This window comes from Chitinimonas prasina, assembly GCF_030160395.1.
Classification (GTDB): domain Bacteria; phylum Pseudomonadota; class Gammaproteobacteria; order Burkholderiales; family Chitinimonadaceae; genus Chitinimonas; species Chitinimonas prasina.
Genome location: NZ_BSOG01000002.1, coordinates 1,013,432 through 1,069,876 on the forward strand (window position 1 = coordinate 1,013,432; position 56,445 = coordinate 1,069,876).

The following is a 56,445-nucleotide window of genomic DNA, read 5'->3' on the forward strand; positions in this document are numbered from 1 at the left end:
CTTCTGGCAGACGCACTTCCATCTTCACAACCGGCACGCCAGCAGCAGAAATGGCTTCAGCGATGTCGTGGTTGGTGACGGAACCGAACAGACGGCCATCCACACCAGCCTTTTGCGAGATGGTGACAGCGAAGTCGACCAGCTTCTCGGCGCGGGCTTGGGCACCAGCCAGGATCTCGGCTTGCTGCTTTTCCAGATCGGCACGGCGGGCTTCGAAAGCCTTCAGGTTAGCGTCGGTTGCACGCTTGGCCTTGCCTTGGGGGATCAGGAAGTTACGGGCGTAGCCATCCTTGACCTTGACGATGTCGCCCAGGGTACCCAGGTTTGCGACTTTTTCGAGCAGAATGATTTGCATGTTGGCGGCTCCGGCTTAGTGCTTGTCGGTGTAAGGCATCAGCGCCAGGAAGCGCGCGCGCTTGATGGCGTCGGACAACTGACGCTGATAGCGGGCCTTGGTGCCAGTGATACGAGCCGGGATGATCTTGCCGTTCTCGTTGATGAAATCCTTCAGCAAGTTGACGTCTTTGTAATCAACTTCCTTGATGCCTTCGGCGGTGAAGCGGCAAAACTTGCGGCGCTTGAACAGATGACGGGACATGATGACCTCTTGAATTCAGAAAACTGTGGAACCGCGCACGATTTATTCGGTGACACGCTTCCAGTCGGTTATGTGCAGAACCAGGCTGTGCTTGTAGCGCTGACTTCGTCCGGCCAGGAAACCCTTGATCAGGATTTCCGACCCCTCCGCCAGGCTCGCCAACCCCTTGGCCTTATCACCAAGGCATACACAGGGCATTTCGCACTGTATTTGCCGCTCGGCTCCGGCTTCCGTCTGGGTTGATTCATGCATGAGCTTGAATTCAACCGCCGGAATGCCGGCCGGGGTGTAACGCAAGGGCTGGAGATCGAGCACTTGGCCGTGGGCCACGACCTGGTTGCGCGCGCTCAAGCCAGTAGGCCTGATCAGGCTGCTGCCGCTTCCTTGGCTTCAGGAGCCGTGGTCAGCGACTTGGACTTCTCTTCCTTCATCATCGGCGATGCTTCAGTAACAGCACGCTCGGTCTTCAGGGTGAGGTGGCGCAGCACAGCGTCGTTGAACTTGAACGCGTGTTCCAGTTCGTCCAGGGTGCCTTGACCGATTTCGATGTTCATCAGCACGTAGTGTGCCTTGTGCATCTTTTGAATCGGGTAAGCCATCTGGCGACGGCCCCAGTCTTCGAGGCGATGGATCTTGCCGCCGTCGTTGGTAATCATCGTCTTGTAGCGCTCGATCATGGCGGGCACTTGCTCGCTTTGATCGGGATGCACGATGAACACGATTTCGTAGTGTCGCATGTGATCTCCTTGCGGATTAATCAGCCTTCCGTCATGCGGTAACGGTAAGGCAAGGTGGAAAGCCGAGCATTCTAGCCGCTAAAGTGTCAACCCTGCAAGCTAATCAACGGTTTGCCTGTGTAACCCACTATCAATGCAGCTTGATCTTGGGCCGGTGCACCCGGTCCAGCCACTCCGACAAGGTAATGAGCAAGGTACGGGTAAAGCCAGAAAGCGCAAGCTGATGCTGCTTGTGCAGGCCCCAATACATCAGCTTGGCCAATTGGCCCTCTACAAACAGGCTGCCCCGCGCCAGGCTGCCCATCAGCGAGCCGACCGAAGAGTAGGTGGAAAGTGAGACCAGCGAGCCGTAGTCCTGAAAAGCAAAGGACTTCAGCGGCTTGCCCGCCAGGGCGCGCTCTATATTGCGTGCCAGCAGGGTAGCCTGCTGGTGTGCCGCCTGGGCCCGCGCCGGTACCCAGCCCCCTTGTCCATTGGGGCAGGCCGCACAATCGCCAAAGGCAAAGATGCGTTCATCACGCGTGGTCTGCAGCGTGGGTGCCACCAACAGCTGGTTAATGCGATTGGTCTCCAGCCCGCCGATCTCCTTGAGAAAATCCGCCGCCTTGATGCCGGCCGCCCAGACCGTCAGGGTGCTGGGAATAAAGCTGCCGCCCGCCATGCGCACACCGGCCTCGGTCACCTCCACCACCCGCTCATTGGTATGAATCTCTATTGCCAGCTTGCGCAATTCAACGGCTGCGGCGGTCGACAGGCGCTCTGGCAAGGCGGCCAGAATGCGCTGGCTGGCTTCCACCAGCACGATCTTGAGATCCTGCTCTGGGTCGATATGTTCCAGCCCAAAGCTCACCAGTACCTGCGCAGCCGCATGCAGCTCCGCCGCCAGCTCCACCCCAGTGGCGCCGGCGCCGATAATGGCCACCGTCATGCGCCCCCTGCCTGCCTCGACCGGCTGGTTGTGCGCACGCAGACAGGCGTCAATCAGGCGTTCGTGAAAGCGCCGAGCGGCATCAGGGTTATCCAGACGTATGGCGTGCTCGGCCACGCCGGGCGTGCCAAAATCATTGGTCTGGCTACCCACGGCCAGCACCAGGTAGTCGTACCCCACACGCTGGGCAGCGATGATCTCCCGGCCATCGGCATCCAGCAGCGGCGCTATCAGGATTTCCCTCGCTTCGCGGTCCAAGCCTGCCAGGCGACCTTGGCGAAACCGGAAGTGGTGCCAGCGTGCCTGGGCCAGGTACTCAATTTCTTCAGCGTGGCTGTCATAGCTGCCCGCAGCCAGCTGGTGCAGTATGGGTTTCCAGATATGGGTACGACTGGCATCAACCAGCAGTACCTCGGCGCGCCCCCGTTTACCCAGGCGGTCGCCCAAACGGCTGGCCAACTCCAGACCACCCGCGCCACCACCCACGATCACGATACGTGGACATCGACTGTCATCCGCCATACACCACCCCGTTGAATATATTGGACAGTGCCATTCTACCCGTTAGCGGTGCCTATCGTTGCGAACAAAACACGGCATAGCGGTTCTGGCCAGGCGCACACGCGTGTGAACAGGCGATGAGGTGCAAGCCACCGACTGCAGGTGTTTGATCGCAGTGCATAGGCAGAACCCAGAGGCGATCTGCCTATTTAGCGACCGGCGACACGGCGGGTCACCGGCATGCAGGCATCAGGCCACCAGCCGCATCCCGTCATACCCCACTTCCACCCCGGCCGGCATGCGCTGCGACAGGGCGTGGTACTCCAGTTCGTGGGTCATATGGATCAGCACAGTACGGCGTGCGCCTATGCGCGCTGCTGCCGCAAGCGATTGCGCCACGCCAAAGTGGGTGTGGTGAGGCTGCTCGCGCAGGCAGTCGAGCAGGAGTAAATCCAGCCCTTGTAGCAGCGCGAAGCTGGCCTCGGGTATTTCCGAGACATCCGTCAGGTAGGCCACATTGCCGATGCGATAGCCATAGACCGGCCAGCGGCCATGCAATACTGGAATAGGCGTGATCTCCACCCCGCGATGGCAGAAAGCGCCATGCACGGCTGTGGTCTGCAGCGAAGGCAGCTCCCACCACGGCCCTGGTGGCAGCGTGGTGTAGTGGAAGCGTGTGTGGATGTCCGCCATGGTGTAATCGCTGCCAAACACCGGCATGGCGGCCTTGTTGACATAACAGAAGGCACGCAGGTCATCGATGCCATTCATATGGTCGGCGTGCTGGTGGGTGTAGAGCACCGCATCCACCTTGGTCAGCCCTTCACGCAGGGCCTGGGTACGCAGATCAGGCCCGGTATCGATCAGAAAACTCAGCCCTGCCACGGTGACCACGCTGGATGCCCGGCTGCGGCGATTACGCGCATCGTCCGAGCTGCAGGTAGCGCAGTGGCAACCTATGGCCGGCGTACCTGCGCTGGAACCACACCCCAGGATCAGGACCTCGGCATTCACGCCAACTTGCCCTCCAGCTTGAACAGGCGGGCAAAATTCGCCGTGGTGGCCGCCGCCACCTCCTCCACTGCAATACCGCGCAGGTCGGCAATATGCTCGGCCACGTGGCGTACCAGCGCCGGATGGTTCTGTTTGCCACGGAAAGGCATGGGCGCCAGATAGGGCGAGTCGGTTTCGATCAGCATGCGTTCCAGCGGAATGGTGCGTGCCACCTCCTTCAGCTCTTCCGCCTTCTTGAAGGTGACGATACCAGAGAAGGAAATATAGAAATTCTGCGCAATAGCGGCATCGGCCACAGCTTGCGATTCGGTAAAGCAGTGCATCACCCCGCTGGCCTCCGCCGCATTTTCCTCGGCCATGATGCGTAAGGTATCGTCCGAAGCACTGCGGGTATGGACGATCAGCGGCTTGCCGGTCGCCCTGGCTGCCCGGATATGCACCCGGAAGCGTTCGCGCTGCCATGCCAGGTCGCCTTGCAGACGATAGTAGTCCAGGCCAGTCTCACCAATCGCAATCACCTTGGGATGCTGTGCCAGCGCCACCAATTGCGCCACGGTAGGCTCGACTTCATCCTCGTAATCAGGATGTACGCCCACCGAGGCATAGATATGCGGATAGCGCTCCGCCATGGCAATCACATTGGGCCAGTGCGGGAGATTGACTGATACACACAGCGCATGGCTGACGCGATTGGTCACCATGGCGGCCATCAGCTCATCCGCGCGTTCGGCAAGCTCGGGAAAATCAATATGACAGTGGGAATCAATAAACATGCAGCTTCTATTCAATCAAGGCAGGTGGGTGCACCGGCTGGCACACCCGCCAATTCTACTGCCTCACTCCTTACTTGGGCACGAAGCGTAGGGTATGTTGTGCCGGCCCCGGCAGAAAGGGGGTCGCCTCACCCTTGACCCAGGCGGCATGCCCAGCCAGGAAGAATGGACTAAGCGGATGGCCGCTCTGGCCACCCGGCATATTGAATATGCCCTGTGCTTCCTGCCCGGGCGCGACCACCATGCGTTGCGACGCACCAAACGCCGGCCCCGCCACTCTGGGCATGTGCTCATCACCAGCAAACGCATCGGCCGGTGCCGCCAGCCAAGGCTTGAGTGCAGGCAGCAGCTTGACGAAGGGATGGGCAATCCGGCTGGTATTGCGCTGCCCCCAACTGGCTTCAGAGAGCGGCCGGCCTCCGGCCGTCAGCTCGGTAATGGCCCGGTCTATGGCGGCCAACTCCAGCCCTCGCCAATCCCGTTCCTTCAACCAGCCTGCCGGCCGTTCATCCAGCAGCCGCGCCACCACCACCGGCCAACGTGGATTGGCGAGGTCGAAATCAGCCCCGGGCTCCAGCGCGCCCAATTGGGCATCCAGGCCACCAAACAGCTCGGCATACAAGGCATACAGATAGGCCCGCGTCAGCCGGTAGCCCACCGAATCCACACTGGCCCTGCCCGTCCAGCCCTCCTTGAGCAGGCGCCGGAACTCAGCCCGCTGCGGCCGTGTTGCCGTCGCACCCTGATCCAACACATCCAGTGCCCGCTCGCGCCAACCAGCCAGATAGAGTGCTCTATCGTCCAGGGCCAAGCCATAGGCCGCCAGCTCATTACCCTTGCCCAAGGCTGTCAGTCCATCCCGTATCTGCCGAGCACGAGCGCCCAGGTCGGCCCCACCGTCGCCCATCCGGCGGTAAAGCTCGCCGCCCAGCGGGCGGCTGTTGGCGGTCCACAGCTGCCCACTTGCCGGATCATTCAGGCGTGGATAGTCGCGGGGGGACAAGCGCCCCTGCCAGCTCAGGCCTGCTGCAATGGGATATGGAAAACTCGCTTGCGGCAAGGCCTCGCGGCCCGGCAGCGTGCCCGCAATCGTCCAGCCTATATGGCCTGCGGCATCGCCTGCCACCATATTCTGCGCCGGCATGCCGGCACTATGGGCTACGGCTTGGGCAGCCGCCAGATCGGCCACGCCTTCCATCTGGCGCAGGTTCAGGTTGACCGCGCCGGGTTGATGGGCAATCCAGCGCACGGCGTACCAGCGCCCTTCCACCTCGCGCAAAGGCCCCTGTGAGCCCTCGGCAATCTGCATGGTCACGGCGGTACCATCCTTGACCTGCAAGGTTTCCGTATGCACCCTGGCCGTCTCCCAGCCTGCAGCTGTCTTGATACGCAAGCGCTGCGATGGGTCCCGCTCCACCTCGATCAGATCCAGATAATCGCCATAGCTATTGGTGAAGCCCCAGGCCACCTTGCCGTTGCTGCCGGCCACCACCAAAGGCGCACCCGGCAGGGTGACACCGGCGATACGCCGGGTCTGTCCTTGCTCGTCAGGGTACTGCAGCACCGCGCGGTACCAGATATGCGGCAAGCGCAAGCCCAGGTGCATATCGTTGGCCACAATGGCGCTGCCATGCGTGCTACGACTCCCCGCCAGCGCCCAGTTATTGCTCCCCACTGCGCTGCGCAGGGCAAGCCCCGCCTGCTTGCCGGGGACAGGCAGCCCCAGCCACGCCGGCGCCTGCGCAGGTGTGGCTGTCGGGGGCGACACGATATCCGGCGTGTCCAGCGGAGCATCCTGGCTGCTGGACTCAGGCAGCAGATAGGCCAGTTGCTCGGCCGTAGTGTGGGCCTTCAACCAGCCACGCGCCAATTCGCGTCGTTCCTGATGGCCCTGCAGATCAAAATACATGGCCCATACCACCAGCAGGCTGTCTGCAGGCTGCCATGGCGCTGGCTGGGTACGCAGCAAGCCATACTCAAAAGGCCTGGCACGCAGGGCCGACAGACCTGCGTTGACGCCTGCCGCATAGCGTTGCAGCAACTGCCTATCCGCCTCGGGCAAAGCAGCCAGGGTGCTGGCGGCACGCGCCCTGAATCGATGAAAACGATGCTCGCGGTCACTCTCGAGCGCCGCCTCGCCTATCAGCCCCGCCAGCTCGCCAGCGGCAACGCGGCGCATCAGATCCATCTGGAAGTACCGCTCCTGCGCATGCAGATAGCCCGTGGCATAAGTCACATCAAGCCGGTTACTGCCACTGACCGTAGGCACACCCAAGGCATCCCGCAAGGCTGTCACATCTGCCGTCAGGCCACTTGCCGGCAGCTCACCATCGAGCTGAGCCAGGCTGCCTCGCAGGAACAGCCACAGCACCAAGGCCAGCAGCAACCACGTGGCCAGGCAGGCCAGCAGCAGGCGCCAGGACCAGCGCAACCATTTTCCCATCGCCATATTGCTTCCCATAGTCAACCGCCTGCAGATATCACCTTCATCCCCAGGTCTGCGTGGTTGCGCACGACAACCGGCCACAAAAAAGCCCGAACCAAGCCGGGCTTTTAATGCACATACACACCAGATTCCTACATAGTATGAGTAGTACGGTTCGACTGCAGTGCGCCACCCAACATGCCTTCAATCTTGTTGCGCGCCTGCTGCCCTGCCTCGTTATCGGAAAACTGCACCCCCACGCCTTGCGTACGGTTGCCGTGTGCCCCCGCCGGTGTAATCCAGGCCACCTTGCCCGATACCGCAATCTTGGCCGGGTCATCCATCAGCTGCAGCAGCATGAAGACTTCGTCCCCGATGGTGTAGGCCTTGGCCGTGGGTATGAAGATCCCGCCGCCCCTGAGAAACGGCATATAGGCGGCAAACAGGCCTGCCTTCTCCTTGATGCTAAGGGAGAGTACGCCACCGGCGCGTGGTGCGGCCGGAGCAGCGGGTTTGGGTGCTTCAGACATGCTTATCCTTTTTTATCCTTTGTTGGCCGGCCGAACCGCCTGCTGGTAGCCAAACAGCAGTTGCTCGTAAACAAGACGAGCATTCAGTGGGTGGCTGGACAGTTTCTTCGCTTCCAGCACTGTATCGTGGTAACGCATCAGCCGTACGGGGTCCAATGTCGTCGCCAGGGAGGCAAGCCGGCCCGCCTCATCGGGATAATAGCGGACAGACTGGGCAAGTCCCAAGCGCGCCAGATCATGCAGCCAACGAGACAGCCAGTCGGTGACGCGTGCAACTTCCACTTTTTGCTTGTCCAGTCGCTCCGCTAGCCCCAGCGGGTCCAGCTTGCGCGGGTCGGCCAATTCGCCCAGGAAACTGCGCCGCGCCGCCGTTACACCTGCATCCGAGCGCTCTTGCGCGGCCAGTGGCGCGCCGCCCGCTTCGGCCAGATTGGCCTCGGCGTCGCTGATTCCCTGCTGCGCCAACCATGCCAGCGCCTGCTCGCGCGGTGGGATGGTCAGCGCCAGCCGACGGCAGCGGCTGCGTATGGTAGGCAAGAGGCGGCGCCACTGATGGCTGACCAGAATGAACATGGCACCGGGAGGCGGCTCTTCCAGCGTCTTCAGCAAGGCATTGGCTGCCGCCAGGTTCAGCGCCTCGGCAGGCTGTATCAAGGTCACCCTGCGTCCGGCACGGTGGGCGCTCAGATGCACGAAATCATTGAGCTCGCGCACCTGGTCCACGGTAATCCAGGCCGATGCTTTTTTCTTGGGTTTGGCGTCGTCATCGCCCTCTTCTTCTACCGCCGGGGTCAGCTCGCGGAAATCCGGGTGGTTGCCGGCCAGATACCAGCGGCAGGCATCACACACGCCACACGGTTTGTCGGCGGCGGTCGATTCGCACAGCAAGGATTGGGCAAGATGGCGGCCAAACGCCAGCTTGCCTATACCCGGCTCGCCAGTCAGCAACAAGGCGTGGGGCAGTCGCTCCCCCTGGCTGATCAAGGCCTGCCACTCGGCAAGCTGCCACTGATACAGCATCACGCCACTCCCATGCCGGCCAATACCTGGGCCAGATCAGCCTGTACCTCTGCTACCGGCTTGCTGGCATCCAACACCACCAGCCGCCCGTGCGAAGCCGATGCGCGGGCATGGTAGGCGGCACGTACCCGCTCAAAGAACGCATCCTGCTCGCGCTCAAATCGATCCAGTTCGCGCGCTCCCGCCAGCCGGGCACGGCTGACGGCCAACGGCACATCGAACAGCAGGGTGGTATCAGGCTGCAGCAACCCCGCAGCCCTGCCCTGCACCCATTGCTCCAGCGCCTCGAATTTTGCCAAATCCAGCCCCCTGCCGCCCACCTGGTAGGCATAGGTGGCGTCGGTAAACCGGTCGCACACTACCCAGCGCCCCTGTGCCAGCGCCGGTTCAATGACCTGGGCCAGATGTTCGCGCCGTGTGGCGAACATCAGCAAGGCCTCTGTCTCAAGATGCATGGGCTCATGCAGCAACAGCTCTCGCAGCTTTTCTCCCAGCGGCGTACCACCAGGCTCACGGGTAACCAGATGATCCACACCACGAGCAGTCAGCGCCGCAGTCAGCCAGGCCAGGTGGGTACTCTTGCCCGCCCCGTCCAGCCCCTCCAGCGAAATAAACCGGCCACGCACCATCACTTGGCTCCCAACTGGTAGCGGCGCACCGCCTGATTGTGTTCGGCCAGGGTCGAAGAGAAATACGAAGAGCCATCACCCTTGGCAACAAAGTAGAGTGCCTTGGACGATGCCGGATTGGTGGCGGCCAGCAAGGCAGCCATGCCTGGCATGGCAATCGGGGTAGGCGGGAGTCCACCACGGGTATAGCTGTTATAGGGCGTATCGGTTTCCAGGTGGACGCGCTTGAGGTTACCGTCAAATGCCTCGCCCAAGCCATAGATCACGGTCGGGTCTGTCTGCAGCCGCATGCCTATGCGCATGCGGTTATGGAACACCGACGAGATCATGGGCCTGTCATTGGCGGCTCCTGTCTCTTTCTCCACAATGGAGGCCAGGGTCAGTGCCTCGTAAGGCGACTGCAGCGGCAGGTTGGCAGCGCGCGCCTCCCAGGCGGCGGCCAGCTGCTTTTGCATGGCCTCATGGGCACGCTTGAGTACCTGTATATCGGAACTCTGCTTGCCAAAATGGTAGGTATCAGGAAAGAACAAGCCTTCTGGCGACGGCGCCTTGGCGCCGATGGCTGCCAGGATGGCAGCATCGTCCATGCTCGCCGTGTCATGCCGTAGATCTGGATCCTTGGCCAAGGCTGCTTTCACCTGCCGCCAGTTCCAGCCCTCCACTATGGTCAGCGTAGCGCTGGAGACATCGCCGTCAGTCAGCTTGGCCAGCAGTTGCAACGGTGTAACGGGCTCACTGAGCTCGTAGCTACCTGCCTTGATGCGGCCCGCATCACCGGTAAGGCGAGCCAGCACCGTCAACAGCCAGGGCGATTCCACCAAGCCTTCGGCCGCCAACTGGTTGGCCGCCATGCGCATGGTGGTGCCACGCTCCAGCACAAAGGCGCGCGGGCCGCCATCGAGCGGAAAAGGCGTGTGGGCGTAGCGCCAACCATAGCCACCGATAGCCACCGCCGCCAGCAGCAACAATACACTCAGCCAAGCCAGCAAACGGCCGAGTAGCGATGCCCGCTTGGGCGAATTCTTGTTAGCACGTGCCAATTCAGCTTCCAGTTTCTCTTGGTAAAACACCGGTTATCCGGTGCGCGGTTGCTATGCTTTTTAGGCCAGCAACCCTGTATTCCATTGTGCCCGCCGCCGGCCAACCCCCAGCGCAAGCAGTGCCAAGGCAATATCCATCGCGCCGGCACACTGCCAAGCCTGGCAGTTTGCCATCAATCGGCAGGGCCGGCACCTTGGCCGGCCACGGCCATTGCGACTCCTTGCCGGCTATCGTGAAATTTCCCAGCCGGCTTGCCTTGCTGCCGGGCAAACACTATACGCAGTAAACCGTCACTTGCATCTTGCTGGAGTCGCGCCATGTATCGCCTATTACGCCTGCTCTGTACCGCAGCCTTGGCCCTGAAGGTAGCGGCCGACCCTACGCCCTTCAACCCTGAGACAGGCTATATCGATCTGCCTTCCGTACAGGTTGGCGAGGCGGTATACAGCGTCACCCTGCGATTGATAGGTGACCGCCTGCATATCACCGCCATTGCCCCCGCCAGCGACACGGCCAATCCACTGGTATTCAATCTAGCCACCAATAGCATCCTGCTGCCAGAGGTCAGCATAGGCCTGCAGACCTATTGCGTGGAACTGCTGCTGCAAAGCGATGGCACACTCGCACTAGGGGTAGTGCAGGACCTGGGCAAGATGGCCTCGCTATACACCACCAAGGGCCCATCCACGGTCAAAGGCATGCAGTCTGTCAAAACCAAGAGTGTCAACACGGTGGGCAGCAACAAGACCTACAGCCTGACTTTTTACAACAACACGCTGATGTTTGTGACCGTCAACAACCAGAATCAGGTCACCGCCCTCAACTACCAGACTCAGGACGGCAAGCTGGAGTGGGATGCGGTCGTGGACACCCGTACCGGTACGGTCGTAACCACTCAGGGAGCCTGCCGTAACTGCAGCAAAGTCACGGTCAGCAGCGCTGGCGCCATCAGCTTCGACAACGTCGAGATGAGCGGCTTTACCAAGAACAGCCAGAATACGCTGATACCGATAGATGATGTCTCGCTGCTGGGAGTCATTCCGTAACGCCAGCCTTCATGCGGGCGAAGAAACGCTCCACCACACTCAGCTCCCGCGTCCGCAGCATGGGCGGCAAGGCTTTCCATATCTGCTTGCCATAGGGCTTGTCCACCAATCGGGGGTCGCAGATCATCAGTACGCCCTGGTCGGTCTCGTCCCGTATCAGACGCCCGGCCCCCTGCTTGAGCGTAATGGCTGCGCGCGGCAACTGGTACTCAATAAAGGCATTGCGTCCCGCGCGGTTGATCTTGTCTATGCGGGCTGCCAGCACCGGGTCGTCTGGCGCGGCAAAGGGCAGCTTGTCTATGACCACCAGGCGCAACTGCTCGCCCTTGACATCGATGCCTTCCCAAAAGGTCTGGCTGGCTACCAATATTGCATTGGGCTGGGTACGGAAGCGCTCCAGCAACTCGGTGCGCGTACCTTCACCTTGCAGCAGCATGGGGTATTGCAGCCCCATGGCTGGCAACCTGGCGTTAAGCAGATCATAGGCCTCCCGCATGGCGCGCAAGCTGGTAAACAGCAGGAAGGCGTGGCCTTCGGACAACTTGATCAGTGGCAAAGCCGCCTCGATCACGGCAGCCGTGTAATCCCGGTTATTCGGGTCAGGCAAACCCTGGGGCACATAGAGCACCGCCTGCTGCTTGTAAGCAAAAGGAGATTCCCAGGCCGCCTGCTCTGCCTCCCACAAACCCATCTCGTGGGTGTAATGCTTGAAATTGCCATTCATGGCAAGGGTGGCGCTGGTAAACACCCAGGCACGCTCTTCGTGCATCTGCTTGGCAAACAGGCGGGCGATATCCAGCGGGGTGATATTGAGCTGAAAACCCTGCGGGCTCACCTCCAGCCAAAACACCGCGTCGAGATGGCTGGCCGCTGGCTTAGCCTTGTCCGACTCAGCCTTCTCCGCTGCAACGGGCACGGCCGGCGCCGGCTCCATGCCATCACGCCAGCGCCGCAGCACGCCCAGTTGTTCGGCAGCCCGGCGGCGGCAGTTCTCCAGCCCTTCAGAGCGTTCAGCCTGGTCTACCAGCCGATCGACCAACTCCGTCAGTTTTTCCTCCAGCACGCCCAGGGCCGCGTGGAAGGCCAGGTTTTCGGCCAGCTGGTGTTGCGGCGCACGCAAGGCATCTTGGCCAAACACCAGCCTGAGATCGCGCGTGGCCTTATCCAAGGCCAGCGCTGCCGCCGGCAAGTGCACAAAATCCTTGGCTGCAGCCAGGGCCTCGGCGCGGCTGTCTCGTGCCAGTTCCAACAGCGACCCCGAGGCCACCGTTTCGCCAAAAAACAGGCTGGCCACTTCGGGCAACTGGTGGGCCTCGTCGAAGATCACGGTATTGCAGCGCGGCAGCAATTCACCTGCACCTTCGTCCTTGAGCCAGACATCGGCAAAGAACAGGTGGTGGTTCACGACCACCACGTCGGCCTCCAACGCCTGCCGGCGTGCCTGCATGACAAAGCAATCCTGGTAGCTGGGGCACTCCGAGCCCAGGCAGTTGTCGCGGGTGGACACCGCGTGCTGCCAGGCCGGGGAGGATTCAGGTACGTTGGAGCAGGCCGACTTGTCGCCATCGCTGGAGGTGGCGGCAAAGCGCGCTATGGCCTGCAGGTGGATGACGTCCTCCTTGCGGGCAAAGCGCCCATCGGCCAGCGCGCGCTCGAGGTGATAGACACAAACATAGTTGGCACGCCCCTTGAGCAGCGCCGTCGTGACTGGCACCTTGAGCGCAGCGCGCACCTTGGGAAGGTCGCGATGAAATAGCTGATCCTGCAGGGTCTTGGTCCCGGTAGAGACGATCACCTTGCCACCAGACAGCAAGGCCGGAACCAGGTAGGCATAGGTTTTTCCAGTCCCCGTACCCGCTTCGGCGATCAGCGGTTTTTTGTCCTTGATGGCGCGCTCCACCGCCTGGGCCATCTCGACCTGCTGGGTGCGTGGCCGATAGCCAGGCATGGCCTGGCTGAACAAGCCGCCTTCGGCAAAGACATCATCTAGGGTGGTCACGGTAGGCAGGAGGAAAGTCGATCGCGCCGCGATTCTAGCATGCCCCTTCCAGCAGTCCCGCCCGCACCATGCAAAACGCCGCCTGGCAAGGGCGGCGGCGTCTAAAACATCGAGCTAACAATCTGGGTTAAGTCACTGCCCATTCAAAATAACGACGAGCGGCGGCGAGATTCAGGGATCTCCATCAAAGGAGACTTGGCCGGCTCAGGACACACTCAGCCCCGCGGATTCCCAGGCGCCTTACCTGCCCATCACCGCCCATCCCTGCCTTAAACTTACAACCGGCGCTCAGGCTCGTACGTCAATCGCGTTACCCAGGTTCGCCGGGTTGCTCGGGGGTGTAGGCAGCGCCTCAAGCAAGGCCATGGCGTTGCTCTTCTGGATATCCAGCGCCTTGCGCAAAGTCAGGATGGATGCCTGCGCCTGGGTCTTGGACATGGCCTGGTCGGAGATCGCACTAGCAGCGCTGGAGATATCCATAACTTCCTTTCGGCAATACAGCCTGGGCAGAATTGCTCTTGAGCTTAGACCAGTTTCCTGGCTTTTACCCCAGATTTATCGGCTATTTCTTCCGCTTCTTTAAGACTTTCTTTGTCTTGCCCTTGGATTTCGTTACCGCCGACTTCTTCTTGCCCGTGGCCTTACTGGCCTTGCGACTTGAACTCTTGCTCTTGATCACCTTGCCACGCCGGTCACGCTTGACCTCGACGGCACGCTTGGGCTTGCCCACAGGCTCGGCTGCGGCAGGAACATCACCCGGCAAAGGGGCTTCCGCCGTCACAACAGGGGGGGCCGGCTGCACCGGCACCAACACCGATTCCGCCTGCACAGGCAATACCAGTGCCACTGAAACGCCAGCACACAAAAGCCAGCGGGAGAGAGTTAACAGCATGGACGACTCCAACCTCTTTGCAACTATCCAAAAAGCACAATCTGCCGCGCATCACATCTACTCAGATCCAGCGCAATCAGGCCAGATCAGCATGACGTAAGCATGCAACGGGGATGCGTAGTGTAACGACTGCGGCGACCTGCCGCAGGCTTTGTTTTGCAGCAAGCCAAAGCTCCCTATAATCGAAGGCTTTCAGCCCCATGGCGGCCACCACGTGAATCCCCTGCTAGACCGCTTACAGCCCTATCCGTTCCAGCGCCTCAAGGCCCTGCTTGCCGGTGCCGCGCATGGTGATGGCCTGCGCCATATCGACCTATCAATCGGTGAGCCCAAGCACCCTACCCCCGAACTGATCAAAACTGCCCTGCAGGCGCACTTTGGTGGGTTGGCACAGTATCCCGCCACACTGGGCTCGGCTGATCTGCGCGGTGCCATTGCCGATTGGCTGGCACAGCGCTACGGCATTGCCCGGCCCGACCCGGCGAGCGAAATACTACCTGTCAACGGCAGCCGCGAGGCGCTATTCAGCTTTGTGCAGGCGGTGATCACCCCCGGCGCTTGCGAAAAGCCGATCGTGATCTCGCCCAACCCCTTCTACCAGATCTACGAAGGAGCGGCACTGCTGGCCGGTGCCGAACCCTATTACCTGAACTGCCTGCCTGCGCAGCGCTTCCAGCCCGACTGGGACAGCGTCCCGGCTGACATCTGGCAACGTACCCAACTGGTGTTTGTCTGCACACCCGGCAACCCGACCGGTGCGGTGATGTCACTGGATGACTGGCGCAAACTGTTTACCCTGTCCGACCAGTACGGTTTTGTCATTGCCAGCGACGAATGCTATTCGGAAATCTGGTTTGATACCCCCCCGTTGGGCGCTTTGCAGGCTGCGAACCAGCTGGGGCGTGGCTACCAGCGCCTGGTCATGTTCTCCAGCCTGTCCAAGCGCTCCAATGCCCCCGGCCTGCGCTCCGGCTTTGTGGCAGGTGACGCCGATATACTAGCGGGCTTCCTGCTTTACCGTACTTACCACGGCTCTGCCATGTCGGCCACGGTACAGGCAGCCAGCGCCGCCGCCTGGCGTGACGAACAGCATGTGGCCGCCAACCAGGCCGAGTACCGGGCCAAATTCGAGGCCGTCGTCCCCTTGCTGGCAAAGCCACTGGGCGCCGAATGGCCCGATGCCGCCTTCTACCTGTGGGCCCAGGTACCGCAACGCTATGCTGGCGACGATGCGGCTTTCTGCCGCGACCTCTACCAGCACTGCCACGTTACCGTACTGCCCGGCAGCTACCTGGCGCGAGACGCGCATGGCCAGAACCCTGGGGCCGGGCGCATCCGCCTTGCCCTGGTAGCCCCCCTGGCTGATTGCATCGAGGGTGCCCAGCGCATCGCTGCCTACGCTCACTGAACCGCCACCGTATCCAAACCCCAGCCCATCGAGACCCGCACCATGACCCATCCACTACAAGCCACTATTGAAGCCGCGTTCGAGAACCGCGCCGACATCACGCCAGCCAATATCACGCCAGACCTGCGCGCCGCGATAGACCAGGTCATCCTGGAGCTGGATCGCGGCCAACTACGCGTAGCCGAGAAAAAAGACGACCAGTGGATGGTCAACGAATGGGCCAAGAAAGCCGTCCTGCTGAGCTTCCGTGCCAATGACAACCGCGTCATGGACGGTGGCGAGACCCAATTCTTCGACAAGGTGGACAGCAAGTTCGCCGGTTGGAGCGATACCGATTTCCGCCAAGCGGGCTTCCGGGTAGTCCCGCCTGCCATGGCCCGCCGGGGCAGCTATATCGCCAAGAACGCCGTACTGATGCCGTCCTACGTCAATATCGGCGCCTATGTGGATGAAGGCACTATGGTGGACACCTGGGCGACGGTCGGCTCCTGCGCACAGATAGGCAAGAACGTGCACCTCAGCGGCGGCGTCGGCATAGGCGGGGTACTGGAACCCCTGCAGGCCTCGCCGACCATCATCGAGGACAACTGCTTTATCGGTGCCCGTTCCGAGATCGTGGAAGGCGTGATCGTGGAAGAAGGCGCTGTCATCTCCATGGGTGTCTACATAGGCCAGAGCACCAGGATCTATGACCGCGAAACCGGCGAAGTCAGCTATGGCCGCGTACCGGCCGGCTCGGTGGTGGTGAGTGGCAACTTGCCCTCTGCAGACGGCAAGTACAGCCTCTACTGCGCCGTCATCGTCAAAAAGGTGGATGCCAAGACCCGCAGCAAGGTGGGTATCAACGAATTGTTGCGCGGTATTTAGGCGTTAGCAAATACTCAACAGCACCGACAGCCACGGGAGTGGAGTCACAGCTGCAGAAAAAAGCGGCGCCCTAAGGCGCCGCTCTCATTACGCAACTTCCTTGAACGACTTAGAACTTGTGCGTCGCACCGACATAGTAGGAGCGACCGAAGATGTCGTAATAACCAGGAACTGTGTCCAAAGCCTGGGTACCCGCAGTACCCGAGGCAAAGAACGGCGGCTTTTTATTAAACAGGTTGGTCACACCGCCATACACTTCGGTCGACTTGGCCAAGTTGTAGCCCAAACGAACATTGTGGTAGGTATGTGCCGGAATCCGCGGGAAGCCGTTCTTGGTAGAGTTTAGAGCCATATCCGCGCTACCAATGTGGCGTATGTTCCAATTCATTTTGAACGGACCGTTGCGATAACCAACATTGGCGTTAGCAGTGAACTTGATGAAGCCTTGGTCGGTGGTCGAACCACCCGCCTGACCCAGCATATCTAGTGGCTTTTGGCTAGCCAGCGGCTGCAGGGTCGCTTCATCATAAATGGTCGAAATGAACGAGAAGTCCATGTCACCCCATGAATTCTTCATGGCATAACGGACATCCAGGTCGACGCCGGCAATTTCCCGGCTAGCTACGTTCTGCAACTGCTCATTCACTGCCGTCAGCACATAGTTGCCGTTTACCAGTGGATGAGTACCACGCGTAATAGCATTGCAAAGCAAGCGGCTGTCGTAGCACAAATCAACGGCTATCTGACGCGATACCGTGGTGATGATGTCCTTGATATCGATCTCGAAACGGTCGACAGTCAACGCCAAGCCAGTTACAAACTTAGGTTGCCAGACAAAACCATAGGTCAGAGTGGTTGCTACTTCCGGCTTCAACGCTTTGTTCCCGCCTGTCAGGCCGGTCACGCTTTGCTCGACCACCAGCGGCGGCGCGTATCCGGCCGGCACACCATCTGCCTGACAGTTGGCTGCGCGAGTCGGGTTAGCATTGCGACGGGACTCGGTACAAGGGTCGTTCACAACACCGGCTGTCGTACCTCCACCGGACAGTTCACCCGGGTTTGGCGCGCGTACGGCACGTGCCTTCATTGCGCGGAAACGCAGCCCTTCCATTGGTTCCCAATCACCGCCAAACTTCCAGGTGTTGTAGCTGATGTCCCCTGAAGCCTCTGAATGGCGATAAGCACCTTCGAAGTTCAGTGCTTTGACAAACGGCTTGTCGGCCAGGATCGGCACTAGCAATTCGGCGAACATTTCGCGCGTCTTGATCTTGACGAAATCAGTATCGGTGAGCGTGTTACCCGTGACTAAGCCCTGGTTGATGGCAGCGTCGTAATCCAGGCCACCAGAGAAGGTGCGGTACTCGGCGCCTATCGCGGTACGCATGGCACCTGCTGGCAGCTCAACCAATGCACCCGTCAAGCTGGCATTGGTGCTGTTGAGCGAACTTTCGCCCACAGCGGTCGAACTCATGCGAATATAGTTCTGCATGGCAGACGTGTACGGTGCGAACGGATTGATAGGGACGCAACCTTGTGCGCGTGCAGTAGCATCCACGCAGCGATAGCTACCCGGATTGGCCGGATCGGCCTCGACGCGCAGGCCGTTGTACAACTGCACCTTTCCGACCAGACCTTCGGTAGACAGATTGACCTTGGTACGGCCGTAGACATTGGACAGTTCCCAACGCCAGTCGCTTCCCAAGCCGAAAATGCTATCGAATTCGCCCTTGGCACCGACAACGGTACGGGCGGTATCACGGTCATTCTTGGCACCGCGATTACCACCGGCGGTTTTGTCCGAGAAACGCTGCCACCAAGTCATCTCGGTCACGTTGCCAGCCACCGCAGCCGTACGCAGTGCAGCAGGAATAAATGGGTTATTGATAGGAATAGTTACAGCAGTCACACCACCGATACGGTCATTCGCTGCGGAAGACTGGAAAGGGTGGCCTTCAAAGCTCGAATCCACCTTGGTCTGCCCAAAGTTGAACTCGGCAAAGGCTTTGACCTTCTCGCTCAGCGGATACTCCATCTCGCCAGCCACCATGATTCGGGTGGTTGGGATAGCCAGATCGCGGTTGGCGTTGCGGTTGTAACCATCCTTTGTGACATCAAAGGGGATCAACGCACCATCCTCAGTAAAGCTATCGCCACGACGGGTGTAGCTATTGGTGCCGACAAAGAAGCGACCGTTCTCACCTACACCAGAACGCGCTGCCGGTCCGCGCACCTGAGTGGCAGGCGACAGCCATGCGAAGTCCTCAGCACAGATGTAGCGATCCTTGCAGCTGACCTGACCCTGCTTGTCGAACTGCAGAGTCAAGAGACCACGACCTGCATCGCCCAGCTTGCCACCCATCATGATGTAGCCGCTAGGGTTCTTATTGTCGCCCTCGCTGGTTTCGCCATAGGACGCATTGACTTCCACACCTTGGAAGTTCTTGCGGGTAATGATATTGATAACCCCAGCAACAGCATCGGCGCCGTAAATGGCCGATGCGCCACCGGTAATGATTTCAATGCGCTCGATATTGGCGGTTGGAATGGTATTGAAGTCTACTGCCATGCTGGTGGAGGAACCACCCGGAACACGGCGACCGTTAATCAGCACCAAGGTGCGTACGGGGTCAAGATTACGCAGGTTGGCGTTATTAAGGCCCGACGCTGCCACACCAGAGAAAGTGGACTGAGTACGGGAAGAGCCAAAGGACGGGGCAAACTGGGGTATTTGCGTTGCCATGTCGGCAAAGTTTTCCATACCCATATTACCAAGGGATTCCTTGGTCACGGTAAGCACAGGCGTGGTACCGCTCAGATTGGCACGTACGATGCGGGAGCCGGTAACAACCACGACTTCCTGCTTAGCTGCGTCTTCTGCAGCAAATGCCGGCACCAGCGCCGGTACCATGCCACTCATCAACAGTGTTACGGCTGCACTAATCTTTCTCTTGGCGAACATCGAACTCCCCTTACGATCATGTTAGGCGCTCCGGTAAACCAATGGGCGACGGCTCTCCAGAACAGGCGGTTGCGCTTTAGACGGAAAGTTCATTGCAACACTAAGCAGGCAACGTAGCTTATCGTCAGGCTGCAACTCCCCCGTTGGTGCACAGAGAGACACGCCACAGATACTGGAGCTGCAGGGATCTCCCACAGCGTCAGCGCTTGGCTACCGAAATCTCAGAGCGGCAACATTTATTTACAACTGCCAACACCTATTTACTGCCGCTCGCGGAACTGATCATAGCGAGCGCCGTACTGGACAGCGTCGAATAAGATGGAAAAAAAGCCTCAAATACGCCAGACCGTTGTCAACCTGCGACACTAAATCCTACCAACTCAAACACTCCGCAGGCGGCCAGCCGCCTTATTTCCACAAAGGTTTCCTCGCTTTTGTCGCCCCGCATGTAATAGACTTTATCCAACAGCCCACAACCGACCCCCAGCATGTCCTGCCCCCCTGCCGAACTGCAAAAGAAGTACGAAGCCATGCGCGCCACTTGGGGCGCCTATCGGGCTACCCCGCGTTTCGAGCAGTTCGTCGAGTTTGCTGTCATCCTGTCCAGCTTTGCCGAATTCCTGCATGCCAAGGGCTTGTCCGGCCTGCACCAGATCGCCCGCGATATCGAGCAGCAATCGCTGGCCTTGTTTGGTGACGAGCACACCCATCCGATTGCCGATGGCGCACTACAAGAGCTGGAGAGCCGGGTGGAGGGCCTTTGTGCCCGGGCTGCCAGTTTTATCGAGCACAGTACCCGCCCCATAGAGGACCGACGCGCCGGTCACGATAGCGAACCGGCTGCCGATCTCTCGCCGGGCCGGCGGGTCTGGTTCATTGGCGACGACCTCGATGCTTGGCGTGACCTGATCTCGCAGCTGGGCTATTTCGGCATCAAGGCTGAGGGATACAACTGGACCAAGCTGCCGGCCAATGACGATGAACCGACCACCCTGCTGTTGGACATGACGGGCATCGCCATCGGCATCGCTAGCCAGCACATGCAGAAGCTGCGCACCCGCTTTGCCGCCAGCAACCTGCTGGGGCTCAATATCGATGCCGACTTCAGCAGCATGCAGGCCGCGCTGGGCGCCGGTTGCGACTTCTGCTTTGCCCGTGGCACACCGTTGCCGGCTATCATGGCCAAGATCATAGAGCTGCATGCCAGTGAAGAAGAAGAAGCCTACCGCGTGCTGGTGGTGGAGGACTCGCTGACCGCCAGCAAGCTGATACAGCGTACCCTGGCTGAAAACGGCATAGAAAGCCAGGCCATCGCCCAGCCGCGCGAGGTGCTGAATGCGCTCAAGCGCTACCAGCCAGACTTGATCCTGATGGACATGTATATGCCCGGCTGCACAGGCGTCGAAGCCGCGCGCGTCATACGCCAGCATCCGGAATTCCTGTCTGTGCCCATCGTCTACCTGTCGGGCGAGACCGACGTGGGCCTGCAGGTCGATGCGCTGCGCCTGGGCGGCGACCACTTCCTGACCAAGCCGTTCAACCCGGTCATACTGAACGCCATCGTCAAGAGCAAGATAGAGCGCTACCGGCTGCTGCGCCGCTCCATGTTCCACGACAGCCTGACCGGCCTGCTCAACCATACCAGTTCCAAACAGCGCCTGGATGCGGCCGTGAATGCCGCCGCCAACGAGCACGACGCCCTGGCGGTCGCGATGATAGATATCGACCACTTCAAGAGGGTCAACGATAGCTACGGCCACCCGGTCGGCGACCAGATCATACGAAGCCTGGCGTGGTTGCTGAAACAGCGCCTGCGCAAGACCGACATCGTCGGCCGTTACGGTGGCGAGGAGTTCCTGGTTGCCTTGCCTGGCGCCAATGCCTCCCAGGCCTTCCAGATATTGGATCGCATACGCCGCGATTTTGGCCAGATCAAGCACCCCTTCAACGAGACCTGGTTTAATACCACCTTCTCCAGCGGCGTGTCGCAATTCCCCACCATACCCAGCGGCGAGGCCCTGGTGAAGGATGCCGACGAGGCACTCTATGAAGCCAAGCGCGCGGGACGGGATCGCGTGGTGATCCACGCCTGACCGGCTCAGCAGGTCGGCGCCTGACTGTGGTGGCCGCTATTGAGAACCGCTAACAAAACTCACCGTAGCTGGTTCTGGCTAGTGTGTGAGGGTAAATGCCGCGGAAGACAGTACACGGGTACTGCAAACTCGCCCAACAAAGCTCCAATAGCTTTGTCAGCGGTACTTAGACCAACTCCACCGCATCGCCCAACTGCAGTCTACCCAGGCTGCGTGCCACCAGATTGACACCGAACATCGTTCCATCCTCGGTGCGGCGATAGTTATTGAGGGTTTCCAGCGGCTGGCGATCCGCAGCCGGCGTGGCGGTATCCGGGTCTACCGTGGTAAACAGGCAGCGTGAGCAGGGTTTGAGATTCTCGAACACCACGCCGCCTATCCGTATGTGCCGCCAGCTGTCTTCTATAAACGGCACACTGGTTTCCACGACCAGATTGGGTCGGAAATGCCGCATGCTGACTGGCTGAACCAGCCTGCCATTCAGCTCGTCCAAAGAAGCCGTGCCTATCAGCAGTACGGGATAACCGTCCGCAAAACTGACGGGTACCTCCGGATCCCTGCGGGTACGGCGAGTGCTGTCCGCACCGGTATAGACCAACCTGCAGTTGGCGCCGAGAAAATCAGAGAACCAGAAATCCGCCTCATCACTGCCTACCTGCGCGGAAAATTCGCCGCTTTGCCACACCGTCACGCCCTGCCGCTCTCGCAGATCCGCAATCTCCACCCGCAGGCTGTCCATGCCCGGCGCATCGAAGGTCACACCGCGGTCATCCATGCTCGCCGTAATCAGCACCATGCGTGGATACTGCCGACCGGTGAGGAAGCCCTCGCGGTCGCTGACCAGCATCCAGCGTCTGTCATGCTGCAGGCCCATGGCCTCGACCAAGGCTGACGACACCAGGTTGGATCGGCATGACTTGAGGGGATGGATATGGATTTCAGCGAGTCGCATCAGTAGCACTCCGTATTGAACTGGACACGGCCGTAAGGGGCCGGCCAGCAATATAGAACAAATGCCACCTCCGCTGCAGCTAGAATCGGGGCCAGATTCACTCTGTCCCGCTGGTCGCTGATGCCACCCACGCGTTTTGCATTCCCCGCCCTGCTGGCCGGTGCCGCCTGCATTGGCTTTGCCGGCATATTCGTGCGGCTGTCCGACATCGGCCCGGTTGCCACCGGCTTCTGGCGGCTGCTGCTGGCCGCACCCGTGCTATGGCTGCTCAGCCTGCATACGCCCTCCCCGCCCATCAACCGTCGTCGTGGTGTGGCCCTGCTCGCCATCGGGGCCTTCTTTGCACTTGATCTCACGGTCTGGCATCTGTCGCTACATATCACCACCGTCGCCAACGCCACCTTGCTGACCAATTGCGTGCCCGTGTTTTGCGTACCCCTGGTAGGCTGGCTGATATGGAAAGAGCCTATCGCGCCCGGCTTCAGCCTGAGTTTCATTGTCACCCTCGTTGGCGTGCTGTTATTGACCGGTGAAAACTTCGCCCTGGCACCTGCGCGTTTCCGGGGCGACCTGCTGGCCACCCTGGCGGCGGTGTTTTACTGTGGCTACCTGCTGGTACTCAAGCTGGTCAGGCAGGACATGCCCGTCATGCGATTGATGGCCATCAGCAGCGCCATCAGCGCCATGGTCATGCTCGCCATCGCCCTGGTTCGGGGCGAGGCTATCTGGCCCAGCGGCTGGCATGCCTGGTCGGTACTGGTGGCGCTGGCGCTGATCACCCAGGTGGGTGGGCAGAGCCTGATCGCCTACGGCTTGGGCCATTTGCCCACCCATGTCTCGGCCCTGGGCTTGATGTTCCAGCCACTGGTCGCCACACTGGCCGCCTGGCTGCTGTTTGCAGAGGCCATCTCGCCCCTGCAGGTCAGTGGCGCCGTGGTCATCGTACTCGGTGTCTGGCTGGCCAAGCGCCAGACGCACTAATACGCCTGCAACTTGCCCAATAGATTTGCCGCGCCTGTGCGGAACCCCCAACACCCCTTCGGGTCGGATCGCCCATGACACTACGCCACACCCTTATTGCCGCCCTGTTCGCCCTTGCCACCATGGCAGGTGCCCAGGCTGAAGAAGACGCCGGCCAGCGCTGGCGCCAGCATGCCCAAGAGGACCTGCTGCCCTGGTGGACCCAAACCGCCGCACAAGGCGAACCACTGGGCCGTTTTCCCACCTTCCGCTGCAACGACGGCAGCGTCTATCTGGCAGCAGCCCCCTGCCCCGAACTGGCACAAGCACCAGATTGGATCAAGAGCGAGCTCAAGCGCGACTATGTCCGCATGCAGTCGCGCCAGATCTACACCTATGCCATGGGCTTCCACCTGACCGGCGACATCAAGCTGCTCAAGCTGGCCCAGGCCGGGGTGGCCGACCTGCGTGCCCGCGCCCTCGACAAACGCACCGGCAGTGCAGCCAGCTGGTTCGAGAATGGCAAGCCGCAACCGGCCATAGGCATGCGCAACGCACAGGATCTATCGTACGCAGGCCTGGGCATGGCAGCGGTGTACTACCTCACCCGCGACCCACTGGTACTGTCCGATCTGATCAAGCTCAAACAGCACATCTTTACCTATCAGGACCCCAAGGCCGGCTTGATACGCTGGCAGGCCAAGGACAGCGGCAATGGCGATGCTCAGCGCGAGGAACTGGTGGCGACGCTGGACCAGCTCAATGCCTATCTGATCCTGGTCACCCCCATACTGCCGGAAGGGCCGCTGAAGCGCCGCTGGCAGGAGGATATCGGCAAGTTGTCTGGCGCCATGGTCAAGCGCTTCCATGATGCCGACCGTGGCCGCTTCTGGGGCACCCGCGGCTTGCCGGACAGCGACAGCGCCGATGGCCGCCACAATGACTTTGGCCACACTGTAAAAGCCTACTGGATGCTCTACCTGGCGGCCCGCCAGAATCAGGACGTAGAGCTGGCCAGCCTGGCCCGTGATGGCATGCGCAAGACGCTGGATGCCGCCTGGCTGCAGGACAGCAGCAGCTGGGGAGAGAAATGGCGGCAGGACGGTAGCGTGGTGCCGCACAAGAGCTGGTGGATCTATGCCGAGCTGGACCAGGCTGCCGCCACGCTGGCCGTACAGGAGGGAGACGACCCCAGCCGCTGGCAGGCAGCAGGCCAGTGGTGGCTGAAGCATTTTGTGGCAGCACCGGGTGGCGAGGTGTGGGGCAGTGTATCGGCCGACGGCAATGCCCGGCCACAGCTGCGGCAGCATCACTGGAAGAACGGCTTTCACTCCATGGAGCACGCACTGGTGAACTACCTGGCCAGCCAGGCCCTGGCAGACCAGCCCGCCACGCTCTACTACGCCACACCCGCCACCCGGGTCGCCGCACGCTTCAAGCCCTACACCTTTGAAGGCCATACCCTGTCGGTAGAGAAGCTGCAGGTCGAGGGCACCACCATCCAGAAGGTCAGCATCAAGCTGGATCGCTACAAGCGCTGATCTCTCCCCGTGACGGTCAGGCAAGGGCGCTCCGCAGCGCTTTTGCCTGCCTGCGGGTATCCCTGGCCGTATATCCCCGCTAGACTCCTGCCTGCACAGCAGCCCGAGGATCCCCCACCATGAAACAACGCGTACTGACCGGTATCACCACCACCGGCACGCCCCACCTGGGCAACTTTGTCGGCGCCATACGCCCGGCCATTGCCGCCAGCCTGGTGGCTGGCAACGAAAGCTTCTTTTTCCTGGCCGACTACCACGCCCTGATCAAGTGCGACGACCCACGCCGCATTGAACGCTCGCGCCTGGAGCTGGCTGCCACCTGGCTGGCCGCCGGGCTCGATACCGAGCGCGTGGTGTTCTATCGCCAGAGCGATATTCCCGAGATACCCGAGCTCACCTGGCTGCTGACCTGCGTCACGGCCAAGGGCCTGATGAACCGCGCCCACGCTTACAAGGCCTCGACCGACGCCAACGAAGCAGCCGGTGAAGAGCCCGACGCCGGCGTGACCATGGGCCTGTTCAGCTATCCCATTCTGATGGCGGCCGACATCCTGATGTTCAACGCCACCCATGTGCCGGTAGGCCGCGATCAGGTCCAGCATATCGAGATGGCGCGTGATGTCGGACAGCGCTTCAACCACCTGTTCGGCCAGGGCAAGGAGCTGTTCGTGCTGCCCCAAGCCGTGGTCGAGGAGCAGGTTGCCACCTTGCCCGGCCTGGATGGCCGCAAGATGTCCAAGAGCTACGACAACACCATCCCGCTGTTCGAGGGTGGCAGCAAGGGCCTCAAGGAGGCCATAGCCCGCATCGTCACCGATTCGCGCCTGCCTGGCGAAGCCAAGGACCCGGACAACAGCCACCTGTTTACCCTCTACCAGGCTTTTGCCAGCAGCGACGAAACCGCCGCCTTCCGCACCGCACTGCTCGAAGGCCTGGGCTGGGGCGATGCCAAGCAGCAGCTGTTTGAGCTGATAGAGCGCGAAATCGGCCCCAAGCGCGCGCACTACGCCGAACTGATGGCCAACCCGGAGCGTATCGAGGCCGCGTTGCAGGAAGGTGCCCGCAAGGCCCGCGCACTGGCCACGCCACTGCTGGTACAACTGCGTGAAGCAGTGGGCCTGCGCCGCTTCCAGGCCATCGCCGCGCCAGTAGCCGCCAGCGAACACAACAAGCCACAATTGCCCATCTTCAAGCAGTATCGCGAAGCTGACGGCCGCTTCTACTTCAAGCTCACGGCCCACGATGGCCGGGTGCTGTTGCAAAGCGAGGGCTTTGAGCAGGGCCGTGATGCCGGCCAGTGGGTAGGCAAGCTCAAGCAGCGTGGCGCAGCGGCCCTGGCCGAAGCACCGGTGCAATTGGGTGATGGCATCAGCCAGGACGAAGTCGCGGAGGCGCTGTCCTTGCTGTCGGCCGAATAGGACGCAGTCCTAGCATGAAAAACGCCCTGCAAGCTTGGCTTGCAGGGCGTTTTTCATGGGCTATTCGTCAGAGAAGAAAGCGGAGGAAACTGTAGGTCAGCTCGATAAACGGTAGCATGATGACCGACAGCGCCTGCGTAACGATCAGCACAATGAGGATGATCATACCGAAGGGCTCGATACGGGATACGGCCTGTGCTGCAGGGACTGGCAACAGGGAAATCAGTATTCGGCCACCATCCAATGGGGGTATGGGTAACAGATTTAATACCATCAGCACCACATTGATCTGAACTCCCGCCAGTGCCATATAGCTTAAAGGCTCCATCAATCCGCCGCTCTCACTGCCTGCAGAAAACTTAAACAACAAGGCCCAGGCTATAGCCATCAGCAGATTCGATGCCGGTCCTGCAGCCGCTACCCACAACATGTCGCGCTTGGGCTGTTTCAGATTACGAGGATCAACCGGGACAGGCTTGGCCCAGCCAAACAGGAAACCACCCAGCAACAGTGCCAGCGCTGGCACCAGAATGGTGCCGAATAGATCTATATGGCGAATCGGGTTCAAGGACAAACGTCCCAGCATCTCAGCGGTGCGATCACCAAAATATCTGGCCGCATAGCCATGCGCTGCCTCATGCACGGTAATGGCAAACAATACCGGCAAGGCATAGATTGCGATTTTCTGGATCCAATTCCAGTCTTCCAAGGCGTACTCCAATAACAAAGCTGTTGATTAGCTAATTCCGGCAAACCCATTACGCTGCGCCGCCGTCACTAGCCAGGCCAGACTATTATGCAGGGCATGCACCGCCGTCACGGCCAGCAGGGCCCCAGTCTTGGAATGGCGCGCACGATACCAGTAGGCAGCCGCCAGGAATACACCCACCACCGCTGCATTGACCACGGCCGCCAGGAAACGATGGTAATGCAGCAGGCCAAATACACTGGCACTAAACAGTACTGGCCATAGGGGGCGGCTGGTAAAACGACTGGCCAGCCATAGCGGTAGCGATTGGTGCAGCAGGGTTTCCAGCCAGGGCGCCAGGCAGACGCTGAGTAAAAACAGGTGCAACAGGCTGCGCTGCGCGTCGCCCAGATAGAGTGGGACAGGCTGACCCACCGCCTGCGCCACCTGCAACAGCAGTACACCTATCACGATCTTGGCCAGCAAGCTGAGGCTGTAGACCGCCAGGACGAAATAAACGAAGCCCTTGCTCGCCAGGCGCTGCAAGCCGGTATCCAGCATCTGTGCCATACCGGCCAAGCTGGCTGCCATCATTACAGGCCGAATACGCTGGCGTCGCCCGCCCCCTGCCGTATCAGGACCGGGTCTTCCAGCAGATCGATCACCGTCGTGGGGTTGGTGCCGCAATGGCCGCCATCTATCACCAGTTCCACCTCGTGCTCCAGCCGCTCGCGTATTTCCCAGCCCTCCGTGGGCGGCCACTCATCACCGGGCAGCAGCAAGGTAGATGTCAGCAAAGGCTCACCCAGTTCGTCCAGTAAGGCCAGCGCCACCGGATGCTGCGGCACCCGCAGACCGATGGTGGCACGCTTGGCCTGCATCACGCGCTTCGGCACCTCGCGGGTGGCTTGCAATATCACCGTGTACGGACCAGGCATGGCGCTCTTGAGATAGCGGAACTGGCGGTTGTCCACCCTGGCATAGGTGCCCAACTCTGATAGATCTCGGCACATCAAGGTAAAGTGGTGCTTCTCATCGACCTGGCGTATCCGGCGTATGCGCTCCAGCGCATCCTTGTCACCAAGATGGCAACCCAGGGCATAGCAGGAATCGGTGGGGTAGACGACCAGGCCACCACTACGGATGATCTCCACCGCCTGCTTGATCAGGCGGGGCTGGGGGCTGTCGGGATGGATGGCGAAAAATTGGGACATTGTGTGCTTGATCTGCCTTCAGTTTGCCAGCGCGGCAGCATCCACCCAGCGTGACCAGACAGGTACGGGGCCAGGCGGCATATCCGGCAGCACACCGGGCTCGCGCGCACCTTCACCGGTCGCGTGGTAATCGGTACCGGCCGATGCCAGCAGGCCATGCATTTCCGCCAAGCGGGCAAAACGTTCGAAATCTGCCGGGTTATGGCTGCCCGACACCACCTCTATGCCCTCCCCGCCAGCCGCCTTGAATTCCTCTATCAGCTCGCCCATGGTCTGCTTGCCGAACTCATAGCGGCCAGGGTGTGCGATCACTGCCACCCCGCCGGCGGTTCTGATCCAGCCTACAGCATCTTCCAGGCTGGCCCATTGGTGCGAAACGTAGCCAGGTTTGCCGCGGGCCAGGTATTTCTTGAATACACCTTTCATGTCCTTGGCCAGGCCGCGCTCTATCAGGTGCCGGGCAAAATGGGCTCGCCCTATCATCTCAGGGTTGTCGGCAAACTTGCGGGCACCGGCCAACACGCCGGTCACCCCGACTGCCGCCAGGGCTTCGTCCATGCGCACGGCGCGTTCATCACGGCCCTGGCGCACACTGGCCAGGCCAGCCAGCAAGGCCGGATGGGCAGGGTCGAACCCCAGCCCGACAATATGCAAGGTGTGCTTGCGCCAGCTGACCGACACCTCCACCCCAGGGACAAATCGCATGCCCAAACTGGCCGCTTCGGCAGCCGCATCGCCCAGGCCGCGCACATCGTCATGGTCGGTCAGTGCAAAAAGCTTGCACCCCCGACCATGGGCGCGCGCCACCACTTCACGAGGGGGCAGCATGCCGTCCGAGACATTCGAGTGAGCGTGCAGGTCAACGGGCAGCATGGTGTTTCCTCCAAACCACTATTTTAGCAGAGCCCACCCCTGTCAGACCGCCAGCACCCAGGTGAGTTTGCTGATAGCCACCCTGCCGGCGATCACACCATGCAACAGGTTACTGATGTAAAAGGAATTTCTCGACATACATAGCCTAACGGCAGCCTGACCATTGTTACCGGTCTCGCCCCCACGCAAGCGGAGTAGGTAACTGTACTGGTCACTGCGCCTACCCAGCCAAGCCTGCACACAGCGTGGCTGTGCTTGGAGCACGATACGACAGCGGTTAGGCTGTCCGTTGTTCACTCTGCGGTCACCACCCCATGTCCAGCTTTCAAGCCCCTATCGCCCTGCAGGGCTTTGTCCTCGGTGCCGGCCTTATCATGGCCATCGGTGCCCAAAACGCCTTTGTACTGCGACAGGGGCTCAAGCGTGCCGCCCCATTGCTGACAGCACTCACGTGCGCCACCTGTGACGCCATCCTGATCGCCGCCGGCCTGCTAGGGGCTGGCGCCTTGGTCAACGCACACCCGGCGCTGGCCAACTGGGCAGCCGGCCTGGGCGCGGCATTTCTGTTCTGGTACGGTGCCCGTTCGCTGCGTGCGGCCCTGCAGCCTGGCCAGTTGCAAGCGGCAGAAGGCCAAGGCGTGGTGCAATGGCAAAAGGTGATCGTTACCACCCTGGGCTTCAGCCTGCTCAATCCCCATGTCTATCTCGATACCGTCGTCCTGCTGGGCAGCATAGGCAGCCAGTTTCCTGCCGGTGCCGCACGCGTATCGTTTGGATTCGGCGCCATCATGGCATCCTTCGTGTGGTTCTTCTGCCTGGCCTATGGTGCTGCCAAGCTGGCCCCTTTGTTTGCCAAACCGGCAGCCTGGCGCGTGCTGGACGTGCTGATCGGCCTGACCATGTGGGGTATTGCAGCGACACTGGCGGCCCGTATCCTGGCTTGACGGGGCAATCGGTGCAGGCTACAGCCCCGCTGCCTTGAGCAGGGCCTCCAGCTCACCACGCTGCTGCAGCCTTGCCATGGAAGCATTGAAAGCCGCCAGCCTGGCTTTGGCCCCGCTGTACTGGCGCGATACCAGCAGGTGGTTGGTAATGGGATTCGGCGCCTGCAGGTGGCTGATGGCGCCAAAGCGGGAGGACTGGGAAGCGAAGTGGCTGGCAATGTAGTAGCGGCCCAAGCGGTCGCTCATGGGAACCAGGTCTACCCGGCCGGCCAGCAGCTTGGCCAGCGACTGCTCATAGGCATTGCCCATATCCAGCGGCACCTTGGCCCGCTGCAGTTCATCCACATACCACTCACCGTAGATGGCACCCACCTGGTAGCTGCGCAACTCGTCCAGGGTGTTGATCACCGGCGGGCTGGCATAGTGCTGCCTGTCATAGAACAGCACACTGCGGGTGTCGAACAGGCTGGCACTGAAATCAAAGCGCTGATGCCGATCCGGCGTCATGGTATAGGGGAAGGCAGCAAATACCTGACCGCGCTCCACCATGCGTTCGGCCAGCGGCCAGCTGGTGAAGATGAAACGCGGCTTGACCTGCATCTCCGCACAGACGGCGCTGACCAGCTGCGCCACCGGCCCGTAGCCCGGCAGTTTCTGCGACACAAAGGGCGGCCACTCGCCAGTGGCTATGGGCAAATCAAGGTCGGCGGCGCTGCAGGACAAGGCCAGCAAACCCAACAGAAACGCACGCAAGCCAGACATGCAAGACCCTCCGCCACGCCCCAGAATGACTACATGATAGTCAGGCCGCAACCAAGGTCGTCACACTTGCGCCTAAAGGCATGCCGAACCCGTCAACCCAGATCGCAGTAGCGTACTTCCAGTATCTCTATCTCTTCGGCGCCGGCAGGGCCACGCAAAATGACGGTTTCACCTTCACGCGCTTTCAGCAGCGTGCGGGCCAGTGGCGATATCCAGCTGATATGGCCCCTATCCAGATCCAGCTCATCCACGCCCACGATGCTGACGGTCTGCTCCTCGCCGTTTCCGCGCAATACTGTCACCGTGGCCGAGAAAAACACTTGGTCAGTCGCCTCCCGCATTGCCGGGTCGACCACTTCGGCATTCTCCATGCGCTTGGTCAGAAAGCGGATGCGCCGGTCTATCTCGCGCAAACGCTTCTTGCCATAGATGTAATCGCCGTTCTCGGACCGGTCCCCATTTCCTGCCGCCCAGTTGATCATCTGGGTCAGCGCTGGCCGCTCCTTGGTGACCAGATCATGCAGTTCCACCCGCATCCGATTCCAGCCACCCGGCGTCATGTAGTTCTTGGTCGAGTGCGGCAGTTGCAGATGCTCGGGTAGCGCATCGTCCTCGTCGCCGTCACTCTCCCTGGTAAAGGCCTTGTTCATGGCAGCCTCAGCGGGTAGGCACCCGGCCAGTCAAGCTCAGGCCGGCCCATTTAAGCACCGCCAGCACCTCTGGCTCGTCCAGCTCATAGTACTGGCCGCGCTTAAGCCGCGAGGGCAGCGTCAGCATGCCAAACCGGACCCGCATCAGGCGCGACACCGTCAGTTCGTAATGCTCGAACATCCGTCGCACTTCACGATTACGGCCTTCCTTCAGGATGACGCGATACCAGTGGTTCATGCCTTCGCCCCCCTGATCCTCCAGCACTTCGAAGCGGGCCGTACCATCCTCCAGCTCGATCCCAGTGACCAGCTCTTTTTTCTGCTCGTCACTCAGTTGCCCCAGGATGCGCACGGCGTATTCGCGCTGAACCTCGAAGCGGGGATGCATCAGGCGATTGGCCAGGTCACCCGAGGTCGTGAAGATCAGCAGACCCGAGGTATTGAAATCCAGCCGGCCCACGGCAATCCAGGCGGAGCTTTGCACCTTGGGCAGGCGCTCGAACACCGTCGTGCGGCCAGCCGGGTCATCGCGGCTGACCAGCTCACCCTCCTGCTTGTGGTACAGCACGATACGGGGCAGACGATCAGGCCACTTGATCAGTATGGGCTTGCCATCAAACAGCACGCGGTCGCCAGGTGCCACACGGGCGCCGGGCTGCACGATCTCACCGTTGATGCTGACGCGTCCGGCCGACACCCATTCATCGCAATCACGACGCGAGCCCACGCCCGACAGGGCCAACGCCTTCTGTATCCGCAGCTCGCCGATATGGCGTGCTTCCACCCGCTTCTCACGCAGCTCCAGTGCCTGGCGCTCGTGCTTCTCGCTACCGTGCCGCATGCGCAGCTTCTTGGCCGGCTCCACCGGCAGCTCGGCGATATTGACCGGTGGCTTGCGCCCGGCGGCCTTGCGGGCCTCACGGCGCGCCTCGGCGTCCTGGGGCTGTCCGGCACCAGGGTGGCGCTGTTTGTCTATGCTGCCAAAGCCATGGCTGCGCAAGTCGTCACCGCCTGCTGCTGCAGGCGCGTTGCGAGGCACGCGGCTACCTGTGGTGGTACGCCCTTCCGGATTACGCTGATCGGCACTGCGTCCCGCCTGAGCCGCACCACGCGGACCACGTGGGGGCTTGCTATCTGCAGGCGCCGCACGGCGACCATCGCGCGGCATTTCTTCGTAGCGACCTGCCGGCGCAGCACTGCGCGGTCCGCGCGGTGCCTGGGCATCGCTACCCGCACGGCCACGCCCCTGCTCAGCCGGTACGCCACGGCGGCCGTCACGGCTTGCTTCTTCATAACGCCCGGCCGGCGCGGCACTACGTGGCCCGCGTGGGGCCTGGGAATCACCGCCGGCGCGGCCACGCCCCTGCTCGCCCGGTGCGCCACGACGACCTTCGCGCGGCGCCTCTTCGTAACGTCCCGCCGGGGCAGCGCTGCGCGGCCCGCGCGGTGGCTTGCTGTCGGTGGCATTGCGGCCACGGCCGGGTTCAGATGGTGCATTGCGGCCCTGACCAGCGTCCCCCTGGGGTGGACGGCCGCGTCCACCACTACGTGGAGCGCCGTCATATGCAGCGGATTTGGGGGCAGGTTTGCGTGGCGGGGCCATGTTGGAACTCCAATGAACAACGGCGGTGTAACCCGCCGTTCATACTACTGACAAGATGACATACCTAAAGTGGCGACAGCCCGTTGAGGGCGCGAGCCACCTCGCAGCAGCGGCATGCGAGGCAGGCCGAGTGTCGGTCCCGGCGTGCTGAACGGTGGTTTTCGCCACCGTCTGAGGTATAGACTACAGCCATTATAGCGCGCGAGCGGGCTCTCCTGCCGCCACACGTTCCAGCCAGCCCCAAACCCTGGGGTCCTGCATGTGTGCCACATTGAAGCGCAACCAAGGTGTGGCGCCGCTTTGCGGGCAGAACAAGACGCCGGGCGCCTGCATCAAACCTTCCATCAGCGCAGCCTGCGCCAGCGGCGCAGTGTCCTCCACATGCGGTAGACGGGCATAGCAGAACATGCCGCCACTGGGCTGAGCCCACAAGCTGAAACCCAGCCTCTCCAGTCTGGGCAAAACCAGATCGGCAGCCTGCTTCAAATGGCTCTTTACCCGCTCCATATGCTTGCGATAGGCCCCCTCGGTCAGCATGGCATGTATCACCCGCTCCGCCGCCTCGGAGGTCGACAGCCCGGTCAGCAGCTTCAGATCGCATAGATCCTGCGCCCGCTTGGCATCCGCCGCGATAAAACCTACCCGCAGATTGGCCGAGAGTGTCTTGGAGAAACTACCGATGTAGATCACCCGGTTGAGCTGATCCAGCGCCGCCAAGCGCTCACCGGGGCCGGTCTGGAAATCGCTGTAGATGTCGTCCTCAACGATGGTGAGATCGTATTTCTCCGCCAGTTGCAGGATGCGGAACGCCGTTGCCCGGTTCAGGCTGGTGCCGGTCGGGTTGTGCAACACACTGTTGGTAATGAACAGCTTGGGCTTGTGCTCGGCCAGCAAGGCCTCCAGCACCGCCACATCGGGGCCATTGGGCGTGCGCGGCACACCATAAAGCCGGGCACCATTGAGCTTCTGGTTGGCAAACACATTGAAGAACCCTGGCTCATCCACCAGCACCGCATCGCCCTCATCGACGAAATAGCGGGCAATCAAGTCCAGTGCCTGCATGGCACCGTTGGTCAGCACGATCTGTTCTGGCTCTGCCTCAATCTCCAACTCGGCCATACGTACCGTCAGTTGCTGGCGCAACGGCCGGTAGCCAAACGGCTCGCCATAGGCGGTCAGCCTGGCATTGGGCCGGCGCGTCAGGTCGCGTAAGGCCTTCTCCAGTTCGGCCTGCGGCATCCAATCAGCCGGCAGCCAGCCGCAGCCAGGCTTGAGTATGCCGTTGTCTGCGGTCAGCGCATCCTGCCGTAGCAGCCACAGGCTATCCACACAACGGCGCAAAGGGGGCTCGCGTCGTATCGGGGTGTTGGTATGCGCCTCCATGCGGGTCGCCACAAAAAAGCCCGCCCCGCGCCGCGACTGCACATAACCCAGCGCCACCAACCTGTCGTAAGCCTCCACCACGGTGAACTTGGAGACACGGTACTCGGCCGCAAAGCCCCGGATAGAAGGCAGGCGGCTACCCGCCCGCAGGCTCTTGTCGCCGATACGGGCAATAAACTGTTCGACTATCTGCTCAACCAGCGGCTGCGCCAGGTCATGATCCACGATAAAGGGTTGCATCTGCACGCTCCGACTTGACCGGACAAAACTGTCCAGCACTGTCTGGGGATTGTCCTGCAAGCAAGAACAAGGCGCCAGTGCGATTTATCACAGCTAGACCAGCGGATCATACGGATGCTAGCCCGGCAGCTAAGTACCAGTACAGTTGCATCCCCTCCCCCAAGCGAGGGGACACGCGCTACACTGCGTCGTCATGATGACCGCTGCCCCCCCCCTCGCGCTGCTGCATACCGAACTCGGCATACCCACCGACTATGGCTACCGCCACGGCCTCGTCGTGCAGGAAGAGGCTAGGCTGCTGGTGCCGCTGGGTCTGGACTGCCTGGGACGCGATCAGTTTGCCGAGCCGGCCACCGCAGCCGCCTGGCGCACCATGCAGGCCGCCGCCCTGACAGACGGTATCGTGCTGCAACTGGTTTCTGCCTTCCGCAGCGTGGCCTACCAGGCTGGCCTGATACGTCGCAAGCTGGATCAAGGCCTATCCATGGAAGCCATCCTGGCCGTCAGCGCCGCCCCCGGCTACAGCGAACACCATACCGGCCGCGCACTGGACATTACCGCCCCTGGCGAGGCCGTACTGGAAGAAACATTTGAACTGAGCGCCGCATTCAGCTGGTTGATCGGGCACGCCCATGACTATGGTTTTGCCATGAGCTACCCGCGCGACAACCCTGCCGGCATTGCCTACGAACCCTGGCACTGGTGCTATCACGCACCAGCCAACTCCCGGATCTGATAACTATGCCCGATACCATTTTCTGGCTGATACGCCACGGCGAAACAGCCTGGAACACCGAGCGCCGCTTTCAGGGCCATACCGATATCGGCCTCAATGCCACAGGCCGCCAGCAGGCCCAGCTACTGGCCGAGCGACTGCGTGCCGATCATCGGGACTCCCCGTTCAGCGCCGTCTTCAGCAGCGACCTGAGCCGTGCTCGTGACACCGCGCTGGCCATCATCAACCAGATCAACCTGCCACTGGCACAGCACACCGGCCTGCGTGAGCGCCACTACGGTGTACTGTCGGCATTGACGCCAGAGGAAATGGCGACCCAGCACCCCGAAGATTTCCGCCTGTGGCAGCTGCGCCAGCCCGATCATATCCTGCCGGGCGGTGAAAGCCTGCTGGGCTTCAACGCCCGGGTACTGGATACCCTGGCCGAGATAGGCGAGCAGCACGCCGGCCAGCAGGTCGTCGTGGTCGCCCACGGCGGCGTGCTCGACTGCATCTACCGTGCTGCCATGAACATGACTCTGTCGCAAAAGCGCGAGCACAGCCTGCACAACGCCAGCATCAACCGGGTACGCCTGGGCGGCGGCCGCTTCCATATCGAGCAATGGGGCGACATCGCCCACCTCGAAACCGAAGCCTTTGACGAACTCTGATACCCCCTCCGATGGCCAAGCCCAAAACTGTTTATATCTGCGCCACCTGTGGTGGCAGCAACCCCAAATGGCAAGGCCAGTGCCCCCATTGCAATGCCTGGAACACCCTGGCCGAATCCATTGTGGCCGAACCCCGCGCTGGCAGCAGCCGATTCCAGGCACTGGCAGCCGGCGGCGGCGTACAGGCACTGAATGATGTGGAAACCACCGAAGCCCCACGCACCACCACGGGTAGCGAGGAGTTTGACCGCGTGCTGGGCGGCGGCCTGGTGCGTGGCGCCGTCGTTCTGATAGGTGGCGACCCCGGCATCGGCAAATCCACCCTGCTCTTGCAGGTACTGGCCCACCTGGGCCAGGACAACAAGGTGTTGTACGTGTCCGGCGAGGAGTCGGCGCAGCAGATCGCCCTGCGCGCCCGCCGCCTGGCAGTTGAAGCCGGCCCCGTCCGCCTGCTGGCCGAGATCAATATGGAAACCATACTGGCGACGCTGGCGGCCGAAAAACCCGATATGGTGGTCATCGACTCCATCCAGACGGTCTACAGCGAGCAGCTGCAGTCGGCCCCCGGCTCGGTCGCACAGGTGCGCGAATGCTCCGCCCAGCTGACTCGCCATGCCAAGACCAGTGGCACCACCATCCTGCTGGTCGGCCATGTCACCAAGGATGGCGCCCTCGCCGGCCCGCGCGTGCTGGAGCACATCGTCGATGCGGTGCTGTATTTCGAAGGCGATACCCATTCCAGCTTCCGCCTGATACGCGCGCAGAAGAACCGCTTTGGCGCCGTCAACGAACTGGGTGTGTTTGCCATGACCGACAAGGGCTTGCGCGGGGTGACCAATCCCTCAGCGCTGTTCCTGTCGCAGCATGCCGAGCCGGTACCCGGCGCCTGCGTGCTGGTCACCCAGGAAGGCACACGCCCCCTGCTGGTAGAAATACAAGCCTTGGTGGATGAAGCACACGCCCCCAACCCCAAGCGCTTGGCCGTGGGCTTGGAGAACAACCGCCTGGCCTTGCTGCTGGCGGTATTGCATCGGCACGCCGGCGTGGCCTGCTTTGATCAGGATGTGTTCGTCAACGCCGTGGGCGGGGTACGCATCGCCGAGCCCGCCGCCGACCTGGCCGTACTGCTGGCCATCGTCTCCTCGCTACGCAACAAGCCGCTGCCCGCCAAGCTGGTGGTGTTTGGCGAAGTAGGCCTGGCTGGCGAGGTCAGGCCAGTACAGCGAGGCCAAGAGCGCCTGAAGGAAGCCGCCAAACTGGGCTTCACCACCGCCATCATCCCCAAGGCAAATGCCCCCAAGGCACCCATTGCAGGCATGACCGTCATCGCGGTGGAACGGCTGGAACAGGCGGTTGGTGCCCTGCGCGAGGCTTGAGCGCCTTTGTTCACTGAGGTCATAGCCGGGCAATTAAGCTTGAGCAGGCACCAGGGAAACCCTGGCGCTAGGCATCGAAGCAGCCTGAACAGCAGGCGTTACTTGGATCGTACCCACCCCGCTATCGCCCCCATATAAACAATCAATCAGTTGTTGCTTTTCGGTTGAGTACCCAATCGGGTACGATGCAGCCATCGCCGGATTCGCACCGGCCACGTCCAATGAATCGGAGAAAATCCATGAGTAGCGAACTGATCCATCACGTCTCTGACGCCAGTTTTGAAGCCGAAGTCCTGCAGGCTGCCGGCCCTGTGCTGGTTGACTACTGGGCCGAATGGTGTGGCCCTTGCAAGATGATCGCCCCCATCCTTGATGAGGTAGCCAACGAGTACAGCGGCAAGCTCAAGGTATCCAAGCTCAATATCGACGAGAACCAGGCTACCCCGCCCAAGTACGGCATCCGTGGCATCCCCACCCTGATGCTGTTCAATGGCGGCGAAGTGGTTGCCACCAAGGTAGGCGCCCTGTCCAAGTCGCAACTGACGGCCTTTATCGACAGCCACCTGCAAGCCGCAGCCTGAACGAGGCACATGCCGCCACCCGCGTTCTGATGGGGTGGCCACAATGCCCGCAAGCTGGCTCAAACGCCGCTACTTGTGCAACACAAGCAGCGGCGTTGTTGCAAGAACCTGCATTCAGCATTGACAGCAGCACAAGCCGCAACTAAGCTGCGATCAAACCTGTTCAATCGCCGATGAACCCATTCCGGCGATTCCGGCTCCCAGCCGATCTATCCTTACCTCCAAAAAACAAACTCCCTCCACCAAGACTGGAAAGTCTACCCGCACATGCATTTGTCCGATCTCAAGCACAAACACGTGTCCGAACTGGTCGATATGGCCACCGACATCGACGGTGCAAACCGGATGCGCAAGCAAGACCTGATCTTCGCCCTGCTGAAAAGCCAGGCCAAGAAAGGCGAGAGCATCTTCGGCGATGGCACCCTTGAAGTGCTGCCCGATGGTTTTGGCTTTCTGCGCAGCCCCGACACCAGCTACCTGGCCGGCCCCGACGACATCTACGTCAGCCCTAGCCAGATACGTCGCTTCAACCTGCACACCGGCGATACCATCGAAGGCGAGATACGCACGCCCAAGGATGGCGAGCGCTACTTCGCCCTGGTGAAGGTGGACCGTGTCAACAACGACACGCCCGAAGCCACCAAGAACAAAATCCTGTTCGAAAACCTGACGCCGCTATTCCCGTCCGAGCGCATGACGCTGGAACGTGACATTAAGGCCGATGAGAACATCACCGGTCGCGTCATCGACCTGATTGCCCCCATAGGCAAGGGACAGCGCGGCTTGCTGGTCGCCCCGCCCAAGTCAGGCAAGACGGTGATGCTGACCCATATTGCCCACGCCATCACCTCGAACCACCCGGATGTCATCCTTATCGTCCTGCTGATAGATGAGCGCCCGGAAGAAGTGACCGAGATGACGCGTACTGTGCGCGGCGAAGTGGTGGCCTCGACCTTTGACGAGCCACCTACCCGCCATGTGCAGGTTGCCGAAATGGTCATCGAGAAGGCCAAGCGCCTGGTCGAGCACAAGAAGGATGTGGTCATCCTGCTGGATTCCATCACCCGCCTAGCTCGCGCCTACAACACGGTCATCCCTGCCTCCGGCAAGGTACTGACAGGTGGCGTGGACGCCAACGCCCTGCAAAAGCCCAAGCGTTTCTTTGGTGCTGCCCGCAATATTGAAGAAGGTGGCTCGCTCACCATCATTGCGACAGCCCTGACCGATACCGGCAGCCGTATGGATGACGTGATCTACGAAGAATTCAAGGGTACCGGCAACATGGAACTGCATCTCGATCGCCGTATGGCCGAGAAGCGCATCTACCCGGCCATCAACGTCAACCGTTCCGGCACCCGCCGCGAAGAGCTGCTGATCCCGCAGGAACAGTTGCAAAAGATCTGGGTGCTGCGCAAGTTGCTCTATCCGATGGACGAGCTGGAGGCGATGGACTTCCTGTTGGGCAAGGTCAAGCAGACCAAGAACAACAACGACTTCTTCGACTCCATGCGCCGCTAAGGCGACGCTGGTTCAAAAAGCGGGTGACACTGTCACCCGCTTTTTATTGGGCTTGCAGCACTTTGCATGCCGCAGCAGCACGACTTAATAGCCCCTAGACTCGCAGCAGCGCCTTCACCCAGGCATCACCAACCAGCTGATTTGGCTGCAACGCCATGGGTGCAGCTAAGTTTTACCTTGCTCAATCAACGGACTATGTCGCATAATCGCGAACTTTTCTACGTAAGACCGGGCACTGCACAACCCAGGCCCACCTTTAGCTAAGGGACTCCCGAAATGAAAGCTGGCATTCACCCCGAATACAACGAAATCATCTTCTTTGATGCAAGCGTTGACTTCAAATTCCTGACCCGTACCACCATGAAGGCCCGTGGCGCCGAAACCATGAAGTGGACCGACGGCAAGGACTACCCTGTGGTTCGTCTGGACGTTTCGTCCGAATCGCACCCCTTCTACACCGGCAAGCAAAAGATCGTCGATACCGCCGGCCGTATCGAGAAGTTCAACAACAAGTTCTCCATGTACAGCAAGAAGTAATTCCTGCTACGCATGCAAAAAGGCAGCTCAGGCTGCCTTTTTTGTTTTTGCGGCCATGCGCAAAGCTGCTGACATAGTTGCGCGAGCTGACCGTACTGCCGGTACGACCGGCGGCAACCGCTTGCTGCATACATTTACGTTTGCGCCCTCGGCTTGCATACCCTTTTTTCCCCGCCTATCGGCACGGTGGCCACACCCACTACCCACCAAGCGATACGCCTCACGCTTTAAGCTCCCTGCTAGACTGCGCACATTGCCCCAACCCGCTGCACCATGCTGACCTACACCCCTCCTCACGAACAGGACCTGCCGCCTGCCACAGAAAAACCCTGGCTGCTGCTCCTGTTATGCCTGGCCTGGCTGCTACCCGGTCTGCTGGGCCTCGAACCACTCAAGCCTGATGAACCCATCGTCGCCGATATCGTCCGGCATTTCATCGATGGCCATCCCCTCAGCCTGCCCATGCTGGCCGGCGAGGCCTGGGTGGAACGCGCACCCTTGTTCTATTGGGTCGCCACCGGCTTTGCCTGGCTGGGCCAGTGGCTAGGGCTCAGCCTGCATGAAGGCGCCCGACTGGCCACGGGCTGCTTTATGGCCCTGGCCCTGTGGGGAACCGGCATGACGGCGCGCGAACTGATCGGCCGCCGGCATGGCCGTAGTGCCGTACTGATACTGATAGGCTGCGCAGGGTTGCTGCTACCTGGGCATGCGCTGACGACCGATGTGGCCGTCCTGGCCGGCTGGTGCTGGGGTGGTTACGCCCTGGCACTGGCGCCACGTCGCCCCTACCCGGCCGCCGCCATACTGGGTGCCGCGCTGGCCACCTGCGGTCTGGCCGGCAGTCTGGCCGAACCCGCTATGCTGCTCCTACTGGCCCTGCTCCTGCCGCTCTTCCGCGCTTGGCGCTTTCCCCGCTATGGCATTGTCCTGTTGATTGCGCTGGCTATTGCGCTACCGCTGGTAGCAGCCTGGCCCATGGCCCTCAGCCATGCCTCCACCGCAGCCTACGGCCAATGGCTTGATCATTATGCCCTGGGCTTCTTTGGCGGCTTTGCACAGGTGCAACTGGGCCACCCCTTCGGCTACTATCTGCGATTACTGCCCTGGTTTGCCTGGCCCGCCTGGTTCCTCGCGGCGGCGACCCTTTGGATGCAGCGTGAGCGCCTGATGCAACCTCGCTTCCAGCTACCGCTGGTAGCTGCCGCCTTGGCACTGCTATGCCTGCTGTTGTCCAATAGCGGCCGTGCTGGCTATGCCTTGCTGCTGCTGCCGCCACTGGCCTGGATAGGTGCGGTAGGTCTGGATGTACTGCGACGCGGGGCCTCGGCTTTCGTCAACTGGTTCGGAGTCATGACCTTCGGCCTGTTAGCCTTGTTCCTGTGGGGCTGCTGGCTGGCCATGCATTTCGGCCTGCCGATGCGGCTCAGCGGTCGTATTCAGGAACTGGCCCCCAGCTTCAGTCCCACCTTCAGCATCCTGGCCCTGCTGCTTTGCCTGGGCTTTACCCTGGCCTGGTTATGGGCCGTATCGCGTCGCCGCCCGGTGGGTCGGCAAGCAGTCACAAACTGGGCGGCCGGCATTACCCTGTGCTGGGGCTTGGCGGTACTGATTGCCGGCAACTGGGTCAATGCCCGCACCAGCTACCGCGACTTCGCACGCACCATTGCCCCCTCGCTGCCCAAGACCGGCTGTATCGCCAGCGAGAACCTGCAAGCCAGCCAGCGTGCCATCCTGCATTACTACCTGGGCTTGTCCACCCTGCGCCGAGAAGTCCACCCCAATCCTGCTTGCGACTGGTTACTGCGCCAGGGCGGCAGCGAAGCCCTCAATCCGCCGCCCGGCTGGCAACTGGTCTGGCAAGGAAGCCGGCCTGGCGATCGCAAGGAGCGCTTCTATCTATACCGCCAGGATGCACCGTGACGCGCTCCCATCCGAGACCCACCCTGGCCCCCACCCACCATGTTTGATGTCCTGATACGCAATGCCCTGGTTTTCGATGGCCGGGGCCATGCTCCGCAAAAGCTGGACGTAGGCATACTTGCGGGCAAGATCAGCCAGTTGGCACCCTCCATCAGCGCGCCGGCACGGCAGGTGGTGGATGCCAACGGCCTGTGGCTCACGCCCGGCTTTGTCGATATCCACACCCATTACGATCTGGAAGTGGAAGTCGCGCCAGGCCTGAGCGAATCGGTACGACATGGCGTTACCACGGTACTGATGGGCAATTGCAGCCTGTCTGTCGCCTGCGGCGACCCGGGCGATCTGGCGGACATCTTTCAGCGTGTGGAAACCCTGCCTCGGCCCCTGATTCAGCGCTGGCTGGCACAAGCCGCCCGCTGGACCAGCCTGGGCCGATATCTCGACCACCTGGCGCAACTGCCGCTAGGCCCAAATGTGGCCGTACTCCTCGGCCACAGCGCCTTGCGGGTCAAGGTCATGGGGCTGGCGCGCAGCGTCAGCGCCCATGCCACGCCCGCCGAAATCAGCGCCATGCGGGCCCTGGCCGACGAGGGCTTGGCTGCCGGTTTCTGCGGTCTGTCGGTCGATATGGTGCACTGGCACAAGGTGCATGGCGCCTGGGCCGGCCGGGCCCTGCCCTCGCACCATGCCAACTACGCCGAATACGCCGCCCTGGCCGATGCCTGCCGCGAGCGCGATGCCATATTCCAGGTCACACCCAATCCGGAACGACAGCAATCGGTCTGGCACATACTGCGACTGGGTGCAGGACATTGGCGCCGGCCACCGCTGCGCATGACGCTGCTGTCTGCGCTCGATATCGACACTCAGCCGCTGCTGTGGCGGCTCTATGCACCGCTGCTATGGTGCTACAACCGCCTGCTCGGCAACAATCTGCGCATGCAGACGCTGACCGAGCCGTTCACCCTGTATTCCGACGGGCCCATCACCCCGCTGTTTGAAGAGTTCCCCAGTGGGGTGCAGCTCAACAATACCGATACCCCGGACCAACGCCGGGCGCTATGGCAGACACCGGGTTTCAAGGAACAGTTTGCCGCCGACTGGCAGCGCCCCGGCATCAAGACCTTTCACCGAGACTTTGCCCGTATCCTTATAGTCACCGCCCCCCAGGCCGCCTGGCAGGGCCAGACGGTGGCGGCCGTGGCCGCCGAGCTGGGCATGCCGGCCATGGCGCTGTTCATCAAGCTACTGAGCGAGGCCGACACCGCCTTCCGCTGGCAGGCCTCCGGCGCCAACAACCGCGCCGGCATACGGCAGCAGCTGATGTCCCAGCCATACATCCTGCCCGGCTTCACCGATGCAGGCGCCCATGGCGCCAATCTGGCCTATTTCGATGGTGCCGTCTCGCTGCTCCGGCAAGCCGTGCAAACCGGCTTCATGCCCGTCGAGCGTGCAGTTGCCCGTGTCACTGGCGAGCCCGCTGCTTGGCTCAATCTCGATGTCGGCGTGCTAGCCATCGGTAAGCGTGCCGACCTGGCCCTGCTGGATCCCGCCGCCCTGGCGCAGGCCCGGCCTGAACCCCTGCTGGAGCAGGCCGACGAACTGGGTGGCATGCCCCGCATGGTCAACCGTGAACAGACACCACCGGTCAGGGCAGTATGGGTTGCCGGCAAGCCCTTGCTGGACCAAGGCAAGCCCTTGCCCGCACTGGGCCGCGAACAAGCCGGCCAACTGCTACGCCCCCGTACCCCCATCCATGGCCGTAACGCTGTGCAGCAACGCTATCGCGACCGCATCAGCGATCTGCAGTACGACCACGGCCTGGAGCGATACTGGGATATCTTTGTCATGAAGCACCAAAGCTGGCCCAATATCTGGTTGCATGTGCTGGCCGTCATACTCATGTATGGCTCGGCCCTGATCGCCGTGTTCAGCCTGAATCCCTGGTGGCTGCTGGGTGTGCCGCTGTCCAACCTGCTGGGCCAGTTTGGGCATGCCCGCTTCGAACCCAGCCATGTGGATGGCCGCGACGCGCTGTTTTCATGGCGCGCCATGCACGCCCTGCTCAAGCTGGCGGCGCTGGCACTCAGCGGCCGCTATGCGGCCGAGCTGGCGCGGGTCCAGGCCAGGGTGAAGCCATGATGCCCCTGCCAGCCATCACCCCTGGCAATCGCCTGGCCGCATTGGGCCTGGGCTATCTATTGTTCTGCCTGTGCTATCTGGGCAGCCATGCGCTGGCGTATACGCGTGCGCGCTATTTGCCGCTCACCGCGCTGGATGCCCTGATTCCCGCCTGGCCTGCCAGCCTGTGGCTCTACCTTTCGCAGTTCGTGCTACTGCCGCTGGCCTTTATGATGGAGCGCGACAGCCTCAGGCTCAGCCGCGCTTACTATGCCATGCTGGGCGCCACCGTCATCAGCTGCGCCATCTTTTTGGCCTGGCCCACCACGGTGGGCCAGGAAATGCGGGCCATTGGCGGCTGGACCCAACAGGCATGGCATTGGTTTTATCAGCTGGATGTCGCAGGAAACTGCTTTCCCTCCCTGCATGTGTCGCTGGCCAGCCTAGCCGCCTGGCTAATGGCTGGCCGTGGCGGTATCTGGCGTTTGCTGGCACCTGGCTGGGCAGCCTTGATCGTGCTGTCGGTACTCACTACCCGACAGCACCGCCTCGTTGATGTACTGGGTGGATTATGCGTGGCTGCCCTGTGCCTACGCCTGGCTGGTACCAAGCCGAGGCTGGCATGCTGAGCTGCCGCTTACACGACGTCGCTGCACTGGACGATGCCACACGCGACCAGATGTATGCCTTGCTGGCCCGCCACTACGCCGCCACCGACCGGCAACGGTTCGAAGAGGATCTGGCAGCCAAGCAATGGGTATTGCTGCTGACGGATGCACAGGCGCAGTTGCAGGGTTTTTCCACGCTGCATGTCTACGCTGTAGTGCATCAAGACAGGGACTGCCGTATCGTCTACTCCGGCGATACCGTGATAGACCGAGCCCACTGGGGTGAGCAGGGACTGGCCTTCAACTGGCTGAGGCTGGCAGGCCAATTGCGCAGCCAGGCACCCCAGGCACGCTGGTATTGGTTCCTGATTTCCAAGGGCCATCGTACCTATCGCTATCTACCGGCATTTGCCCGCTGCTTCTATCCGCACTGGCAACACTCCACGCCGGCTTTCGAAGCCAGCCTGCTACACAGGTTGGCGCAAGACCGGTTTGGTGCGCACTACCTGGCCGAGCAGGGTATTGTGCGTTTTCCGCAATCACTGGGGCACCTGCAGGATGACCTGGCAAGGATCAGCCCACGGGAGCAGCACCATCCAGCCGTGCGTTTCTTTCTGGAGCGCAACCCCGGCTACGCCCAGGGCCACGAATTATGCTGCCTGTGCGAACTGGCCCCAGACAACCTGCGCCCACTGGCACAGCGCCTGCTGAACAAAGGAGCGAGCAATCCATGTCAGGCATGAGCGAGCTGAAGCAATTCAACCAGCCCCTGCTGGTCGAGGGCTGGTACTGGCTGCTGCCCTCGCACCAGCTCAAGCCAGGCCAGGTCAGAGCAGTCGAACTATCCGGCAAGCAACTGGCGGTCTGGCGATCAGCCAGCGGCAAGGTCCATGTCTTCGATGCCCACTGCCCACATATGGGCGCCCATCTGGCTGAGGGCCGGGTGATGGGTGAGTCCTTGCGCTGTTTCTTTCATAACTGGCGCTTCGAGGCCGATGGCCGCTGTTCCGATATTCCCTGCCTCAAGCGTGATGGTGGTGGCATCCGTGCTCAATCCTGGCCGGTTGAGGAACACTACGGGCTGATCTGGATCTGGCCAGGTACCCAAGCCGGCCCCTTCCTGCCCATGCCGCCAGAGCTCGCAGCGCAGCCCCTGCGCTGGCAGCTAGGCAACCATTTCATCAAGGGCTGCCACCCCAATGTGGTGATGATCAATGCCATCGACGAGCACCACTTCCAGACCGTACACAAGCTACCTGGCCATATCCTGTCGCTGACGGCCACGCCTCAGGGGCAGCACACCCTGCATTTTCGCAATACCGGCACCCTGCCCCGCCATCATTGGCTGGGGCGCCTGCTGGGACGCTTCTATCGCGGCCCACTGTATTACGAGACCACCTACTGGTATGGCCACGTCGGTGTAGCCAGCTTCGGCCCGGATTTCCTCCACCTGCATGTGATGTTCGCGCTACGCCGGACCCAGGAGGGCAAGACCGAGGGCTGGGCCATCGCACTGACCCGTCGCCACGCCGGCCCTCTGGGCTGGTTGCGCGACCAGTTGGCCCTGCTGATCACCCGCGTAGGCGCCCGTTACTTTGCCCTGGGCGATACACGGGTATTCCAGACCATACGCTTCGACTTCCGCAACCCCACACCGGCCGATCGCTCGGTCATTGCCTTCATCCGCCACTATGAGCAGCAAACCCGTATCAACTGGGAAAACCATGACACCTAGGCTGGTCCTGATCACCGGCACATCAAGCGGCATAGGCAAGGCCACCGCCCTCGCATTTGCCGCCGCCGGCTGGCAGGTGCTGGCCGCCAGCCGCCAGCCAGCCACACCGGCCACTGCCGCCGGAATGCGGCATATACAGTTGGACCCCGCCTCGGCTGCCGACCGTACCGCCTTGGTCGAGTTACTGGCACGGGACTACGGCGGCCGGCTCGATTGTCTGGTCAACAATGCAGGCTATGCCCAAAGCGGCCCGGTAGAGCTGCTGGACGAAGCCGCCTGGCGCAGCCAGCTCGATACCAACTTAATTGCGCCAGCCCTGTTGACCGCAGCACTGCTGCCAGCACTGCGCCAGGGTCGTGGCTGCCTGATCAATGTCTCATCGGTGCTGGGGCGCACCAGTTATGCCTGGCAGGGCGCCTACTGCGCCGCCAAGTTCGGCATGGAAGGCTGGACTGAATCCCTGATGCTGGAAACCCAGGGCCAGGGCATACGGGTACACCTGATCGAGCCAGGCACCACGCGCAGCGAGTTTGGCGCCAATATGCTGCAGGTAGGGCAGGCTCCAGCGCCATATGCGGCCACCGCCCTGCGTTTTGCCCAGTTGCGTCAGCGCCTGGCGGGCCGCGCCCAGCCACCCGAGAAAGTCGCGCGGGTAATCTTACGGACTGCCCAGGCCCGCCGCGCGCCCTTTCGCCAACTGGTGGGGACCGACGCCCGCCTGGCGGGGCTGCTGCTGGCATGCCTGCCTTCCTCGCTGTATGTCGCACTGAATCGCCTGCTGGCACGCAAGCTGCTGCACCTGCCAGCCCAGGAGCGCCCATGAGCACGCTGGAACAGGTCTGCCGCAAGCTGGCCACGCGCCTGCCTGCCAACAACGTGGCTGCCCAGTCGGCCTCCCTGGCTACGCTCTGGCCGGCCGAATTCTTTCGCTTGCCAGCCACGGTGTTCTGGCAGCAGGCCACGACGGCGCAGCGTGATCAGCTGCTGTACCTCTGCGCCAGCACACTGCTGCGCGAGGCCCTGGGCATAGAACGTACCGCCATGGACTATTGCGCTCACCGGGTACTGGCAACGCAGGATGCGCTGGAAAAACAGGTCTATAGCCTGACCGGCGCCGATGAAGCGCGCCACTACCACTGGCTATGCTCCATTGCCGACCCACCCACCATTGCTGCCGAGCCAGACAGCTTTACCCGCTTTCTGCAGCGGCTGGTGGCCGAGGGCAGCCCCCACACCCAGTCCTATTTATTGCAGATCATTCTCGAGGGCTGGGGCATCCATCACTATCAGCGCCTGGCACGCCATGCCAACGATGCCGCAGTCAGTGCCGTCATGAATGGCATTGCCCAGGATGAAGCACTGCACTATGCCGCAGGGGTGGCCCATTTTGATGCTACCCGCCTGGACGAGGCCGAGCGTGGCTTTGTCCGTGCCGCACTGGCTGAACTGTGCGCCATGCTGGCTTGCGGGCCGCTCAGTGTCCTGGGTGTGGTGGAGACCGTGGCTGGCGGCTTCGACGACGCTACGCGAATGCAAACGTTGGTGGCGCTGGCAGAACCGGCCCAGACCGAGGAAAAACTGCAGCAACTGGCACGCTACATACGCCATAGCGGCATGGAGGCCGAAGCCGACTGGCTGGCCAAGCAGGGCCTGCTTAGCCCCATGCCAGCCGAGGTGGGCCTGCGCTACTACGGCTGAGCCAAGGCTAGCGCCACCTGCTGGGCCAGCGCCAGGTCGCACAACAACGCCACATCCTTGATATTGCCTGCCTGCATGCCACGTGCCTGTTGCACGCCATGCAGCAATGCGGCCATATCAGGCCGGCAGACGGCCCGCAGTGGCCCCAACTGCCCCAGGGCGCGGGCCAGACGGTAATGCGGCGCAGCCATCAACGCGGCATCCAGGCGCTCGGCCAGGCCGGCCTCGGCCACGTCAGACAGCAAGGCATAACAGGCAGGGGTCGCCTGCTCCAACGGGCACAGGCAAAGCAGGCCGGCGCGCGAGCCTGTCTCCGCCAGCAGTTGCTGGACAAACGCTTCCGACAGCTTCTCTCCCACCAGGTCCACGCCTCTGCCAGCCCGGCCCAGAAAGCGCAGGCAGGGAGCGGCACTGTGCATGCCGGCCACGGCCACCCTGTCGCGCAGGCAATAGCGTATCAGGCCGCCTGCCTGGCTCACCACCAGCTCACCCTCGTCACCCTCGCGCCATTGCCATAGTGGCCGCAGGCTACCGTCTGCCAGTTGCAGTTCCAGGTACACCTCACCCAGCAGCGGCACGGGGGCAGGTGCCCCCTGCAGTGGCACCGTCATGGGTCCCTCTGTCGCCAGCAGCCCTTTGCCTTGCACCATCACCCCGGAAAAAAGGTCCCTCAGCTGGGCGGCAGGCCGTGCCGCAGTTGCCTCGTCCCAGCAGGATATCAGTTGCAGCTGCGGCCAGACTGCCCTCCAGCCATGCCTAGGCACCTGGGCAATTGCCGCCAGCCTTGCCGGGGATAGTGGGGCAAAGCGGAACACCAGGCCACCACGCTCCAGCTTGCCGGCCAGCAGGGCGGGGGCCAACCTGTCCAGCGATTCCCTCATATGCTCCAGCAACAACAGCCAGAAGGTCGGGTTCCATACCGAAACCACCTCCAGCCTGTTCTCCGCCAGCAGGTGCACCGCCAGCACATCCTTGAAATCCTCGGCCGAAGTCAGCCTCAGTGCCGCAGCCGGCGCCACCAGAAAAGGCCGCAGCAGCGCCGCCATGGCACCGCTGACATAGTCGGTATCATCCTGGCTGCCCACAGCCACGCCATGCGGTGTGGCACCCTGCCCCAGCAGGGGTGGCGATACGCTCATAAAGGTCTTGCCACTGTTCAGTGTCAGCCCGGCCCGCAGCAGATCATAGGCCCAGATGCGAAACAGCCGGTCAAAGCTGCCCAATAGCGCACGGTTGTAGGGTATGGCCTTGGCGGTTCCGCTGCTGCCCGAAGTGCGCTCGTAGTAGCGCACCGCCTGGGCCGAGAAACTATTGCCACCTGTCGCCATATCAGCGTCGACAGTACTGCGCAGCGCCTCATAGGCCATGGGCTCCAGTTGCTCGAATGCCGCCATCGCCCCCGGGCCGGACAGGCCCAGTCGCCGGCCATGGCGACTACGGCCGGCCGCCGCCAGCAAGCGCGCCAGCAACTGCCGCTGGGTCTGCTCGGGCTGCTGCAATTGCTGCTGCATAAGGTTCCAGGCTGGTCGGCTCAGCTGTGTCAGCGCCCACAGTGCCGGCGGCAGCAACCAGCTCATTCGGCATCCTGCTGTGGCGGCCGGCCCCCTGCCCACCTGTCGGTCAAGGCTTTTAGCTGCGCACCCGCCGCCACCCGGGCGCCCGGCCCGAAGCGCGACCCCGCACCGATCAGCGCGCCGCTGCCCAGGCGTATGCGCCGCACATACAGGCGCAACTCGCCATTGTCCTTGCGCGACACCACATGGGCATAAAAGCCCGCCTTATGCCCTATCACCGCATAGTCACCAATTTCCAGCATGGCCCTATCGGTAATCTCCACCAGCGGTGTCCAGTAAACCTGGCGGCCTATACGCGCGCCCCAGCCACGCAGCCACAGGCTGTACAGCCCCGGCACCAAGCGCAGGCAAGCTTCCAGCTGCGGCAAGGCGTCATAGGGCAGCTGACACATATGGCCACCCCACCAGGGTACATAGGCGTCCGGCAGGTCCAGCCGGCTCACCCCTTCGCGCACCGGCCAGCAATACTGATGCAAGCGGTAGCACAGCATGGGCAGCAGATACAGATGCGCCAGCAGGCACAGCAGCGGCAGCATGCCGGGCGCCAGCAGCAGCCAGACCAGGCATGCCAGCGCCAGCAACAGGAAAACCGTGGGGAAAAGCGAGAATATCCGGCTGCGCCAGGTCATACGTAGAACTCGATCTCGAAAGTTTGCGGCGGCAGGCAACGTGCATCCTCGCCACGGGCGATGGCATCGCGTATCTCGTCCACACAGCGGTGTATGCGGTCAGGTGCGGAGTAGCGATAATGCCGTCCATGGCGTGCCACCACCTCGCCCTGCTCCGCCAGGATATCGATGTCCTGGTTTATCACCTGCTGCCCCGCCCGCCGCACAAAAGGCCACGCCAGCGCAGTAAACCAGCCGAACCGATAACTCAGGTCGGTGTAAACCAGGGTTTGGCGACCCTGCGAGGGCACGGATTGCGAAGTGATGATGAATTGATAGCCATTGGCCAGGTGATAGCGTACTGAAGTGATATTGGGCTGATAGAAGTGGTCCTCATGCACCACCGGCGCATTGCCGGGGTTGAGGAAATGCCGCCAGAAACCCAGGTTGCCCCGCTCGCCGTGATACACCACCCGTACCATGCCGTTCTCACGTATCACCGTAGCCGCAATGCGCTCGCCCTGGCTTACCCTGAACAGTTTTGCATGCACAAAAGCGGTGTGTGGCACGTCGATATAGTTCTCTATGCAGTCCGCTACATCGGCATCAAAACGGTTGACCAGCCTGACCCGCCCCCAGCCCGGCGCTTGCCAGTGGGGCATGGCAAAGGGGGGCACATCACGGGCAGCGTTGGCGGGCTTGGCCAGCCTCACGTATACATAGCCATCCTGCTCGCAGGTCTCAAACGGCGGGCTCTCCAGCTTACGCCCGCTCGCAGGGCAGCCGCCCTCGGCCGGAATATGCACCACCTGGCCGGCAGCATCATAGCCCCAGCCATGATAGCGGCAATGCAGCCGTCCCCCTTCCACCCTGCCGCTGGAGAGCCGCGCACAACGGTGCAGACAACGATCCGGCATGGCAATGGCACGGCCATCGTCAGCCCGCCAAAGCACCAGTTCTTCGTCCAGCACGTTGCAGCGCAAGGGCTGCTTACCCAGCGCCCTGGATTCGGCAGCGATATACCAGAAGCAGCGAAAATGCGGCATGCAGGTGTATTCCGCCAATCAAGCCAGCTGTAGTGGGCGCCGCGCCGCCAGCACGCCAGCAATATAGCCCAGGCCAGCCACCAGCCAGACCAGCGCAGCTACCACCTCGAAGGTCGTCAGCAACTGCGGCGCCCACAGCCATGCCGGCACCAGGATGAAACCACGCAAGGTACACAACACCGCCAGCACCCAAAGGGCCGCGCCGGTCAAGGGCAGGCGCCGCATCACACCTGCCGCCGAAAACGCATACAGCCCTGCCAGCAGCATCAAGCCACCTATCGCCAGGGTGCTGACCGGTGCCAGCCAGCTACCGGCCGCAGCCGAGGCCACCACCTGTGGCGGCGCCCCAAAAAACGCATACCAGCCCGGCCCAAACAGGGGGGCAACAAAATGGATGACGGCACCGAACAGGGCAATGGCTGCGGCGAGCAACAAGGCAAGGCGGTGGAACATGGTTTTCTTCCCGGTACGATGGACAGCCGGAATATAGGGCATATGGCCCCCGCTGGCACGTACCGGGCAAACCGGGCATCATGGCAGGCATGAGTCAGCTTGCCTCTCCGCTCATGTCGCCAGCGCTGGTCTACTGGGCCAGCCTGCCCTTCTGCACCTTTGTACTACTACTCGTGCTGGAGCGCCTGCGGCCCTTGCATACGGGCCGTGCCAGCACCGGTGACTGGCTGCTCAACGGCAGCGGCCTGCTGGCGCAAGGCTTGCTCATACCCTTGTTATCGCTCTGGCTGGGGCAGCAACTGGCCATGCAGCTACCTAGTCTGAACGGCATCTTGCCGGGCGCACTGGGTGCCTTCCTGCTCAGCTTTGTCGGTCTGGACCTGCTCTATTACGCTCAGCACCGCTACCTGCACAGCCATGCCTGGTGGCTGCACCTGCCACACCACAGCAGCCAGCAACTGGGCGCCTGGGCCAGTGCCCGCAATACGCTGTGGCTGCAGCCGCTGTTTGTCTACGTGCTGCCCAGCGCCTTGCTATCGCTGCTGTGTCAGGACAAACAGGCTTATCTGGCCGGCACCCTACTGACAGCCAGCCTCGATTTATGGCGCCATAGCGCCATACGCTGGCCCCACTGGCTGCAGCAGCGCCATGGCTGGCTCTGCTGGCTGCTGATCACTCCGGCCAGCCACCACCTGCACCACGCCGCCGGTACCACTGCCATCAATCTTGGCGCCAATCTCAGCTGCTGGGACAGGTTGTTCGGCAGCTACGCCGCACCACAGGGCTACCCCTTGCGCTATGGCGCCAGGACACGGCAAAGTGCCTGGCAACAACTCCTTACCCCCTGGCATCACAAGCCGGACGAAAGCTAGAACATGCATCGCGGCCTGGAACAATCGCTGCCCCACTCACTGCTGGACGACCCGCAACTGGGCAAGCAGGTAGCGCTCAATCTCAAACGTAATCGCGCCCAGGACGCCACCGAGGCCATGGAAGCCGCCGTTGCGGCCTATCGCTTCGAGGACTGCCAGCACAGCGCCTGGAACCCCGAGCAATACGCCTTGCTGTGGGGCACCGCGCTTTGGCATGAATCCAGCCCCAGCCAGCGCCGCCTGCTCAACCAACTGTATTGGGTGGCCTATTACAGCCAGATCATGTCGGCCGAGATTGCCACCATCTTCCTCAACCAGGTCTCGGCTGCGGGGCTATATGCGGTAGAGGATTTTCGCCCCATCTGCGACAGCCTGGATCTGGAAACGCGCCAGGAACGCGCCCATATCCATGCCTTCAAGACCATAGGCGAAGACGTGGAACACCGTCTGTTCGGCCGCCGCATCTTTACCTACCCCATGCGCCACCCCATGACCGAGACCATGGTGTTTGCCGATACCAATGGCCTCAGAACCTGGTGGAAAGGCATACAGCTAAGGGCCTTCACCGCCATGGCCGGCAACCCCTTTCTGGGTAGCCAATATCTGCTGATACGAGGCCTGCGTACCCTCAATGGCAAAATCGTGCAGCACAAGCTCAGCCAGTATTACGAGCACCATACGGACCAGGCCAACGCACCCATACCCGCTGCCATCAGCTGGTACCATTTCTCGGATGAGAGTTTCCATTTCCACACCTCCCGCCTGGTGGGTGTGGAAGTACCCCGAGTGCTACCCAAGCCCACCTCCTTCGAGCGCTGGGTAGTCAACCAGGGGGTGGCGGGCTGCCAGCGCGATCACTACCATTTCTCAAGCGCGGTTAACGGCATCTTCTGGTACGACCCGGCACTGTACCGCCCCATTTACCAGGTACTGCGCTCACCCGCATTTGGCTTGGACCATGGCGGCGCCATGCAGATGCTGCACCGCTGCTTCTGCGAGGACTCCGAAGGCGTACAGGCCGCCGCCCAGACTCATAGGGAGGCTGTGGCGTCCTACCGCCTGTTTGTCGATTCCATCAGCTGGCTGAGTGCCGGCAATCGCGAAATGCGCCACATGGCCAGCAACAATACCCATCGCTATCTGCGCACCAACCGCCAAGCCTATGCCCGCTTCAAAGGCCAGGCAGCCGCACTGGAGCGCACCCACAACCTTCTGCAGACCGCCCGCGCATGATGCACTACACCCTGGATTTTCCCGACAGCCCCTATCCCAGCATCCAGCTACCCGAGGGCAGCGCGCTGTCGCTGCAGCTCTCCGCCCTCAATTCTCCCCTGCTATTCGGCTGCCGCGCAGGCCTGTGTGGCACCTGCCTGATAGAACTGCAGCCAGGCGCCGAGGGCAGCATCGCCCCTGCCAGCGCCGACGAAAGGGAGGCCCTGGATATCTACGCCCCCGACCAACCGCTTGCCCGCCTGGCCTGCCAGGTGCAGGTCACCGGCGATATGCGCATACGCAAACTGTGATCATGGCCTGGCCGGCGGCACAGGGAGTCGCCAACCCGACCCCGCGTAACGGTTTTGACTGGACGCGCGAACGAGCAGTACGTGGTTAGAGCAGGCTCGCACAATAAGAGCCGCTAACAAAACCCAGCGTAGCGGTTCTGGCTAGACGCGCGCAGTACACGCGCGCCGCAGACAGTGCGTGGTTACGGCAAGCTCGTACAACAACGCCAGAAGGGTATCGTTAGCCGCTCTAAGGCCACGCTCTAAGGCCAAAAGGGGTTAGTCTCGGCCATTACACCCTGCTACGCCGCCGCCCCAGCCAGTATCCCAGTATCAAGCCCAGCAACAGCAACACCACACCTACGGCCAGGATGCCGCGCAGGGCGTACTCCTTGGTTGCCGTCAGCATGGGGTTATCCAGCAGATTGACCGAGAAATGCAGCTTCACCAGCTTCCAGTTGCCCCCCTCCCTGGCCACGACTGCGGTCCAGCGGGTGGGCATGGTGCGCACGCTACCATCACGGAAGGTATAAACATCGTTGGAAACGCCATGGACCAGACCCACGTCCTCGCTGAGAAACTGGGTCAGCTCATCTGCCACGGGTGCAGCTTCCAGCTTATCCAGCAGCCTGTTTTCACCCTGGAACAAGCCATCCCAATAGGCCTTGAAGGCTTCAAGTGAGCTGAACTTCTGGTTGTCGACCGTGATGATGGTGAACTGGGAATGCAGCAACGGGGCCATCGCTTCCAGCTTGCCGCTGTTCAACGCCTGTGTGCCGGCCTTCAGTATATTGCGCAGTGCTTCATGGTCTGCATGCCGGTCCTCGGCCCGCGCAGTCGCGCAAACCAAAAGAGCCAGCAAGGGCAGCAACATCAGGCATAACCGTTTCATCGCAACTCCATCCAGTTTGGCTAACCCATACAGCCTAGTGCCTGCATGGCGCGATTGCATCCCTAGCAGCCCCTGACATGTACCCATTCGGCCACCCGCCTGTGGTTTTCCCGCCCATCTTTGCCATGGCAGGGAACTTGGCGCCAAACGGACTAGTCCTAGCCCGAATTGCTCGGCTAAAATCCGCCCATGACCGCTCTCCTCTCTTCCGTCTACAAGCTGTGGCCCGCACTCATTGCAGTGCTGATGCTGCTTGTCCCGGCGCAGGCAGAGCCGCGCGGCGTACCGCCGTCACGCATGGATGCCATGACGCAGTCGCGGGTACCCTGCCATATCGATGCCAAGACCGTCGCCAAGCAGGCGCAAAAGGCCGCTCCTAAGGTCGCCAAGAAGTCAGACTGCTGTGCGGCTGGCGGTAGCAGCGACTGTACTGCCAGATGCGGCAATCAATGCGGCAAGCTCGGCAGCCTGGGGCTGCTGTTCGATTTCTTTGAGAGCCGTCCTGGCTGCCAACCTCGCTCGCTGGCCGACAATTTCAGCGACACCGACCTCCCCACGCCCGACCGGCCACCCAGGCTGATCTAACCTTCCTCGTCTGACCATTAGGTCCTGCAATAGCCGCCCATTCGGGCCACGCCTTGTTATTGCCATGCCTGCCATACGGCCAAGCACAGCTACCGATATAGGGCGCAACAGACCTTCTCCCGTGATACCGGTTGCCCATGCCGGTTCTCCATGGGCCTGTACCTGAAAGGACATCCTATGAAACGCAAACTCCTGATCATCGCCTGTGCACTCAGTCTGCCCAGCCTTGCCTATGCCGCCAGTTGCTGTGGCATGACTATCTGCTGCGAGCTGCCTTGCTGCTAAAGCACCGGGCTTGAACCGAACAGGCCACCTACACAGGTGGCCTGTTCCCAACACTGCAGGCGCCGCACCCACGCCACCCCGGCCTAGCGCACCAACCGGTGCCAGCGGGTACTTGCGCTACAAGGGTTAGCGTTCTGATGACAGCGCAGTAACGATCAATGCGGCATCAAGCGCACACCGTAGCCGCCTCCCAAAACCTCCAGCGAGAACAGCCTGTCTATATTGGGATGCTTGCCAGGATGCTTGCGGGCATCCTCCGCATGCTCGGCATACAGCCACTGCCCTAGCCGAGCAGCCTTGGGCGTGATGGCGCCAAAATCGCGATACAAGGCGTGGTAAAGCGCCAGCGAGCCCGTCTGGCCGGGCCGGTTCTCGATGATTGCCTCCAGCTTGCCCTCGCGCCAAAGCTGCATGCCGCCCAGATGGTCTATGCGAGGCAGGCAGGCCAGCACCTCCGTGA

56 protein-coding genes (2 of these 56 only partly in view) are annotated in these 56,445 nt (G+C 61.7%); 25 read left to right on the plus strand and 31 right to left on the minus strand.

Annotated elements, in window-relative coordinates:
- The 12 genes from rplI to mltG form a co-directional block, all read right to left on the minus strand.
- On the minus strand, window positions 1-355 hold the 5' portion of the coding sequence (rplI, locus tag QQK16_RS11705) for a 50S ribosomal protein L9 (RefSeq protein ID WP_284196644.1). The gene continues 92 nt to the left of window position 1, outside the view; only the first 355 of its 447 coding nucleotides appear in the window; the start codon lies at window positions 353-355; its stop codon lies beyond the left edge, outside the window.
- Window positions 356-370: 15 nt separating this feature from the next.
- Complete coding sequence (rpsR, locus tag QQK16_RS11710) at window positions 371-598, minus strand: 30S ribosomal protein S18 (RefSeq protein ID WP_284196645.1); 228 nt, start codon at window positions 596-598, stop codon at window positions 371-373.
- 42 nt (window positions 599-640) lie between these two features.
- Window positions 641-949 (minus strand): primosomal replication protein N, encoded by a 309-nt coding sequence (gene priB / locus QQK16_RS11715; RefSeq protein ID WP_284196646.1) that lies wholly within the window; start codon window positions 947-949, stop codon window positions 641-643.
- Window positions 950-963: 14 nt separating this feature from the next.
- Complete coding sequence (rpsF, locus tag QQK16_RS11720) at window positions 964-1,335, minus strand: 30S ribosomal protein S6 (protein WP_284196647.1); 372 nt, start codon at window positions 1,333-1,335, stop codon at window positions 964-966.
- Between the two features lie 130 nt (window positions 1,336-1,465).
- A complete protein-coding gene (locus tag QQK16_RS11725; RefSeq protein ID WP_284196648.1) occupies window positions 1,466-2,785 on the minus strand; it encodes an NAD(P)/FAD-dependent oxidoreductase in 1,320 nt (439 codons plus the stop codon).
- 228 nt (window positions 2,786-3,013) lie between these two features.
- A complete protein-coding gene (locus QQK16_RS11730) occupies window positions 3,014-3,778 on the minus strand; it encodes an MBL fold metallo-hydrolase (RefSeq protein ID WP_284196649.1) in 765 nt (254 codons plus the stop codon).
- On the minus strand, window positions 3,775-4,551 hold the full coding sequence (locus tag QQK16_RS11735; RefSeq protein ID WP_284196650.1) for a TatD family hydrolase: 777 nt from the start codon (window positions 4,549-4,551) through the stop codon (window positions 3,775-3,777). Before QQK16_RS11735 ends, QQK16_RS11730 begins: the two co-directional genes overlap by 4 nt.
- A 70-nt stretch (window positions 4,552-4,621) precedes the next feature.
- Window positions 4,622-6,994 carry a penicillin acylase family protein gene (locus QQK16_RS11740; RefSeq protein WP_284196651.1) on the minus strand — a complete coding sequence of 791 codons (2,373 nt, stop codon included), beginning with the start codon at window positions 6,992-6,994 and terminating at the stop codon, window positions 4,622-4,624.
- 134 nt (window positions 6,995-7,128) lie between these two features.
- Complete coding sequence (locus tag QQK16_RS11745) at window positions 7,129-7,506, minus strand: PilZ domain-containing protein (protein ID WP_284196652.1); 378 nt, start codon at window positions 7,504-7,506, stop codon at window positions 7,129-7,131.
- 12 nt (window positions 7,507-7,518) lie between these two features.
- A complete protein-coding gene (holB, locus tag QQK16_RS11750; protein WP_284196653.1) occupies window positions 7,519-8,526 on the minus strand; it encodes a DNA polymerase III subunit delta' in 1,008 nt (335 codons plus the stop codon).
- On the minus strand, window positions 8,526-9,152 hold the full coding sequence (gene tmk, locus QQK16_RS11755) for a dTMP kinase (RefSeq protein WP_308447027.1): 627 nt from the start codon (window positions 9,150-9,152) through the stop codon (window positions 8,526-8,528). Before tmk ends, holB begins: the two co-directional genes overlap by 1 nt.
- A 2-nt stretch (window positions 9,153-9,154) precedes the next feature.
- On the minus strand, window positions 9,155-10,225 hold the full coding sequence (gene mltG / locus QQK16_RS11760; RefSeq protein WP_308447015.1) for an endolytic transglycosylase MltG: 1,071 nt from the start codon (window positions 10,223-10,225) through the stop codon (window positions 9,155-9,157).
- Window positions 10,226-10,513: 288 nt separating this feature from the next.
- Here mltG and QQK16_RS11765 point away from each other — a divergent pair, with 288 nt between their 5' ends.
- Window positions 10,514-11,242 carry a hypothetical protein gene (locus QQK16_RS11765; RefSeq protein ID WP_284196655.1) on the plus strand — a complete coding sequence of 243 codons (729 nt, stop codon included), beginning with the start codon at window positions 10,514-10,516 and terminating at the stop codon, window positions 11,240-11,242.
- On the opposite strand, the gene QQK16_RS11770 is transcribed toward QQK16_RS11765, so the two are convergent.
- From QQK16_RS11770 to QQK16_RS11780, 3 genes are all read right to left on the minus strand, one after another.
- Window positions 11,232-13,241 (minus strand): ATP-dependent DNA helicase, encoded by a 2,010-nt coding sequence (locus QQK16_RS11770; RefSeq protein WP_284196656.1) that lies wholly within the window; start codon window positions 13,239-13,241, stop codon window positions 11,232-11,234. The genes QQK16_RS11765 and QQK16_RS11770 overlap by 11 nt on opposite strands.
- Before the next feature lie 288 nt (window positions 13,242-13,529).
- Entirely contained in the window at window positions 13,530-13,721 is a 192-nt protein-coding gene (locus QQK16_RS11775; protein ID WP_284196657.1) for a YjfB family protein, read from the minus strand.
- Window positions 13,722-13,803: 82 nt separating this feature from the next.
- The gene (locus QQK16_RS11780) at window positions 13,804-14,133 is read right to left on the minus strand and encodes a hypothetical protein (RefSeq protein ID WP_284196658.1); all 330 of its coding nucleotides are present in this window, start codon (window positions 14,131-14,133) and stop codon (window positions 13,804-13,806) included.
- 214 nt (window positions 14,134-14,347) lie between these two features.
- Here QQK16_RS11780 and dapC point away from each other — a divergent pair, with 214 nt between their 5' ends.
- Both dapC and dapD read left to right on the plus strand, forming a co-directional pair.
- Window positions 14,348-15,541, plus strand: coding sequence for a succinyldiaminopimelate transaminase (gene dapC / locus QQK16_RS11785; protein WP_284196659.1), 1,194 nt, complete (start codon window positions 14,348-14,350; stop codon window positions 15,539-15,541).
- A 42-nt stretch (window positions 15,542-15,583) separates the two neighbouring features.
- Entirely contained in the window at window positions 15,584-16,408 is an 825-nt protein-coding gene (gene dapD / locus QQK16_RS11790; RefSeq protein WP_284196660.1) for a 2,3,4,5-tetrahydropyridine-2,6-dicarboxylate N-succinyltransferase, read from the plus strand.
- A 109-nt stretch (window positions 16,409-16,517) separates the two neighbouring features.
- On the opposite strand, the gene QQK16_RS11795 is transcribed toward dapD, so the two are convergent.
- Complete coding sequence (locus QQK16_RS11795) at window positions 16,518-19,367, minus strand: TonB-dependent receptor domain-containing protein (protein WP_284196661.1); 2,850 nt, start codon at window positions 19,365-19,367, stop codon at window positions 16,518-16,520.
- A gap of 488 nt (window positions 19,368-19,855) precedes the next feature.
- On the opposite strand from QQK16_RS11795, the gene QQK16_RS11800 reads away from it, so the two are divergent.
- Complete coding sequence (locus QQK16_RS11800; protein ID WP_284196662.1) at window positions 19,856-21,460, plus strand: GGDEF domain-containing response regulator; 1,605 nt, start codon at window positions 19,856-19,858, stop codon at window positions 21,458-21,460.
- A 166-nt stretch (window positions 21,461-21,626) separates the two neighbouring features.
- Here the strand turns inward: QQK16_RS11800 and QQK16_RS11805 are convergent, their stop codons facing one another.
- Window positions 21,627-22,412: an MOSC domain-containing protein gene (locus QQK16_RS11805; protein ID WP_284196663.1), complete on the minus strand. Its 786-nt coding sequence runs from the start codon at window positions 22,410-22,412 to the stop codon at window positions 21,627-21,629.
- A 120-nt stretch (window positions 22,413-22,532) separates the two neighbouring features.
- On the opposite strand from QQK16_RS11805, the gene QQK16_RS11810 reads away from it, so the two are divergent.
- From QQK16_RS11810 to QQK16_RS11820, 3 genes are all read left to right on the plus strand, one after another.
- Entirely contained in the window at window positions 22,533-23,393 is an 861-nt protein-coding gene (locus QQK16_RS11810; RefSeq protein ID WP_284196664.1) for a DMT family transporter, read from the plus strand.
- 74 nt (window positions 23,394-23,467) lie between these two features.
- Window positions 23,468-24,913: a hypothetical protein gene (locus QQK16_RS11815; RefSeq protein WP_284196665.1), complete on the plus strand. Its 1,446-nt coding sequence runs from the start codon at window positions 23,468-23,470 to the stop codon at window positions 24,911-24,913.
- A 119-nt stretch (window positions 24,914-25,032) separates the two neighbouring features.
- Window positions 25,033-26,331, plus strand: coding sequence for a tryptophan--tRNA ligase (locus QQK16_RS11820; protein WP_284196666.1), 1,299 nt, complete (start codon window positions 25,033-25,035; stop codon window positions 26,329-26,331).
- Window positions 26,332-26,398: 67 nt separating this feature from the next.
- Here QQK16_RS11820 and QQK16_RS11825 read toward each other — a convergent pair whose 3' ends face one another.
- The 4 genes from QQK16_RS11825 to QQK16_RS11840 are packed head-to-tail and all read right to left on the minus strand — an operon-like array spanning window position 26,399 to window position 29,106.
- Window positions 26,399-27,040, minus strand: coding sequence for a site-2 protease family protein (locus QQK16_RS11825; protein ID WP_284196667.1), 642 nt, complete (start codon window positions 27,038-27,040; stop codon window positions 26,399-26,401).
- Between the two features lie 27 nt (window positions 27,041-27,067).
- Window positions 27,068-27,613 (minus strand): CPBP family glutamic-type intramembrane protease, encoded by a 546-nt coding sequence (locus QQK16_RS11830; protein WP_284196668.1) that lies wholly within the window; start codon window positions 27,611-27,613, stop codon window positions 27,068-27,070.
- The gene (locus QQK16_RS11835; RefSeq protein WP_284196669.1) at window positions 27,613-28,233 is read right to left on the minus strand and encodes an L-threonylcarbamoyladenylate synthase; all 621 of its coding nucleotides are present in this window, start codon (window positions 28,231-28,233) and stop codon (window positions 27,613-27,615) included. The genes QQK16_RS11830 and QQK16_RS11835 overlap by 1 nt, the downstream gene beginning before the upstream one ends.
- An 18-nt stretch (window positions 28,234-28,251) precedes the next feature.
- Window positions 28,252-29,106 carry a 3',5'-nucleoside bisphosphate phosphatase gene (locus QQK16_RS11840; protein ID WP_284196670.1) on the minus strand — a complete coding sequence of 285 codons (855 nt, stop codon included), beginning with the start codon at window positions 29,104-29,106 and terminating at the stop codon, window positions 28,252-28,254.
- Window positions 29,107-29,420: 314 nt separating this feature from the next.
- Here QQK16_RS11840 and QQK16_RS11845 point away from each other — a divergent pair, with 314 nt between their 5' ends.
- Window positions 29,421-30,050: a LysE/ArgO family amino acid transporter gene (locus QQK16_RS11845; protein WP_284196671.1), complete on the plus strand. Its 630-nt coding sequence runs from the start codon at window positions 29,421-29,423 to the stop codon at window positions 30,048-30,050.
- A gap of 18 nt (window positions 30,051-30,068) precedes the next feature.
- Here QQK16_RS11845 and QQK16_RS11850 read toward each other — a convergent pair whose 3' ends face one another.
- The 4 genes from QQK16_RS11850 to QQK16_RS11865 form a co-directional block, all read right to left on the minus strand.
- Window positions 30,069-30,812 carry a substrate-binding periplasmic protein gene (locus QQK16_RS11850; protein WP_284196672.1) on the minus strand — a complete coding sequence of 248 codons (744 nt, stop codon included), beginning with the start codon at window positions 30,810-30,812 and terminating at the stop codon, window positions 30,069-30,071.
- A 92-nt stretch (window positions 30,813-30,904) separates the two neighbouring features.
- On the minus strand, window positions 30,905-31,462 hold the full coding sequence (gene greB / locus QQK16_RS11855) for a transcription elongation factor GreB (RefSeq protein WP_284196673.1): 558 nt from the start codon (window positions 31,460-31,462) through the stop codon (window positions 30,905-30,907).
- Window positions 31,463-31,469: 7 nt separating this feature from the next.
- Window positions 31,470-33,065: a pseudouridine synthase gene (locus QQK16_RS11860; RefSeq protein ID WP_284196674.1), complete on the minus strand. Its 1,596-nt coding sequence runs from the start codon at window positions 33,063-33,065 to the stop codon at window positions 31,470-31,472.
- Between the two features lie 192 nt (window positions 33,066-33,257).
- Complete coding sequence (locus QQK16_RS11865; protein ID WP_284196675.1) at window positions 33,258-34,688, minus strand: aminotransferase-like domain-containing protein; 1,431 nt, start codon at window positions 34,686-34,688, stop codon at window positions 33,258-33,260.
- A gap of 193 nt (window positions 34,689-34,881) precedes the next feature.
- Between QQK16_RS11865 and QQK16_RS11870 the strand changes: the two genes are divergently transcribed.
- From QQK16_RS11870 to QQK16_RS11930, 13 genes are all read left to right on the plus strand, one after another.
- Window positions 34,882-35,424, plus strand: coding sequence for a M15 family metallopeptidase (locus QQK16_RS11870; RefSeq protein WP_284196676.1), 543 nt, complete (start codon window positions 34,882-34,884; stop codon window positions 35,422-35,424).
- A 5-nt stretch (window positions 35,425-35,429) separates the two neighbouring features.
- Window positions 35,430-36,074 (plus strand): histidine phosphatase family protein, encoded by a 645-nt coding sequence (locus QQK16_RS11875; protein WP_284196677.1) that lies wholly within the window; start codon window positions 35,430-35,432, stop codon window positions 36,072-36,074.
- A gap of 11 nt (window positions 36,075-36,085) precedes the next feature.
- Window positions 36,086-37,450, plus strand: a complete 1,365-nt coding sequence (radA, locus tag QQK16_RS11880; protein ID WP_284196678.1) for a DNA repair protein RadA — start codon at window positions 36,086-36,088, stop codon at window positions 37,448-37,450.
- Window positions 37,451-37,689: 239 nt separating this feature from the next.
- The gene (gene trxA / locus QQK16_RS11885; protein WP_284196679.1) at window positions 37,690-38,031 is read left to right on the plus strand and encodes a thioredoxin TrxA; all 342 of its coding nucleotides are present in this window, start codon (window positions 37,690-37,692) and stop codon (window positions 38,029-38,031) included.
- 267 nt (window positions 38,032-38,298) lie between these two features.
- A complete protein-coding gene (rho, locus tag QQK16_RS11890; protein ID WP_284196680.1) occupies window positions 38,299-39,549 on the plus strand; it encodes a transcription termination factor Rho in 1,251 nt (416 codons plus the stop codon).
- Between the two features lie 276 nt (window positions 39,550-39,825).
- Complete coding sequence (locus QQK16_RS11895) at window positions 39,826-40,086, plus strand: type B 50S ribosomal protein L31 (protein WP_284196681.1); 261 nt, start codon at window positions 39,826-39,828, stop codon at window positions 40,084-40,086.
- A gap of 273 nt (window positions 40,087-40,359) precedes the next feature.
- A complete protein-coding gene (locus tag QQK16_RS11900) occupies window positions 40,360-42,006 on the plus strand; it encodes an ArnT family glycosyltransferase (protein ID WP_284196682.1) in 1,647 nt (548 codons plus the stop codon).
- A gap of 39 nt (window positions 42,007-42,045) precedes the next feature.
- Entirely contained in the window at window positions 42,046-44,148 is a 2,103-nt protein-coding gene (locus tag QQK16_RS11905) for an amidohydrolase family protein (protein ID WP_284196683.1), read from the plus strand.
- Window positions 44,145-44,756 carry a phosphatase PAP2 family protein gene (locus QQK16_RS11910; RefSeq protein ID WP_284196684.1) on the plus strand — a complete coding sequence of 204 codons (612 nt, stop codon included), beginning with the start codon at window positions 44,145-44,147 and terminating at the stop codon, window positions 44,754-44,756. The genes QQK16_RS11905 and QQK16_RS11910 overlap by 4 nt, the downstream gene beginning before the upstream one ends.
- The gene (locus QQK16_RS11915; protein ID WP_284196685.1) at window positions 44,750-45,478 is read left to right on the plus strand and encodes a hypothetical protein; all 729 of its coding nucleotides are present in this window, start codon (window positions 44,750-44,752) and stop codon (window positions 45,476-45,478) included. The genes QQK16_RS11910 and QQK16_RS11915 overlap by 7 nt, the downstream gene beginning before the upstream one ends.
- Entirely contained in the window at window positions 45,466-46,470 is a 1,005-nt protein-coding gene (locus QQK16_RS11920; protein WP_284196686.1) for an aromatic ring-hydroxylating oxygenase subunit alpha, read from the plus strand. Before QQK16_RS11915 ends, QQK16_RS11920 begins: the two co-directional genes overlap by 13 nt.
- Window positions 46,460-47,293, plus strand: coding sequence for an SDR family NAD(P)-dependent oxidoreductase (locus tag QQK16_RS11925; RefSeq protein WP_284196687.1), 834 nt, complete (start codon window positions 46,460-46,462; stop codon window positions 47,291-47,293). The genes QQK16_RS11920 and QQK16_RS11925 overlap by 11 nt, the downstream gene beginning before the upstream one ends.
- Window positions 47,290-48,168: a ferritin-like domain-containing protein gene (locus QQK16_RS11930; RefSeq protein WP_284196688.1), complete on the plus strand. Its 879-nt coding sequence runs from the start codon at window positions 47,290-47,292 to the stop codon at window positions 48,166-48,168. Before QQK16_RS11925 ends, QQK16_RS11930 begins: the two co-directional genes overlap by 4 nt.
- Here QQK16_RS11930 and QQK16_RS11935 read toward each other — a convergent pair.
- Genes QQK16_RS11935 through QQK16_RS11950 form a run of 4 tightly spaced genes read right to left on the minus strand, consistent with a single transcriptional unit; the run spans window position 48,159 to window position 51,849 of the window.
- Window positions 48,159-49,745, minus strand: coding sequence for a GH3 family domain-containing protein (locus QQK16_RS11935; protein WP_284196689.1), 1,587 nt, complete (start codon window positions 49,743-49,745; stop codon window positions 48,159-48,161). The genes QQK16_RS11930 and QQK16_RS11935 overlap by 10 nt on opposite strands.
- Entirely contained in the window at window positions 49,742-50,371 is a 630-nt protein-coding gene (locus QQK16_RS11940) for an acyltransferase (RefSeq protein WP_284196690.1), read from the minus strand. Before QQK16_RS11940 ends, QQK16_RS11935 begins: the two co-directional genes overlap by 4 nt.
- Complete coding sequence (locus tag QQK16_RS11945; protein ID WP_284196691.1) at window positions 50,368-51,396, minus strand: aromatic ring-hydroxylating oxygenase subunit alpha; 1,029 nt, start codon at window positions 51,394-51,396, stop codon at window positions 50,368-50,370. Before QQK16_RS11945 ends, QQK16_RS11940 begins: the two co-directional genes overlap by 4 nt.
- An 18-nt stretch (window positions 51,397-51,414) precedes the next feature.
- Window positions 51,415-51,849: a hypothetical protein gene (locus tag QQK16_RS11950; protein WP_284196692.1), complete on the minus strand. Its 435-nt coding sequence runs from the start codon at window positions 51,847-51,849 to the stop codon at window positions 51,415-51,417.
- 89 nt (window positions 51,850-51,938) lie between these two features.
- Here QQK16_RS11950 and QQK16_RS11955 point away from each other — a divergent pair, with 89 nt between their 5' ends.
- Genes QQK16_RS11955 through QQK16_RS11965 form a run of 3 tightly spaced genes read left to right on the plus strand, consistent with a single transcriptional unit; the run spans window position 51,939 to window position 54,244 of the window.
- Window positions 51,939-52,721, plus strand: coding sequence for a sterol desaturase family protein (locus QQK16_RS11955; protein ID WP_284196693.1), 783 nt, complete (start codon window positions 51,939-51,941; stop codon window positions 52,719-52,721).
- 3 nt (window positions 52,722-52,724) lie between these two features.
- The gene (locus QQK16_RS11960) at window positions 52,725-53,954 is read left to right on the plus strand and encodes a hypothetical protein (protein ID WP_284196694.1); all 1,230 of its coding nucleotides are present in this window, start codon (window positions 52,725-52,727) and stop codon (window positions 53,952-53,954) included.
- Complete coding sequence (locus QQK16_RS11965) at window positions 53,951-54,244, plus strand: 2Fe-2S iron-sulfur cluster binding domain-containing protein (protein WP_284196695.1); 294 nt, start codon at window positions 53,951-53,953, stop codon at window positions 54,242-54,244. The genes QQK16_RS11960 and QQK16_RS11965 overlap by 4 nt, the downstream gene beginning before the upstream one ends.
- Window positions 54,245-54,515: 271 nt before the next feature.
- Here the strand turns inward: QQK16_RS11965 and QQK16_RS11970 are convergent, their stop codons facing one another.
- Window positions 54,516-55,115: a YybH family protein gene (locus QQK16_RS11970; RefSeq protein WP_284196696.1), complete on the minus strand. Its 600-nt coding sequence runs from the start codon at window positions 55,113-55,115 to the stop codon at window positions 54,516-54,518.
- A 189-nt stretch (window positions 55,116-55,304) separates the two neighbouring features.
- Here QQK16_RS11970 and QQK16_RS11975 point away from each other — a divergent pair, with 189 nt between their 5' ends.
- Window positions 55,305-55,700, plus strand: coding sequence for a hypothetical protein (locus tag QQK16_RS11975; RefSeq protein WP_284196697.1), 396 nt, complete (start codon window positions 55,305-55,307; stop codon window positions 55,698-55,700).
- A gap of 440 nt (window positions 55,701-56,140) precedes the next feature.
- On the opposite strand, the gene QQK16_RS11980 is transcribed toward QQK16_RS11975, so the two are convergent.
- On the minus strand, window positions 56,141-56,445 hold the 3' end of the coding sequence (locus tag QQK16_RS11980) for an isochorismatase family protein (RefSeq protein ID WP_284196698.1). 559 nt of this gene lie beyond the right edge of the window; 305 of the gene's 864 nt are visible here — the last part of the coding sequence; its start codon lies beyond the right edge, outside the window; the stop codon is at window positions 56,141-56,143.

Bases quoted from the DNA above. Each gene is read 5' to 3' on its own strand.
- QQK16_RS11810 (WP_284196664.1), top strand. From the start codon at position 22,533: ATGCCACCCACGCGTTTTGCATTCCCCGCCCTGCTGGCCGGTGCCGCC.
- QQK16_RS11795 (WP_284196661.1), bottom strand. From the start codon at position 19,367: ATGTTCGCCAAGAGAAAGATTAGTGCAGCCGTAACACTGTTGATGAGT.
- QQK16_RS11860 (WP_284196674.1), bottom strand. From the start codon at position 33,065: ATGGCCCCGCCACGCAAACCTGCCCCCAAATCCGCTGCATATGACGGC.
- QQK16_RS11945 (WP_284196691.1), bottom strand. From the start codon at position 51,396: ATGCCGCATTTTCGCTGCTTCTGGTATATCGCTGCCGAATCCAGGGCG.
- QQK16_RS11875 (WP_284196677.1), top strand. From the start codon at position 35,430: ATGCCCGATACCATTTTCTGGCTGATACGCCACGGCGAAACAGCCTGG.
- rho (WP_284196680.1), top strand. From the start codon at position 38,299: ATGCATTTGTCCGATCTCAAGCACAAACACGTGTCCGAACTGGTCGAT.
- rpsR (WP_284196645.1), bottom strand. From the start codon at position 598: ATGTCCCGTCATCTGTTCAAGCGCCGCAAGTTTTGCCGCTTCACCGCC.
- holB (WP_284196653.1), bottom strand. From the start codon at position 8,526: ATGCTGTATCAGTGGCAGCTTGCCGAGTGGCAGGCCTTGATCAGCCAG.
- QQK16_RS11865 (WP_284196675.1), bottom strand. From the start codon at position 34,688: ATGCAACCCTTTATCGTGGATCATGACCTGGCGCAGCCGCTGGTTGAG.
- greB (WP_284196673.1), bottom strand. From the start codon at position 31,462: ATGAACAAGGCCTTTACCAGGGAGAGTGACGGCGACGAGGACGATGCG.
- trxA (WP_284196679.1), top strand. From the start codon at position 37,690: ATGAGTAGCGAACTGATCCATCACGTCTCTGACGCCAGTTTTGAAGCC.
- QQK16_RS11900 (WP_284196682.1), top strand. From the start codon at position 40,360: ATGCTGACCTACACCCCTCCTCACGAACAGGACCTGCCGCCTGCCACA.
- radA (WP_284196678.1), top strand. From the start codon at position 36,086: ATGGCCAAGCCCAAAACTGTTTATATCTGCGCCACCTGTGGTGGCAGC.
- QQK16_RS11935 (WP_284196689.1), bottom strand. From the start codon at position 49,745: ATGAGCTGGTTGCTGCCGCCGGCACTGTGGGCGCTGACACAGCTGAGC.
- QQK16_RS11960 (WP_284196694.1), top strand. From the start codon at position 52,725: ATGCATCGCGGCCTGGAACAATCGCTGCCCCACTCACTGCTGGACGAC.
- QQK16_RS11740 (WP_284196651.1), bottom strand. From the start codon at position 6,994: ATGGGAAAATGGTTGCGCTGGTCCTGGCGCCTGCTGCTGGCCTGCCTG.
- QQK16_RS11950 (WP_284196692.1), bottom strand. From the start codon at position 51,849: ATGTTCCACCGCCTTGCCTTGTTGCTCGCCGCAGCCATTGCCCTGTTC.
- QQK16_RS11835 (WP_284196669.1), bottom strand. From the start codon at position 28,233: ATGTCCCAATTTTTCGCCATCCATCCCGACAGCCCCCAGCCCCGCCTG.
- QQK16_RS11920 (WP_284196686.1), top strand. From the start codon at position 45,466: ATGTCAGGCATGAGCGAGCTGAAGCAATTCAACCAGCCCCTGCTGGTC.
- QQK16_RS11970 (WP_284196696.1), bottom strand. From the start codon at position 55,115: ATGAAACGGTTATGCCTGATGTTGCTGCCCTTGCTGGCTCTTTTGGTT.
- QQK16_RS11775 (WP_284196657.1), bottom strand. From the start codon at position 13,721: ATGGATATCTCCAGCGCTGCTAGTGCGATCTCCGACCAGGCCATGTCC.
- QQK16_RS11925 (WP_284196687.1), top strand. From the start codon at position 46,460: ATGACACCTAGGCTGGTCCTGATCACCGGCACATCAAGCGGCATAGGC.
- QQK16_RS11975 (WP_284196697.1), top strand. From the start codon at position 55,305: ATGACCGCTCTCCTCTCTTCCGTCTACAAGCTGTGGCCCGCACTCATT.
- QQK16_RS11955 (WP_284196693.1), top strand. From the start codon at position 51,939: ATGAGTCAGCTTGCCTCTCCGCTCATGTCGCCAGCGCTGGTCTACTGG.
- QQK16_RS11965 (WP_284196695.1), top strand. From the start codon at position 53,951: ATGATGCACTACACCCTGGATTTTCCCGACAGCCCCTATCCCAGCATC.
- QQK16_RS11840 (WP_284196670.1), bottom strand. From the start codon at position 29,106: ATGCTGCCCGTTGACCTGCACGCTCACTCGAATGTCTCGGACGGCATG.
- QQK16_RS11895 (WP_284196681.1), top strand. From the start codon at position 39,826: ATGAAAGCTGGCATTCACCCCGAATACAACGAAATCATCTTCTTTGAT.
- QQK16_RS11910 (WP_284196684.1), top strand. From the start codon at position 44,145: ATGATGCCCCTGCCAGCCATCACCCCTGGCAATCGCCTGGCCGCATTG.
- QQK16_RS11850 (WP_284196672.1), bottom strand. From the start codon at position 30,812: ATGTCTGGCTTGCGTGCGTTTCTGTTGGGTTTGCTGGCCTTGTCCTGC.
- QQK16_RS11815 (WP_284196665.1), top strand. From the start codon at position 23,468: ATGACACTACGCCACACCCTTATTGCCGCCCTGTTCGCCCTTGCCACC.
- QQK16_RS11765 (WP_284196655.1), top strand. From the start codon at position 10,514: ATGTATCGCCTATTACGCCTGCTCTGTACCGCAGCCTTGGCCCTGAAG.
- QQK16_RS11745 (WP_284196652.1), bottom strand. From the start codon at position 7,506: ATGTCTGAAGCACCCAAACCCGCTGCTCCGGCCGCACCACGCGCCGGT.
- QQK16_RS11915 (WP_284196685.1), top strand. From the start codon at position 44,750: ATGCTGAGCTGCCGCTTACACGACGTCGCTGCACTGGACGATGCCACA.
- QQK16_RS11940 (WP_284196690.1), bottom strand. From the start codon at position 50,371: ATGACCTGGCGCAGCCGGATATTCTCGCTTTTCCCCACGGTTTTCCTG.
- QQK16_RS11930 (WP_284196688.1), top strand. From the start codon at position 47,290: ATGAGCACGCTGGAACAGGTCTGCCGCAAGCTGGCCACGCGCCTGCCT.
- QQK16_RS11870 (WP_284196676.1), top strand. From the start codon at position 34,882: ATGATGACCGCTGCCCCCCCCCTCGCGCTGCTGCATACCGAACTCGGC.
- QQK16_RS11805 (WP_284196663.1), bottom strand. From the start codon at position 22,412: ATGCGACTCGCTGAAATCCATATCCATCCCCTCAAGTCATGCCGATCC.
- QQK16_RS11800 (WP_284196662.1), top strand. From the start codon at position 19,856: ATGTCCTGCCCCCCTGCCGAACTGCAAAAGAAGTACGAAGCCATGCGC.
- QQK16_RS11820 (WP_284196666.1), top strand. From the start codon at position 25,033: ATGAAACAACGCGTACTGACCGGTATCACCACCACCGGCACGCCCCAC.
- QQK16_RS11845 (WP_284196671.1), top strand. From the start codon at position 29,421: ATGTCCAGCTTTCAAGCCCCTATCGCCCTGCAGGGCTTTGTCCTCGGT.
- QQK16_RS11905 (WP_284196683.1), top strand. From the start codon at position 42,046: ATGTTTGATGTCCTGATACGCAATGCCCTGGTTTTCGATGGCCGGGGC.
- QQK16_RS11780 (WP_284196658.1), bottom strand. From the start codon at position 14,133: ATGCTGTTAACTCTCTCCCGCTGGCTTTTGTGTGCTGGCGTTTCAGTG.
- rpsF (WP_284196647.1), bottom strand. From the start codon at position 1,335: ATGCGACACTACGAAATCGTGTTCATCGTGCATCCCGATCAAAGCGAG.
- QQK16_RS11735 (WP_284196650.1), bottom strand. From the start codon at position 4,551: ATGTTTATTGATTCCCACTGTCATATTGATTTTCCCGAGCTTGCCGAA.
- QQK16_RS11725 (WP_284196648.1), bottom strand. From the start codon at position 2,785: ATGGCGGATGACAGTCGATGTCCACGTATCGTGATCGTGGGTGGTGGC.
- dapD (WP_284196660.1), top strand. From the start codon at position 15,584: ATGACCCATCCACTACAAGCCACTATTGAAGCCGCGTTCGAGAACCGC.
- QQK16_RS11830 (WP_284196668.1), bottom strand. From the start codon at position 27,613: ATGATGGCAGCCAGCTTGGCCGGTATGGCACAGATGCTGGATACCGGC.